This is a genomic window from Mucilaginibacter sp. SG564 (assembly GCF_013149275.1).
Lineage (GTDB): Bacteria > Bacteroidota > Bacteroidia > Sphingobacteriales > Sphingobacteriaceae > Mucilaginibacter.
In genome coordinates this window covers 57,672-115,342 of sequence record NZ_JABGNA010000007.1, presented here as the reverse complement: position 1 = coordinate 115,342, position 57,671 = coordinate 57,672, and the positions used below count along the sequence as shown (strand labels likewise).

Sequence of the window (57,671 nt, the reverse complement as noted above, 5' to 3'; positions counted from 1 at the left end):
TGAAATAAATAGCCCCAGGCCCAGGCCTTCAAAACGCATCGCGGTATTATCTACACGGTAATACCGTTCAAACAGCCGGCTCAGGTTTTTTTCTTCAATACCAATACCAAAATCCTGAACGGATACGATCAGGCTGTTATCATCATGTAGTACGCAGCTAACGATTACCTTATTTGCTTCAGGGGAATATTTGATGGCATTGGTCAGCAGGTTATTTACCACTTGTTCCAGTCTAAAACGGTCGCCGGTATAGATTATATTTTCCGTGCTTTTCAGCATTATCTGATGAGATGAGGTGGTATGCTGAACGCTATCAATGGTGTCTTTGAGCATTTCATGGAAATTGAAGCTTTCCATATTGTAATCCATCTTTCCGGCGTTGATGCGTGACACATCCAGCAGATCGCTGATCAGTTTTTCGAGGCGCAGTACATGCGCGGCCGATTTTTGGATAAGATCATTAAGCTTTTGGGGATCATTGATACGCATCATGAGCTGATTAAAGGCTTTGATGCTGGTAAGTGGTGTTTTTAGTTCATGACTGGCAATAGATAAAAACTCATCCTTTTTTTGCTCATTGGTTTTTTGGATATCAATGTTGGTATTGGTACCCAGCCATAATTTGATCTCTCCATTTTCAATAAGGGGTACTGCCCTGGCCAAGTGCCAGCGGTATTGCCCATCCTGAAATTTTAAACGAAACTCCACCAGGTACTCATGCCCCGTTCTAAGGGCCGTAAGCCATTTCTTTAAACACGTTTGCTGATCATCCGGGTGTATAAAAGTTTGCCAGCCCTGGCTAATGATATCTTCAGCATTTCGCCCAAAATCATCACAGATCACCTCATTTACATAATCAAGTTTGCCATTGGGGCGGGCTGTCCATACTTGTTGTGGTATGGCATTTAATAAAAAGCGGAAACGTTCTTCATTTTCCTTTTCCTTTTGCCTCACCAGCACGGCTTCGGTAACTTCAAAGGCGAAAACCATAATACCGTCTACTTTATCGGCAGCATCATACCTGGCCTGATAAATAAATGTAAAATAACGATCTTCCACCGGACCGTTGACCTCACGTGCCATAGGAACCAGAAGTTCCTTGCCCTCAAAGGTGTTACCGGTTTTATATACATTTTTTAAAATATCGTATATAAGGTGATCTTTAAGTTCTGGTAATGCTTCAAATAGCGGTTTCCCGGTAAGTTGACGTCCCGGAAAGAGCTTTTGATAAGGAGGGTTAACCAATTCAAATACAAAATTGGGGCCGTCGAGTATGCAAATGCCGGCAGGGGCCTGCATAAAGAATCTTTTCAGGCGTTCGGTTTGACCAGAAGCTTCTGATTGCGCGGTTAGCAACTCAAGAGTGCGTAACTCAACCCTGCTTTCTAATTCGTTATTTAATTTAAGCAGGTTTTGCTGAGTCTGAAACAGTTCTTCGTTTGTGGTGCTCAACTCTTCATTGGCCGATTGTATCTCTTCGCTGGTAACCTGTATTTCTTCGTTAGCGTGGGCCAGCCCCTCATTAAGGGCTAATAGTTCATTACTGGTTTGCTCCAGACGTTTTCTGGCCATAACCAATTCGGTTATATCATATTTGAAACTTAAAACGCCGGTTATGTTATCCTTTTCATCGCGGATAGCCTGGTAAATAAAATTAAAATAATGATCCTCTGGTGGCCCGCCAATTTCGCTAACCAGTGGTACACAGATCTCGTTACCGATATAGGTTTCACCCGTTTTATATACTTGTTGAAGTGCATCCCAAACAGGGAGGGCAGCTATCTCAGGCATAGCCATAAGCAAGGGCCTGCCCAATATTTTACGTCCCGGGAAAAATTCTTTTTCGTATAGTGGATTTATAAATTCATATACAAGATCGGGCCCCGTAAAAATGGCAATTTGGGCGGGGATCTCGTCAAATAGATTCTCCATTTGTTTGCTTAACTGACCCGCCTTGGCTGCTGCCTCCTTCTCTTTTTTCACGCTGGCAATCAGATTCCGTTCGGCGATAACTTTCTCGGTAACATCCTGGGTATGGTGTATAATGTAGCAGATATCGCCATCAGGGTCAAGTACAGGGGTGTGCGCGGTATCCCAATAACGCTCCTGTAATTTACCTTCATGATCAGGTGTATCAAAACGTGTTATGGGCAACTGATGGGGTTTATTGGTTTCCAATACCTGCTCCAATGAAAAAACTATACCTCCCTCGTCTGTTGCCCAATCTGGTTTTTTGGGGAAAACATCATACAGGTGTTTTTCGAGGAGCTCGGCTCTCATTTTACCTGTTAATTGCAAATAAGCGTTGCTGGCAGTAAGTATGTACAGTTCCTTTGAAAGAATAAGATAAGGGTGAGGTAAGGTCTCAAAAACCCTTAACATTTCTGGTGGCAAGGCGGAACTGTGTTTAATGGGCATGGGTAATACAAAGTGAACAAAAGCAAGATTACTAAACCTAAGGTAATTATTAAAATATTATCTTATAAGAAAATGTTTTGATGCAAAATAAATTTAAATGCTACATCTGTATTAAGTAGCATATCCAGGTTTACAATCGGGGAACAAAAAATTGATCTGTAGGTTCAAAATCCTTAACTTTAATTATGATATATGATTACCTGGAAAGCGTTAAAAAACAGTTTGCCTATTATAAAATACTGGGCGAAAAAACATTCGCGCAATTAACTGATGAACAGTTGAACTGGCAATATAATGCGGAATCAAACAGCATTGCCATGATTGTTAATCATTTGTCGGGAAACATGCTTTCCAGGTGGACGGATATTTTTAATACAGACGGCGAAAAGGAATGGCGTAACCGCGAGGCTGAATTTGTCACTACAAATCCGGGGCGTGATGAACTTTTAGAACGGTGGAACAGGGGCTGGGAATGCCTTTTGAGCACCCTTGAACAATTAACTGCCGATGATCTGGAAAGGATCATTTACATTCGCAATATGGGGCATACGGTTGCCGAGGCCATTAACCGGCAACTCGCACATTATCCGTACCATGTGGGGCAAATTGTTTTTATTGGTAAGATGCTTTGTGATGAAAAATGGAGTTCATTGTCTATCCCTAAAGGAAAATCTGACGCCTACAACGCTGATAAATTTGCTAAAGAGAAACATAGGGAGCACTTTACTGATGAGTTCCGGGAGGATAAAAATTAAACTATTAATTGGGTTTACGAACAACAAATGTTTTGGCTATCTGGTCATGCCAGCATTGCTGCATGGGGCTCCATATACAAGCTAAAAAGCCAATACCACATAGCAAGCTTGATATTAATTTACTTAGATTACGTTGCAGTGCCTGGCTAAAAGTTAAGCGCTGCCCGTTAATATCAACAACCGCCATTTTGCAAATTACTTTACCTATGCTGCCCTGTAGTTTCGTGGATTCAAAAATTGAATGGTAAACCATAAAAATAGCGGCGAATAATAGATTGGTTAATAATTTGGTGGAGGATGTTTCTTCTGTGTTCATATTAATTGCATTTACACCTCCTCCCCAGACAAGTTTTATCAGGCCAAACATACCACCGACTATCGCAGCGGCTACTACTACCATTACATTATCAATTATATAAGCCAGCAACCTCCAGCCAAAATTAGCCACATTGTTTACCGTAGGTACATGCACGCCAATTGATTTAAAATATTCATCAAACTCCGGGAGCTCGGCAGCTTCCTGCCAATCGGTAGCCAAAGGTGATAGCACCAGTTCGGTGGCACTCACTTGCATATCCATTAATTCGGTATGGCTGTAGGGGCCGTGTTTTTCGTTGTCTCTTAAAATGTAGTATTCATTGATCATGATATGCAGGTTTGAGGTATTGAAAAATAAAGAAAATATCTGTTCAGCGCAACAAAAAAATGAATAAAAACAAGATTGCTAAGTTTAAAGTAATTGTTAACTATTACCTTGTAAGAAAATGGTTTGATTTACAATGGATGTTTATTTGGGTTAGCGCCGGAATAAGTGAGGCCGGTATAATGTGTAACAATGGCTGTATCGTTAAATCTAAAACATCATACAAGTTAATCAATGAAATATAACATCTTTTATGGCGTCATTTTATTTGTAGCCTTAATAGCTTTTGGTTATTCGACCAGTGCGCAACAGATAAGGCTTAAAGCGGGAGAGCAGAATATTGTTACCTCCGATGGTATTAAACTGGCGGTCAAGGTAGCGGGCAAAGGGCCGGTATGTATATACATCCATGGCGGTCCAGGGCAGGATTATTTGTCGTTCGAAGAAATGGGAGGCTCCAATCTTGAAAAAAGGCTCACCATGGTTTACCTCGACCAGCGGGGCTCAGGCCATTCTCAAAATGCGAAAGATTATAGTTTGAGCCGCTTGGTTGATGATATTGAAGAAACCAGGAAACAATTGGGAGCCGATAAAATTTACCTGCTAAGCCATTCATTTGGTGGGGTGTTGGCCGTTAACTATGCTCAAAAATATCAGGGGCATGTATCCGGATTAATATTAGCTAATTCTACACTCCACTTTTTTAATAACAGCTCATTAAGAGAACAGATCATGTATTCTTATCGCCTGCTGCATAAGGATACGACAATTACCAATGATAATACACAGGAACTGTTGCAGCAAAATTCTCTTGTAAGAAAAAAGTTAAACAAAGTACACCTCGGGTATAAGTTATTGGCAGATAGCATAAATACTATCGAAAAAATGGATAGCATAGAATCGAACTATAAACGTACTTCTGATTTTGGTTATGCCGTTATCGCCCATCTGATAGATACGACCAAACAAAACCGCTATCCGGAGTACTGGAAAGATTATGCTCCTATCAGCAGTCAGATCCATGTACCTGTACTGGTTATTACCGGCACACGCGATTACGCCATCGGAACCGCACATTATAAAACTTTCAGGTTCCCCAATCAGCACGTAGTGAAGCTGGATGGATCACATATGCTTTATTATGAAAAGAATGCCGCTTTTACGGCTACTGTATTTCGATTCATAGATAAACAGGACAGGTAGTTTAGGCGTGATGTACCGGTTTTTCCGGGAACAAAAAAGTCTTACAACAATTGTTATAAGACTTATGATAAAGGTTTAAGGTGGGAAAATCTTTAAAAATTATAACCCCGTTGTTTTACACGTTCATGAATCAGCGCGCCGGCATCGGCATCGAGTAAGATTTCGCAGTTGGGGTGCAGTTGTACCACCGAGGCAGGTATATCGGTAGTTACCGGACCTAAAATTGCCTGTTCAATGATTTCGGCTTTATGAGCGCCTTTGGCTATCAATATCAGTTTGCGGGTATGCATAATGTTTTTCACACCACGGGTCAGGCCGCCCAATACAATATGTTCTGGTACTTGTGTCTCGCGGCGTACACGGGCTTCAAAGTCAGGATCCATAGGCGATACCCATGTCTCGCTTTCAAAAGGCGTACCGGGCTGGTTAATGCCGATGTGGCCGTTACTACCAATACCCAGCATTTGCAGATCGGCGCCACCGCGTTCGGCCAGGCGTTTTTCAAAAAGCAGGCTTTCGGCCTCAAAATCATCGCTCAGTGTAGGAGGCATAATGAAATTCTCGTCGGGTATACCCAAGGGACCTGCTATTTGGTTCAATATCATGGTATAGCAGCTGCCCGAGTATTCCCTTGGCAGGTTGGTGAGCTCATCCACATTAAAAAGCGTAATGCGAGATACATCAAAGGGATATTGCGTATAGATATCAGACACTATGCGGTGCATGTCGATAGTGGTTTGCCCGGTTGAAAGACCTATTACAGCCGTGGGTTTCTCCAGCATTTGACCAATAATGCGCCAGGCCGCGGTTTCGTTAAATTCTTTTTCGTTTTTGGTTATTGTGATTTTCATCTTATTATTTTGCCTTTACAGGTGTTTTAATTCTTCCTCAAAAAACGCGTCAATAGCTATAATAGCGCTCGTTTCATCCTCCCCGTCAATAATAATGGAGATGGTTTCGCCGCCTTTGATGCCCAGGGAAAGGATGTTCATGAGGCTGCTTAATTTTACCGTACGATCACCCTTTTTTATGCTGATGAGTGAGCTGTAGTTTTTAGTTAGTTTTACCAGGTTGGTTGCTGGCCGGGCATGTATGCCTTCGGCTGCGGTAATGATATAGTCTTTTGTTATCATAGAGTTATCTCCTGTAAATAAGCTGTGATGGCTGTTGAACTATCCATCTCCATTATATGGCTATGTATCTGTTTGGCTTTTGTCAGATCACTGTGGATAATGATGTTCTTGATTTCGGGAATAGCTGCCGCACTCATGGAAAATTCGGTAAGTCCCATGCCCAATAATAAAAGGGTTGCTTTAGGATCTGATGCCAGCTCGCCGCACATACCTACTTCCACATTATTTTTATGACCCTGATCGATCACATAAGCAATAAGCCGAAGCACCCCGGGATTGTAGGGATCATACAGCTCTTTGATCTGCTCGTTCATGCGGTCGACGGCCAGCGTGTACTGACAAAGGTCATTGGTGCCGATGCTAAAAAAGTCCACTTCTTTAGCGAGCAGATCGGCAGTGATTGCAGCTGATGGGATCTCGATCATAATACCTACGGGGATATTTTTATCGAAGGTGATACCCGCTTTAGATAACTCATCTTTGGCTTGTTGCAATATGACTTTGGCAGCCCTTACTTCCTGTATATTGGAGATCATCGGAAACATGATCTTTAACCGGCCAAACGTGCTGGCCCGTAATATGGCTTTTAACTGCACGATAAAAATATCCGGACGGTCCAGACAGATGCGAATGGCCCTGTAACCCAAGAAAGGGTTTTGTTCTGCCGGGAAATTAAAATAGGGGAGTTGTTTGTCGCCGCCAATATCCAACGTGCGTACAATAACAGGTTTGCCTTTGGCTTTTAGGGCAACGGCTTTATAAAATTCAAATTGCTCTTCTTCGTCGGGTAAAGCATCTCGACCCATAAAAAGCAGTTCGGTACGCAATAATCCGGAGCCTTCAGCGCCAAAACCGATGGCCTGTTCCATATCATTTGCATCGCCTATATTGGCAAATAGTTTAATATTGATACCATCGGTAGTTGTCGCAGGTGTATCTTTTAACGACCGGAGTAAATTGTTCTGTGCCTGCCAGTTGTCTTGTTTTATGCGGTATTGGTCAATTGTATTCTGATCAGGATTGATGATAATAGCCCCGCTTTGTCCGTCGAGGATTAAAAGATCTCCATCTTTGATCTCCGTTAAGGTTATACCGCATCCCACAATGGCCGGGACGCCGCGCGATCTGGCAATAATAGCTGCATGTGATGTACGACCACCTACTTGTGTGACAAAGCCGGCAACATGCGTAGTATCCATGCTGATGGTATCCGAAGGCGTAAGGTCTTCGGCAATAATGATGGTATCCGCTTCGTAGGTTGTAGTAGTGTCTGGAATTGATGAGTTTAAGTTTCTGAGCAGGCGATCACCAATATCCTGAACATCGGCAGCACGCGTGCTCAGGTATTCATCCTCCATATTTGTGAAAAGTTGAACCGCGTCTGCGATCACCTCAATCACCGCGTCATTGGCATTCTTCTTTTCTTTGGATATTTTTTCGGTTACGTCCTCGCTGATCTGTGGATCTGTTAAGAGCTCAATATGCGTTTCCAGAATTTCCAGGCCTTCTTTTCCCTGAGATTGATCGTAACTGTTGATCATAGTTTCAACGTCTTGAACTGAAAGAGCTACAGCATTGTTGAACTTTTCTATCTCGATAGTAATATCAGCATCATTCGCTAATACAACACCCGACAAGGCCGCTTCCTGCTTTTTTAGTAAGCTGGCTTTGCCAATGGTAATTCCGGGAGATACGCCTATGCCATTGATCGTCATACAAACAAATGGATTATACTGCCTGCAAAACCTAATACCAGTAGGCCCAGTAGCAGCCAGGTAGTTTTAACCTGTTTTTTTACAAAATAATATACCAGGAAGGTAAGCCCTAACGGTATCATAGCTGGTACTATTTGATCCAGGATGCCCTGTACGCCAACGGCCGATGATGACGAACCAATATTCAGCGGTGTTTTGATATTCATGAGTGTGGCAGGCATAGCGCCTACTACCATGAGGCCCAGTATAGCTGCGCCGGAGGTAAGCTTATCCATTACGTTACCTTTGCTCAGGTTCTGCAAAAATTTGGTGCCTGCATTGTAGCCTATAAAAGTGAGGTTATAGCGCAGCAGCAGATGTGGTACATTGAATATGATCAAGAAAAGCAGAGGGCCTAATATATTCCCCTTGATAGCCAACGAGGTACCCACGCCCGCGGCGATCACCTTAAAAGTTCCCCAAAATAAGGAGTCGAACACACCGGCCAGTGGTCCCATGAGTCCCAATTTTACTGAGCTGATAGATTCTTCATCAAAATCTTTATCTAGTGCGTTTTGCTCTTCCATGGCGGCCGTAATGCCGATGATGAGCGTAGAGCCATAAGGACTGGTATTGAACAACCGCAAATGCCTTTTAAGCGCGGCGGTCATACTTTCTTTAGTATGATATAATTTTTTCAATACCGGGATAATCGCAAAGGCAAAGCCGGTATTTTGCCAGGTTTCAAAATTGAAGTTAGCCTCGAGGGCAAGTGATCTTAAAAACAGTTTTCTTAAAGTGCCCTTGCTTAGTTGATGCTGTGGTTCTGTGGGTATTGTTTCTGCAGGTGTATCGTCAAAATCAAAATCATCATCAGTAGAGGCAGCAGCGGGTTTGGGTGCATCCTGTGTTACGATCAATGCGATGATCACCCCTAAGCCTCCAATAGCGATAATGGGCAATTTTAAATAAGCAGCCAGCATAAACCCAAGGAAAAAGTAAGGGGCAACTCTTTTGTTGAACATCAGGTTCATGAGCAGGGCAAAACCCAGCGCGGGCAGCATATTCCCGGCTACCTGCAGGCCCGATTGTACCCAGGCCGGGATCAGATCAAGGAATGATTTGATGGCTGTTGAACCCAATTCCAAAGCCACAAAAATAATGATGCCCATGAGTAAGGGTTTTAATAGCCCCGATAGGATATGCAGTCGCTGGATTCCTTTATAATCGCCGGCCTCGGCATATTGATTGAATTTTTTATTGAATACCGCCCGGAAAACGAACAAGCCACTGATCACCATTTCTGAGAGGATAGAGATAGGCACCGCCAATGCCAGCGCAATAGCAGGCCCTTTGTGCGACATGATGGCGAAAGCTGTTCCCAACACACCTCCGGTAATAATATCTGGTGGAATAGCCGCGCCGACTTTAATATTTCCCATAAAGATCAACTCCAGGGTAGCACCTATCATAACACCCTGCGTAACATCGCCCAGCACTAAACCCACCAATGGCCCCAGGATCAGCGGGCGACTTAACAGCGTAGTGCCCAAAAAATCCTCAAAGTGCCCAAAAACGGCTATAAGTGTGAGTAACAGATAGGTGGCCAGCATCTTAAATCAGGGTTTCTATCGGGGTTTTGTTATCAGTTGGTACCTGCCTTGCTTCCAATTCGATGCCTTTGGCTAACAGATCGCGGATAATGGCTACATCATCATCAGTAACCGCCAATGCCTTGGCTATGGAACGCGCGCCTTCTTTGGTGCGGATGCCACCAAAGTTGATGCTCCTGATCTCACTTACACCGGCGACCAATGTAGCGGCATCTTTTACAGAATTCACCAGTACCAGTATTTTCATGTTCTGCCCGCGTGGGTCGTTCAAAAATGTGATGGCGTCGGTTAGTGTTTTGATCAGTAATTTGGCCGAGGCTGGTTTAGCCAGGCCCAGGGTCATTTTTAAAAATTCGTCGGTGGCGGCCTTATCGTTGGCTACCAGCAGGCAATCGGCGCCCAGGGCGGGTGTCCAGGTCATGGCCACCTGTCCGTGTACCAGTCTGTCGTCTATGCGGGTTAGCTTAATCATTTTGTTGTGTTATCAGTTTGTTTACATAAATCATTTGCTCTTTACCATCGATAATGGCTGTTTCTATTATCTCGGTAACCGGTGTGCCAGCATCGCCCATAATAACTTCAATTAGCAAGGGCAGGTTAAAGCCGGATACGATATGCACATTGTTTTTCAATGCTTCGCGTATCATGATGTTGTTTACGCTGCCACCCAAAAGATCGGTAAATATTACCAGTTCATCATCAGCTGTAATATGCGTTAACACAGTAGCCAGTTCATCTTCTACGCTGATATGATCATCCAGGTAAGCCTGGATCAGGAATACGTTATCGGTTTCGCCAATGATCATATCCAATGACGATTTTATTCCTTTGGCAAAAGCCCCGTGCGTAGCAATTAAGAATTTTCTCATTTGTATCTATATTCAAATCTCATTGATCTTTTGCGATTTGTAGGGCCAGTAAATCAAAAATTTTAAAAGAAATAAGCCATGCGACAGTATGCTTATCCAGGTTATAACACTTTGCAAGTATGCTATAAAGTTAAACCATTTTATAGTTTTGATGCACTACATTACCACTACTGCGATCTGAAAATGATGATATTAACAGGGTTTAAAGGAAGAAAAACGCATAGTGCCGGTACTACAGAAAAAATGCAGAGCAACAGAGACAGAGAGTGAGCCAGATTCGTCTTCCGATCTTTTGTAACTAATTTGATATAATATCTTGTTGGCAATATTGGTAGTGGTGATGTAGTGTTGGTAAAATAGCAGTTGGGGAAACTAATATCGAGCTTTGTTCTGGCTGATCAATGCTGCTTTATACCCTGTTACATTCAATTACCAATTGTGATACCTTATCTAAAATTAACACCAACCGTGAAGAAGTTCTTTTTATTGACGCTTTTTATACCATTAATTTATCATTGCGGCTTTGCCCAGGCCCCGGATGCTCCGTTTGGGGCTGCCAGGTCATTTTATCAGCAACGTTTGGATGATAAAGAAGCTGTTTATTTTACGCCTGATAAATACCCGGTTAAGGCCGATGGTAAAACTGATGTCTCCGATGCGCTGCAGCAGGCTATTAAAGACCTGAAGGATAAAAATAATTTCGGCGTGCTGTTTATCCCCGAAGGGAAATACCTCATCAGTAAAACCATATTTGTACCCCGGGCGGTACGACTGATCGGCTATGGCAAAACCCGCCCGGTAATTATCCTGGCCAAAAACTCACCGGGATTTCAGGTGGCAGATACTACGGATAAAGGCAAGGCCAAATATATGTTTTGGTTTGTAAATAATATATCCAAACCCGGTGAAGAGATATCAGACGCTGGAGCCTCTACCTTTTATAGCGCCCTATCCAACATCAACCTTAAAATTGAAGATGGCAACCCGGTAGCTGTGGCTTTGCGCACGCATTATGCGCAGCACAGTTTTATAGCTCATGCCGATATTGACGCAGGTAAAGGTAAGGCTGGGATGTTTGATGTAGGCAATGAAATGGAAGATGTACGCTTTTTTAACGGCGATTACGGTATCCTGACCACCAAACCGTCACCAGGCTGGCAGTTTATGATGGTGGATACCTATTTTGAAGGGCAGCGTAAGGCTGCCATCAGCACACAGGAAGCCGGATTAACCATTGTACGAATGCAGGTAAAGAATGTGCCTACGGTGATCGAGATCCATCCTAATTATCATGAAAAGTTGTTTGTGGAAGATAGCCGGTTTGATCATGTGAGCGGTCCGGCTGTGGTGATTAGTAACGAGGATAATGCTTTTAACCAGATCAGTCTGCGTAATGTGGACTGCCGCGATGTAAAGACACTGGCCAGCTATCGCCGCAGCAAAACAACAACCGCTGGCCAGGGCGCTATCTACAAAGTGAAAAATTTTATATACGGTTTGCAGATGGATAACCTGACCGCCGACCCGGTGTATAAAACCATAAAAGAGATACAACCACTGCAATCTTTCCCACCGCCGGCCAAAAAGGATATCCCTGATTTCCCAGCGATAAGTACCTGGGCCAATCTGCAAACGCTGGGTGCCAAAGGTGACGGCGAAACGGACGATACCAAAACCATACAAGATGCCATTGACAAATATCCAGCTATTTATGTGCCATCAGGAAGATATCGCATCACCGAAACTTTAAAGCTAAAACCGAATACGGTGCTGATAGGGTTGAATCCCATCGCTACACAGATTATATTGAAAGATAATACACAAGCTTTCGGCGGTTTCGGCGGACCTGTGCCGATGATCGAAACCGGTAAAGGCAGCAACAATATTCTCACCGGGATCGGTTTATCATCGGGGCGAATCAATCCGCGGACAGTGGCCTGTAAATGGATGGCCGGCGAAAACTCCTACCTGAACGACGTGAAATTTTTAGGAGGTCATGGGGGGATGAATAAACCTGGTGAACAGGCTGGCCCTGGTTTATATCGCGGTAACGACAGCGATATGTGGGACAGCCAATACTGGAGCCTTTGGATAACCGACGGGGGCGGCGGCACATTTAAAAATATCTGGAGTGCCAATACCTACGCTACGGCCGGGGCTTATGTTTCCAATACCAGCACACCAGGACGTATTTATGCGCTATCGGTAGAGCACCATGTACGCAACGAAGTCCGTTTTAACAAAGTAAGCAACTGGAAGGTATACGCCCTGCAGCTGGAAGAAGAAAGCCGCGAAAGCACCGAATGCCAGCCGTTGGAACTGGAAAATTGTACCGACATAACCTTCGCGAATTTGTATATGTTCCGGGTTATCCGGGTGATCAAACCTTATCCATATTCTATCCGCAGCTGGAATAATAAAAATGTGGAATTGTTGAATGTGCATAACTACAGCCAGATCAAATACACCACTACCGATCCGCTGTATGATGTCGGTACCAATACTACGGTGCGTCCATGGGAATTTACACGCCTGGTCATCAATAGTACCACAACAACCAACGAACAACCCGTTCAGGGCAATGTGCAAAAACTGGCGTCGGGTTTTGAGTTTGCCAATAGTCTTTGTGCCGACAGCAAGGGCAACGTTTACTTTAGTGAAGCCAGGATGAGGCGTATTTATAAATGGGATGCGAATACCAAAACTATCAGTTTACTTGCCGATTATCCCTGGGAACCACTTTCGCTGGCCTGCGATAAAAATGATAACCTGCTGGTGGTATTTAAGTATACCCCTAAGCCCGGTTACCTGATTGATGGCAAGCCCGAAGAATTTAAAAATCCGGCTGATGCATCAGGTACATCTTTTAGCGGCTGGGGTAACTCAGGCTTTGGCAGTTTGGTTTATTCAGTAAATACAGGTAATCCGGATGAGAGTATTCAATTGTTGCAGAAAGAGGCCATGCCAACCGGCAAAATTATATACCAGGCGCTTTACCCGGCGCATCGCTGGCGTGATTATCATGATTTTAATACGGTATCTGTTAATAAAGCAGCCGAATGCTGGGTAGCGCCGGATGGAGTTACCATTATCCCTGTGGTATATGATTTGGCCCGCTCCAGTGCCCTGGTTGCCGCCTATCCCGGTAAACCGGTTTATACTACGGATGAATATGATAAACGTACAGTACAGCTCAATGTAAGTAATGAAGGCTACCTGAGCGAACTGAAATATTTTGCCGAACGGGGTGAATTTGATTCGGCAGTTGACGCAAAGGGGCATGTATATATTGCCGATGGACAGGTGTATATTTATGACAGCACCGGCAAACAGATAGGTGTGATCAAAGTGCCTGAACGCCCTACATCGCTTGTTTTTACTAAGAATGGAAAAACTTTGTACGTTACCGGGCATAATGCGCTGTATTCCATTGCCATAAATTGATAAATTTATATAACCCTAATACCCCAATCTATGAATAAAACAACATACCGTTTCCTGATCTCTCTACTGGTTCTGTTCCCAATCATAACCTTTGCGCAGCGAGTTAAAGTGGTAACCAACCAGGTAGGTTATGAAGATACCAAAGCTAAAAAGGCTGTTGTGGTGACAGACAAAGCCTATGCCATCACCACATTTCAATTGGTGGACGCGGACGGCAAAGTTGTATTTTCTGGCAAGCCAGTATACAACGGTAACGTAAAGGGATGGAAAAACAGGGAGTTCTACACGCTTGATTTTAGTGGTTTTGCTACTGCGGGCACCTATCAGGTGCAGATCAGTTTATCCGGTAAAAAGATAAGTTCCTACCCGTTTAAAATTGGGAAGAACGTGTTGGAGCAGGCTACACTATCTGATATAGTATATTACTTTAAAGGACAGCGTGCTGCTGGCGAAATAGATAAGGCCGATCATCATTTGCTGCTGGCTGGCAGAACTAAGGATACCATTGATGCCCATGGTGGCTGGTATGATGCCACGGGCGATTACGGCAAACATTTTTCGCATCTGTCATTCTCCAATTATTTCAATCCGCAACAGATACCATTGGTGGTATGGAGTCTGCTGAAAACCAAAGAGATCCTCGATAAAAAAACAACGACTGATTTCAGGCAGATCAACCGCCGTATTTTGGATGAAGCGACTTATGGCGCCGATTACCTGGTACGGATGCAAGTCAAAAACGGTTCTTTTTATCGGTCGGTATCGGCTCCCGGTCCGGGCAAGCTGGCCAAGGACAGGGTGATCCGGGCCGAAGATGCTTCTTATCGCATCAAACAAACCAAAGATCAGCCATTTAGTAACAGTGCCGAAAATAAGGACTGGCACCGATACCAAACCAGCTACCGATCGGGTGGGGGTATGGCCATTGCCGCTTTGGCCATGGCATCAACCATCAAAGTAAACGGCGATTTTACCAGCGAACAATACTTACAGGCTGCCGAAAACGCCTTCCAATTCCTGGAAACCAATAACAAACTCATGACTTTTGACGGCCGCGAGAATATCCTCGATGATTATTGCGCCTTAAGCGCTGCCACTGAATTGTATAAGGCCACCAAAAAGCCGGAATATTTAACGGTTGCAACCAAAAGGGCAAACAACCTCATCAACCGGTTATCTGCCTGGAAAAACTATCAAAATTACTGGAAGGCCGATAGTACCGACAGGCCATTCTTCCATCCTTCAGATGCGGGCTTACCGGTTACCAGCTTGATCTATTATTATCCATATGCTGATCAGGCTATGCAGGCGTCCATCAAAAAAGCCGTCAAAGCATCATTTGATTTTGAGCTGAAGCTTACCCATGAGGTGAATAACCCGTTTGGCTATAGCCGCCAATTGGTGCAGGATACCCTGGGTAATAGGCGCACCTCGTTCTTCTTTCCGCAGGGTAGCGATGCTTCTCCATGGTGGCAGGGTGAAAATGCGCGCTTATCTTCTATGGCCACCGCCGCGCGCCTGGCTGCCGGTTTGTTTGCTGATGATAAGGCTTACCATGATCAGCTGGAAACTTTCGCTGTTGATCAGTTGAATTGGATACTGGGTTTGAATCCCTTTGATGCCAGTATGCTGCAGGGCACAGGGCATAATAACCCGGCCTATGGTTTCTTTGGTACGTTTGAGTATACCAATGCGCCCGGCGGTATTGTAAATGGCGTAACCGGCGGATTGACTGATGAAAATGATATCGATTTTAATTTATCCTATGCCCAGATCCATAAGGATTACGACTGGCGCTGGGCCGAACAATGGTTGCCGCACACCGCCTGGTACTTGTTGGCTGTGGCCGTACACGAATAATTAGCTAAGAAGAATATGAAAAAGTTTTGTTTGATAACCATTATTGCTTTACTGACCCTGTCACGGTTTAGCTTTGCACAGGTAACGCATACCACTTTAGCTACGGGTGCATCTGCTCCGGATTTTAGTCTGCCTGGTATTGATGGGAAAACGTATACGTTACAATCATTCAAAGATGCCAAAGTGTTGGCTGTGGTGTTTATCTGTAACCACTGCCCAACATCGCAAGCCTATGAGGATAGATTGGTGAAACTCACCAGCGACTATGCCTCAAAAGGTGTAAAAGTGGTGGCTATCAATCCCAACAACCCGGCCTCGCTGCGTTTGGACGAATTGGGTTACAGCGACCTTGGCGATTCGTTTGAGGACATGAAAGTACGCGCTAAAGACCGTCATTTTAACTTTCCTTATTTATATGACGGCGAAACAGAGGTCGCCAGTAATAAATATGGTCCGGTAGCTACGCCGCATATCTTTATTTTTGATAAGGATCGTAAACTCCGTTATAATGGCCGTATTGACGATATGGAGAATCCGGCCAAAACGCCACGATCACTGGATGCCCGCAACGCTATCGATGCCGTACTGGAGGGTAAGGAAGTAGCGGTTCCGGTAACCAAAACCTTTGGCTGCTCAATCAAATGGGCCGAAAAGCAGGACTGGATCCAGAAGGCGGCCGTAACCTGGGCCAATGAGCCCGTAAAACTGGACACGATTGATGCCGCGGGTATAGCCAATTTGGTAAAAAATAAAAGCGATAAATTAAGATTGATCAACTTGTGGGCTACCTGGTGCGGCCCCTGTGTGGCCGAATTTCCGGAGCTGGTGACCATCATGCATCTCTACCGTGATCGTGGACTGGAATTTGTTACCATCAGTGCCGATGATCCATCGCGCAAGGATAAGGCCTTGAGCTTTTTGAAAGGCAAACAGGCATCCGGCCCCAACTATATTTATACCGGCGATGATAAATACAAGATGATAGAGGCTGTTGATCCTAAATGGGATGGCGCCTTGCCATACACCATGCTGGTTGACCCAGATGGCAAGGTAGTTTACGGCAAGCAAGGTATCATCAATCCCGAGGAGCTCAAAAAGATCATCTGGGATGACCAAACGATGGGGAGGATATATAAGTAGCACCCCACCCAACCCTCCCCAAAGGGGAAGGCTTTTAAAAAGCACGCGTCATTGCGAGCGACAGCGTGGCAATCCTTAAAATACAGAGCGGCTCTGCACATCGGGGATTGCCACGTCGTTCCTCCTCGCAATGACGCCGTGACTATACTGTTGATCAGAATCTACTTCGTTATATCAATCAAAAAGTCATACAAATTAACTTCCGTTGCTAAACCCAGCTTTTTGCGTACGCGATAACGGCTGATCTCGACACCTTTGAGCGAGATATTCATCAATTGGGCAATTTCCTTAGAGGTAAGGTTAAGCCGCAGATAGGCGCACAGTTTCAGATCGGTTGGACTAAGCCCCGGGAAACGGGTTTTCATAATGGAAAGGAAATTGTTGTGTACCTGATCAAAATAAATGGCAAAGTGGTTCCAGTCGTCGTCCTTTTTTTCGGTATCGCTTACCAGTTTAAAAACATTCCGGAATTCGTGGGTCAAATCGGGCATGTTCACTTTTTTGATGGCAGCTACCAGTTCTTCCCGAATGTTGAGCAGGATACGGCCGCGCTCCACCAGGTGCATGGTAATGGTGGCCAGTTCCTTATTCTTATAATTTAGTTCCGATTCCAGGTTGTTGTTTTTCAGGGCGATGATCTCTTTCTCATTCCTGTCGAGCTCCAGGCTGTGCAGATAGCTGAGGCGGCGTTGTTCTTCTTCGTGTTTCTGCCGGTGCAGGTCGAAGCGTTTCCGTTGCTCTTTAATAGTAAGGTAGATGGCGAAAATTACCAGTAAAAGATAAAAAAGATAGGCCCAGATAGTTTGATACCAGGCAGGATCTACCACAAAGGTATAACTCACCGGCGCCGAGGCATTCCCCAGGTTATTGCGTACCCTTACCGAAAAAGTGTACTGGCCGTAAGGTAAATTGGTATAATCCTTCTCGGTTTTTACCGACCATTTTGACCATTCATTATCAAAGCCTTCCAGCTTATAGGAAAACTCTTCGTTGCTCTTTTGAGCAAATAAGGTTGAAGAGTATTCAAAATGAAAAGAGTTCCAATGGTTGGATAAGGTAACGATCTGCTTTTTGCCCTGAACGGTCGCCACATCGTTATCTTTCATAAAGTAACCGCCAAATATCAGGCTGTCCTTTTCGGCAATGGCCTTTACCGTGGTCAGCAACACATTCAACTTTGTTTCCGATTGTACGTATTGCCGGTAATTTAAATGAAACACGCCGTTGTTGGAGCCCACGAAGATGTTTTCCTTATTGTATGGATAAATATATCCGGCCCCTTTCACGGTTTGGCCGGCAAGCTCCGGGAAATAGATCACCGTATAAGGTTTACCAGCCGATGGCTTGCTAAAATCTACCACACCAACCCGCTGATCGCTGATAAACCAGACATTACCTGTAGAATCAGCGGTCAAATGTTCTATATAGCTATTGTCAAAAATAGGTTTGTAAAATGCCGATGGCTCAAATCTGTTTTGACTGACATTATATTCATAAACGCCTTTTTCAGTGGCTACCAGTATTTTACCCCTGATAAAATAAACATGGTTGTTTAATACCGATGGCAGTCCGTTACGATCGGTGTATTGTGTGTAGCGGATGATCTTTCTTCTATCGGCAGATAACTGGATCTTATAAACCCCACGGTAAGCGTGCGATGCCCAAATTACATGATCGTCATTGTCTTTTGCCAGGGTGGGTAACGATTCATACAGGGCATCCATTTTAACATCGGCCTTAAAATCATTCCCATTATTTTTGATCAGTTGTAAACCGGTATAAGTACCTGCAATAATATCAGGCGAAGAGGGGATAGGTACAAAGCGCCAGGCACCTTCCCGGTTGGTGATCTGTTTTACACGGTTGTTATCAACCACCAGGGCGCCATCCTCATGCCCAACCAGCAGGTTGTGGTTTATTTCACGCAGGCTCCAAACCTGGCCCTTGGTGTTTTCTACTTCGGTAAATGTGCCTTTATTGTTGCTTATATCTTTTTGCCGTGCATCAAGCGGAACATTGTATAATCCGTTTGAAGTGCCGATGAACAGTTTTTGATTAAACACGCTTACCGCATTGCTTTTTAACTGGTTATCCTTATTGGCATAAATACGCTTAACCGAGGTGTTATAATTGATAAAATCAATGCCGCTTTCCAGACCGAGCCAGAGGTTCTTGTCGCGGTCGAGCAAGAGGCCAAGCACGTTATTATTTTGCAGCCCTTCGTTGTTGGAGAACCGTTCTACCACGTTGCCCTTGCCGTCAATAATGATCAGGCCGCGGGCTTTGGTGCCGATGGCATAACGATCGTCGCCTATTTTTTTGGCGCAGTTCACCAGGTCGTTCTGTAAAATGGGGTCAATGGCGGTAGGTTTTTTAATCAATGTCGATCCTGTGAATAAAAACAGACCTTGTTTTAAGGTGGTGAGCAGCACCGTATCACGGTTGTAATCCATCACCCCGGTAATATGCAAACTGGCAGTTGGCAATGGGGTATGACAGAGTTGCCATTGATGATCTTTAAAGAATACAAGTCCTTCGTCCTTATCCTCGGCAAATAATTGCGAACCGGCTTTTGCCAGTAACCGCCAGCCACCCGGCGCGTCGAATGTTTTGATCTCGTTATTATTGTATTCAAAAACACACTCAATGGTACGAAAGAAAACTTCATTTTTGAAGAGTACAATGCTCCATATATCGGCAAATTGCCTGGCCTTTTGCGGCATCAGGTGTTTAATGGAATGGTATTTTAAGATACCGTTAGCATCTGGGAAAAAATAACCTATTTCGTCCTGTCCGCCTACAAATATCTTTCCATCCGGGTCAATAGCCAGGGCTTTGATAGTGCCCTTATTGGGTAGGGGATATATTTTCCAGTAACTGCCATCAAAAGTTAAAAGTCCGTCGTTATTGGCAAAATACAGTATGCCATTGCGGTCCTGTTTTACATCCCAGACTTCGGTACTGGCATTATAATCGGTATGTGTATAATTTTTGATAGCAGGCACACCAATGGTGGTTTGTGCTCCGGCCGTAGAAACCAAAACGCGGCAAATAACAATCAATAGAATGATTTTCTTCATCAACAAAGCTTTCCCCTGGGGGTATTTTAAAATGTTTTATAAAACCGGCGGTATCAGGCGGGCACGGTAACTGGATTTAAAAAGGTAATTTAAAAAACATTTAAATATAAAGCATAAAAGTTTTGCTTGTAGTGGAGCTAAAGATCGATTTTCAACAGTATTGAAGTTTTTTGAAGGCTTTTGTAGTGTTAATGTAGAGGCGATGGGCATTGGTATTACAGGCACTTGTGCTGACATTTGAAAGCGCTCAAAACACCTTTCACATTCTATAAAATTACAGATCATGTATTTTCAATTACTCAAGCAGCTCATTACCGGCATTATCATTTACCTGTTTTTTGCCTTTACCGGAGCTTACGCCCAAACCACAAAATTTCGGGCGCTGGCGGTATTGTCGCGTTCGGATGATCATGAAAAAATGATGATGGCCGCTAAACCTTTCCTGGAAAAACTGGCGAAGGAAAGCCACTTCACTATAAATATTACCGATGATACCAGTAAGATCAATGATGCAAATCTGAAAAACTATGCGGTGTTCGTCATGGTGCAATTGGCTCCTTTTGATATGTCATACCAGCAGCAGGACGCCCTGCAGCGCTTTGTAGAACAAGGTAAAGGCTGGGTTGGTATTCATGCTGCCGGTTTAACCGGGAAAGATTTCCTGGCGCCTAATACCCGCTATTGGCAATGGTTTGAGAGCATGATGGGTAATGTGGTTTATTCACCACACCCGGCCTTTCAGAAAGGGACAGTAATTATCGAAGATCGCAGGCATCCGGTTACCAGGAATCTGCCTGCCAAAATGGAAATTGAGGACGAATGGTACGAGTACAATAGAAGCCCACGCGGCGAGGTGCATGTGCTGGCTACTGCCGATGAATCTTCCTACAAACAAGTGAAACCGATGGGCGACCATCCCATCATCTGGACAAACGAGCATTTTCGGCGGGTGGTATACATAGGCATAGGGCATTCACCGGTATTGCTGCAAAATCCAAATTATGGGGTATTGGTGAGGGATGCGATTTTGTGGGCAGCGAAGAGTAATTAGTGAATTGTTGATTTAGTGAATTAGTGATTTTTCTTCCCCCATCATCAGATAAGCTTCGGGCGAAAGCGGGCAGAACAATGGTGGCTTGTGCGGCTGTGGGGCTTAGCAAGTTTTTGCTGAAGCCTGGGAGATGAGGGAACGAAGTGGGGCAAAATAATTGCAGCCCTGGTTCTGTCTGATTTGCGGGGCAAAGGCCACGAGCGCAAAGAAGCATTTCTGCTGAAGCCTTTTTGGTTACTTTTGTGGCGACAAAAGTAACTGGCCCTCCCGCGGCCAAGAGCGGGTATACGCCATACTTGTTGAAGAATAGATCCTTCGCTCTGTTTAGGATGACAAAAATAGTTGTATAAGGTCCTCTCTTCTTTTCCCGTCAGCAGAACAGCTCCGGAATCAATAATTCACTAATTAACCTTCACTGCCCAGAATATCGTGTTTCTCACGAGGGTAGTAAAGGTGCTGTCCTGAAAAAGCTCGGGGAAGTGCCCCATGGCTATGTATATGTTTTTGGCTTTGATGTGCTCGTTGGTCCAAATCACCGGGTGATCGCCCATTTTGATGGGCTTGTCGGGCACATAGGTTTTTTCGTCAATGCTGGCCAGTACATGCACATTGGGGCGCGGACTTTTATTGTACGTATACCATTCATCTTTGGTAGTGAACGATGCCGGTAGGCCAGCCATAATAGGGTGGTTTTTGTCCTCAACAGTAAGCAGCGCGGTGGTGCCGCCATGTATGGTGTCTTTAAATTCAATGCCACCCATAAACTGGCAATACCATTGCCACATAGGGTAACCATCAAACACACCCAGCAGTGTGGGGTGATGAAAACCCATCCAGCCGCCTTTACCCTGTTCCAGGTACTCGGTAAAAGCTGCCTGGGCTTCCGGTCCCCAGGGGTAAGGCGGGTAATCTAGCTGGATAAACAATTGATATTGCTTTAAAAAATCTTTGGTTATGGGCTTGGTATCGGTAATATAATCAATGGTGAAATTACTGTCGATAGCCAGCTTATCCAACCATATTTTGGCGGCTGCATCAAACAGGGCATGTCCGCCGCCAACTTCGGCAATGGCAATAGCCCGGAAACGCGGGTGTTTATTTTGTGCAACACTAATGAGCGAATTGCCAACAACGAATAGTAAAATGATAGATGTAATTTTAAATGTTTTCATAGCATGACCTTAGGTTTAGGTCGGGCAATTATAGGAGAAACTTTTTGTCCAAAAACGGCAATCAGTGTATCGTAGTGGTAAAGTAGGGCAGCTATAACGGCTTTTTACAAGGGCAAATTAAGATATTTGATTGCTGTAGGGCCGCTGACGTAGAGGCCTTCATTTGATTACCTATAACCTATATGAAAAGAAATCCGATTATTATCCTCTGCTTCATGTTATGCTGTTTAGTATTGCCGGCATTTGCATTTGCCCAGGCAGATACCGCGAAGATTGATATCCCCATGAAAAATGGGAAAGTGAATTATGAAAGCACTTCAAAAAACATAGCCGGTAAAGCCGAATTGCTGAAGCGGGCAAGTAAATGGTTCAATACCGTATTTCCGGATCAATCGGAGAGTAAAGCTGTTATCGATCAACAAGCCGGAACCATTAATGGCTTTGGATTGTTTAAAGTAGTCACCAGCGATTCGGGAAATTATTATTGGTTAAAATTCAATGTGGCTATCGCGATAAGTGATACGGGGTATACCTATCGCGCTTATAATTATTACGAAAAGCCTATAGAAAAGGGTATCACAAATGAATACTCCAAAATTGAATACCGCTGGTGGGATTACCGCCAGGGCCACCCTTGGTCGGCAGAGGATAAAAAGTTGTTTACCGGGTTAAATAACAATTCGCGTACGCTGCTTACCTCGTTTAAAACCATTATGGATAAATAAAACCTTACATACATTATACAAAAACACATGAAAAAATTATTGCTATTTATTTGCCTCGGCTTATTCATTTGCCTTAACCTTAGCGCACAAACCAAACACTTTAAAGTATTGGCTTTGTACGAGAATGGCGGGCATCATATTGATTTTTCGAAACGCGCCAAAGTATGGCTGGATAAGCTGGCCACCGAAAAAGGTTTTACTATTGACTATATTCAAAATACCGATAAAATAGATGATGCCTTTTTAAGCCAGTATCAATTGTTTCTGCAGCTGGATTATGCACCTTATGCCTGGACAGATAAAGCTGTAGCCGCTTTTCAGAAATATATTGATGAAGGAAAGGGTGGTTGGGTAGGTTTTCATCATGCTACGCTTTTAGGCGAGTTCGATGGCTATCATGAATGGCAATGGTTCTCGAACTTTATGGGCGGTATCAGCTTTAAAAATTACATCGCCACATTTGCCAAAGGAAAGGTGAATGTAGAAGACAAAAAGCACCCGGTGATGAAAGCTGTGCCCCCCTCATTCCTGATACAACAGGAGGAATGGTATACCTACGATAAAAGCCCCCGATCCAATGTACACGTGCTGGCCAGTGTTGATGAATCGACGTATGATCCACAAGGCGATATCAAAATGGGCGACCATCCGGTGGTTTGGACAAACGAGCAGAAAAAGGCCCGTAACGTTTATATTTTCATGGGGCATTCACCAAACCTGTTGGATAACCCGGCCTGGGTGAAATTGGTCACTAATGCTATTTTTTGGGCTGCAGGTAAATAATGTTGATAGTAAATAATCAGATGATGTTAAAAAAAATATTTTGCCTGCTGATAGCTATTGCTTGCTGTACGGCAGCGTTTGCGCAGGGCGCTAAATTTAAAATGCTGGCTCTTTACACCACCACGGTCGAATCGGATCATGTTGACTTTGCCAACGATGCCATTAAGTATTTTACCGATCTGGCGACTAAAGATGACTTTACTTTTGAGGCTACCACCAACTGGAAAAATCTGAATGATGAAAACCTGAAGAATTACCAGCTCATCATCTGGCTGAATGATTTTCCGCAGAACGAAGAACAGCGCGCCGCTTTTGTAAAATACATGGATAACGGTGGCGCCTGGATCGGCTTCCACGTAGCGGGCTACAACGATAAGTATACCAAATGGCCCTGGTTTGTAAGCTTTTTAGGCAGCTCGGTTTTTTATAATAACAGCTGGCCTCCACTACCGGCAAAGTTGGTGGTTGATGATGTTAAGCACCCGGTAACTCAGGGTATCCCAGCTCATTTTGTATCACCTATAAATGAATGGTACGGCTGGAAACCAAGTCCGCGGTTAAATAAGGATATTAAAGTTTTGGTAACGCTTGATCCGGGCAATTACCCTCTGGGTAAAAAAGATATTATCCGCGATGGAGACATCCCAGTAGTGTGGACTAACACCAAATACAAAATGCTGTACATTAACATGGGCCACGGCGACCAGATATTTACCTCTGGTATCCAAAACAAACTGTTTGAAAATAGCATATTATGGCTACGGGTCGGAAAGTAATTTAGTCAAAATCAGATGTTTACTGCCACTTAATCGTTTCTTCATAAAAGTTTTTTGTTATTGTTTTATCATTGGACAATTAGTTAAAAAAATACCCCAAGTTCAATGAAAACAATTTAAAAAAAAATTAAAAGAAAAAACTTTATCCTCTTTTGTTTTGCAGTCACATTACTAACTGCCTGTACTAAAACCTATGTCGGTCCGGATAATAATCAGCAGCCTGGTTTGGATAATCCACCCCCACCAACACAAAATACAGTTAATAACCCTGTGACTTTAAACTTGCTGTTCGGATATAAAATCAATAACCTATATCCCACACGACTGGCATTACCCATAAGTAAAATAGGTAATCAGTCTGTTAATATTAAAACTGTATTTGATACCGGCAGCGAGGGGCTTATTCTTACCGCTCAAAGCTTTATTCCTTCAAATTTAATTACTCCGGATGGCATAAGCATGAATGGAAAGGATCAGATAGATATTAACGGTATTACAATTACCTCGCACAGAGATTCTGCTACCTATGGTGATACTCCCAGTGCTGAGCGAGTGTATTATGGTCAAATTGCCTACGGCAGCATTGTTATTGGCGACGCCAGCGCCAATTTAACCACCAGGCCAATGCCATTTTTATTAATTTATAAGGGCATTGTTAAAGCAACGGGTAAAGCCACCACGGTAGACCCTAATCTTGATGGAATATGTGGTGTAGAAGCTCAAAGTTTATCCACTCAGGATATCGTTACCTCACGAAGAGATATGCGTAGTCCATTTGCCTACATTAACTTTGGTAACGGCGTTTCGCCGGGTTTTAAATTACGATCATACAGCAATTTTTATGATAGTACAGTTCCAGGGCAGGCAACAGCCGGTAACTTACAGCTAAACAGTGCGGCCCTATTACAGGTAGGAGTAACCAACAATATGGAGCAAGACTTTATTATACAACAAAAACACATAGCAACCAGCGGCCTGGTCTTTTCACCTTTTGTTAATGGTAAATTTACAATTGATGATCAAACGTTTAATGGTGAGATGTTATTTGATAGCGGTACCCCGCAAGGTGTTATAATTTCTTTTCCCGAGAACCTGGGCAATCAGACACAATTGTTAGATGATCAAACCAATGTTAGTTTTATCTCTAATGAGGGATATAACTATTCCTATATAGCAGATAGAGGGGCGCAGAGTACAAAGATGATCCCGGCAGCTAAAATTGAAAGATCAATAATAGGATTACCATTTTTTGCCTACAATTCATTCTTAATTGATTATGCTAATCATTTTATTGGCTTAAGAGCCCGGTAATAAAAAAAACTACTTATAATACTTAACAAACTATAAGTATTATAAGTAGTTTTTTCTTAAATATTATCTCGCCCTCAATCTTGCATCTATCTCATTTAATAAATATTCCTTTTTATCATCAGCATATTCCCAAAACATTACCCCGGCCAATTTATGTTTAATGAGGTAATGGCATTTGGCTTTTATCGACCATTCATCATCGTATGATATAAATTGCTTGGTGCTGGCATTGAACAGGTAAGGTGCTTCGGCATTACGATCGCGGTAATATTTAAAGCCTTTTTGGTTGAGCAGACTGTCTTTGATCAGTGTATAGCCGCCCACATGTATATATTCCGCTCTTTTCATTCCTAATCCGTTTTGGGCGATATCCAGTACACGCGATGAGCGTCCGTAGAAAGCTACTCCCAACACCAGTTTACTGGCAGGCACCCCAGCTGCAATAAAATCAGATACGGCCTTATCTGCATAATTTTCGGTCTGGTACTGTTTGGATGCATATAGGTTGGTATGATGAACTGCTATGCCTAAGCTATCCTGAAAATAATCATACGTCATGAGATTTATATAGTCAAGATATTGCTGGGCCTTATCCATTTCGGTATGATCTAAAAAACGTTTAAAACCGCCAACAGCAGTAGTCAACAGCAGCTTTTTGCCGGCCTGTTTTTCCAGTATATCCAGGTCATGGCGTAGGGCCTTAAACATGAGCGTATAGTTTACTTTATCCTCGGGGCGATAAATATTACCCACGTTGCCCGCCATACCGGGGTACTCCCAGTCGATATCAATACCGTCAAGGTCAAATTTTTTAATGATGGCCACTGCGCTGGCCGAAAAAGCTTCGCGGGCAGTATCTGTGAGTACGGCATTGGAAAAATTGCCGCTCCAGGTCCACCCGCCTATGGATATGAGCACTTTAAGAGCAGGATTACGCTTTTTAAGCTGCACCAGGTTCCTGAAATTGATGGTATCCGTTCTCTCATGACTTAAAAAGGCCCGGTTGTTTTTTACGTTTACGAAGGCGTAGTTAATGTGGGTCAATTTTTCGGGGTTTACCATTTCCATATTGGCTACACCTTTGTAACCGCCAACGTACCCAATAATTACATATTTAGGTTTCTTGGCTGCTTTTTGTGCCTGGAGCGTAATTGCAGGCAGTAAAAATGGCAATAAGCAAAGCATGGCTTTGGCTGCCGCCTGTTTATAAAATTTTAGGTTGATCATTTTATGATGAGGTTTAAGTATGATATGTTAAACTTTAAGTCTGATCCGCTTTTTTTCCATGAGTCCAACCAGTGCAATTAATATAAATGCGGTAGCCATGGAACGGGCTAAGCCAATAATGCCCGAATTAAAAATATCCGGATAATTAATATGAAAAAGCATCAGCAGAAAAACCTGGAAATAAGGCATCAGATAGCAGGTAAGTGTGCTGGTACCCGCCGGCCAGATCCATGTGAACCAGTTCTTCTTTCCCTTTACATCAACCAGGTAAATCATCAGCTCAAATACCAGAATGGAGATACCGCTGCAAATAAATATCCAGGCTGGTGTGGAGCGAATCTTAGAGATACCTTGCGTGTAGGGGCGTATCACCAATCCAAGCACGATCAGTAATACTCCGGTAAGCCCAAAAATGAGCCACATACGTTGCGTTTTACCAAGCGTAACCAGGCGAGCATATAATTCAGATATCACAATGCCGCCCATGGTTAAACATAGGGACGAGGCATCGCCAATGAGGAATAATCTTTTATGGATGATGCCGGTATGGCGAGCTATATTGACGGCCACAAATAATAATAGTACCGGAAAAATGATATTTAATTTGCCTTTGGCAAGTAAGTAAACTAGAGCGCATATGAGATAGGCCCAGCCAATGATGCCCAGTATTCCCCACCATTCAGGTCGCATGCCGGTAATTTCGCCGTCGTCATTTCCTTTGTATACAATGGCCATGGCAATCAGTATAACTATACCCAGGCCCTGTAAAGTGTATCTTTTGGCTTTGCCCAAGGTTTCGGGGTAATCCAACCATATCAGGAAAAAAGCCAGCGTGATGAGTATGGCCCAAAGCGCTTTAGGCAACACGGAGGTATTGCTGTAACTTTCCAGGTTTACATGATAAAACCCCATAATCAGTAAGGCGGAACTCCGGGTAAGTATGTAAACTAAAATAGAGGTAAAGGAATCGCCTTTGTTGAGCCTGTTTTTGATAGCAAAAGGTAATGACAGACCTACAATAAACAGGAACGCCGGAAATATGGTATCGGCAAAGCCCATGGCATCGGCTTTACCGGGCGCATGGTCTATCCATTCGGGAATGTTTTTTACACCGCTGGCATCATTTACAAATATCATTAATAGCATGGTGATGGCTCTCAGCACATCGATAGATAAAAGGCGCTTAGGTAGCTGTTGCATTTACAAGGGTTTAACTGTGAAATATGAATAGGTACGCGTATTAACTTTTAGCCAGCCAGGCTTGCTTTAGGCACGAATTTATTTAAACAAATTTGTTTTGTATGCCTTTAAGCAAATCTAAACCGGAAATAGTGCGGATTATATTAATGGAGCACTACTTTACCACTACGATAGCTAAAAACAGGCGAAATGCGGCTTGTTGATGTAATAATGGGTTTAGCGATTGCTAACCGGCGAGGCATAGGCCTAAGATAGCGTTAACAAAAAAAGCAAGACAATTTCATGTCTTGCTTTTTTGAGTATAGCAATGTTCTTACATAGAGCTACATCTTAGGGGCTGGTTATTTTTTATCTTTAGTAGCAAGAGCCCGCGGAGTAGTTACTTTTTTATCTTTAGCAGCAAGAGCCTGTGGAGTAGCTACTTTTTTATCTTTAGCAGCAAGAGCCTGTGGAGTAGCTACTTTTTTATCTTTAGTAGCCAATGCTTGCGGAGTGGTTACTTTTTTAGCAGGAGCTTCTGCATCTATTTTTGCAGCTAATGCTTTTGCCAGATTTTTTGCGGCTTTTTCAATGGCCTTGTTCACTTTTTTTAAATCTGATTCAAATTCGCCTACCACAGTTTTGATTTGGGCAGACAGTTTGTCGTTCAATTGTTTCTTAAGCGTCTTACGGGCTTCTTTAACTGCGGTTTTATTTTTATCGTTTTTCATATTACTGGACAAGGAAGTTCTAAATTATTTTTCGGCACAAAGCTAAGTTAATAAACAGTGTTTTTAATATTATGTTTATGTTAATAAAGATAGCTAATGTTAAGTAATTATTAATAAAGCAAACAAGCTATTCTATTCATTTTTAGGACACTAATATTAACATCTTATATTAATTGTATATTATCAATAGGCCGGTATTAGTTGGCATTTTAATTAAATTGGTGAAAAAATGAGCGAGTCAGTCGATATTATCGTTTATGTAAGAAAAATGATTTTTTGAAAGCTTTTGGGTTAATTGATAACTTAGCAGCGCTTATATTGTTTTCATATCATGATCAAAGATTTAAACTCGTTAAACCAGGTAGCCGAATTCCATACCACTTTTAAACATCCTATTGTTGCCGAACCGGCTATTCCGTCAAAAGAACGCAGTCAGTTGCGTATTGAATTGCTGGCCGAAGAGTTAAAAGAGCTTCAACAGGCCGTTGATGATAATAACCTGGTTGAGATAGCCGATGCACTTTGCGATCTGCAATACGTTCTATCAGGCGCTGTACTGGAATTTGGACTGGGTCAAAAATTTAAGGAACTGTTTGATGAGGTGCACCGCTCCAACATGAGCAAAGCCTGCAAAACCATCGAGGAGGCTAACCAAACTATTGAGCATTACCGCAATACAGCCGGTACCGAATCACACTATAAAGAGATTGACGGGCTGTTTTTAGTATACCGTACATCGGACAACAAAACCCTGAAATCCATAAACTATTCACCTGCCAATTTGGGCAGCATTGTAGGATAATCATAAATAAAATAAACAACTTGCCAGAATCAGTCCCAAACCAACCCGAAGCAAAAGAAACTATGCATCCGCGTAACCAGCACCGCCTGGGGTACGATTTTAAAGCGCTGATGAGGGCTACGCCGACTTTACGGCCTTTTGTTACAATAAACCAGTACGATAACCAAACCATCAACTTTGCCAATCCCGATGCTGTAAAGATGCTGAACAAAGCATTGTTAAAGCATCACTATCAAATTGCCGGCTGGGATATTCCGGAGGGCTATTTGTGTCCGCCTATACCTGGTCGCGCCGATTATATCCATTACGTGGCCGATTTATTGGCTACATCAAACGGAGGTGTAGTACGCAAAGGCAAAAAGGTACGTGTGCTGGATATTGGTGTAGGCGCCAACTGTGTTTATCCCATCATTGGCGTGCAAGAATACGGTTGGAGCTTTGTGGGGATTGATATTGACGAGACAGCTATTGAATCAGCGCAAAAGATCATCGATAATAATGATCAGTTGAAAAAAACTGTTGAATTACGCCTGCAAAAACACCGGGCCGATATTTTTACATTCGCCATAAAGCCCGGTGAGTTTTTCGATCTCACTATGTGCAACCCGCCGTTTCATGCATCTGTAAGGGAAGCGGCTGAAGGATCACGCCGTAAATGGAATAACCTTGGCTTGCATACTGCGAAAGGCAAAGAAGAACCGCTATTAAACTTTGGCGGGCAGAATACCGAATTATGGTATCCAGGTGGCGAGGCTGCATTTTTAAAGGCTATGGCTGCGCAAAGTACCCGCTTTGCCAAACAATGTTTATGGTTTACCTCATTGGTATCAAAAAAGGAAAACCTGCGTGTTTTGTACAACGCTCTTCAAAAAGCCGGAGCCAAAGAGGTGCAAACCATCAATATGTCGCAAGGACAAAAAGTTAGCCGCATCATGGCCTGGACATTCTTTGCATCCGAGGAACAGCAGGAGTGGCTTAACCGTTGATTTTGTTTGATGATTTCGCTGATGTCTTTTTATTGAGCTGGGATTAAGTTTTCGAATTAAGGGATTACCAAAAGATAAAATCGTGGTAATCCCTTAACGGCGGAGCCTTCTTGAACACCAATTAAAATTAACTCGTGAAAAATCATATAAATCAAGGTTCAGATAATCAACGAAATCAGCGCAATCAAAATCATCAACGGTCACACCCGTAAAAATGTCTTTTTCTGATACAGGTAATAAAGAAAAACCCATTTCACCATGATAAAGCACACTGCCATCACCACAATATTATAAGGGTCACCAATTAATTGACCTATCCAGCCAAAAAAGGCATTGCTGGTGTATTGCCATTTGATAAAATGCCCGGAGATATAGATGAGGATGGAGTTCATGCCGATGACCCTAAAAAAGAAGGCCCACTTTTTATAACCCAGTACATCAATAATATAATAAAACAGTGCCATCAACAGCAGGCTCAGGCCACCGACGTGCATCACGAAAGAGCTTGTCCACAGGTTTTTATTGATCGGGAAATCGAGGTTCCAGATTTGTGCGATGATGAGGAATATAACCCCGGTAACCGCCATGATGGCTACTTTGCGGGTTTGAGCCAGTCCTGTTTTTTTCAGGAGCTGACCTGTTAATATACCCAGTAATCCGGTGCTGATAGCCGGTATGGTAGAGAATAAACCTTCGGGGTCATGGATACCTAAATACAGTTTGCCGGGTAATATCAGGCGGTCCATATATGAGGCAAAATTGCCTTGCATAGTTAAATCGCCATGTGGGAAACCCGGTGCCGAAGCAAATTTGAGCAGCAGCCAATAGCCGATAATAAATACCCAGAACCATATCATTTGCATACGTTCTTTGCTGTATATGTAAATAATATTGGCAAACATATAAGCGATACCGATACGGCCCAGCACGCTGGCAAAACGTATTTGCGATATAGGCATAATGTTTAGCCCATTATTGTAAACAATGCCCAGCAGCACTAATATGGCAGCCCTTCTGATTACTCTTAAGGTTAATTGCTTTTTGCTTTTGCCCTTTTCCAGTTCGCGGCCTACCGAGAATGGCGTGGATACACCTGCCATGAACAGGAACAGCGGAAATATCAGATCGTACAGATGAAAACCGTTCCAGTCGGGGTGGGTAAATTGTAGTGCTATGGCCTCCCAGAACGGCGATTTGGTGGTTTTGGCCAGGGTATGAAAAATCTCTTCGCCGCCCATAATCCAAAACATATCAAATCCCCGCAGGGCATCTAATGAAAATAAGCGGGTTGATGCCTTGTTGATATCATCGGCATTGCCTGCCGGTGCGGTTGAGGTAGTGGCCATATTGCAAAAAGATTTTAGTTTGGTACTAAAGATATAAAAAGCACACTATTTAAAATATTTTTTTAGTTAACTATACTTTGTAAAATGAAATTGTTACGCAGCGTTGTACCTTCGCGTTTTGAATGAGTGTTGCATGTTAGAGATCATATATCGCGATGAGCATCTTATCGCCATCAATAAACCACACGGCTTGCTGGTACACCGGTCGCCCATAGCCGCCGATGCATCGGAGTTTGCCCTGCAATTACTGCGAGATCAGATAGGTCAGAAGATAAACCCAGCTCACCGTATCGACAGGAAAACCGGCGGGATATTGCTGTTTGCGCTAAATAAAACTGCTGAAATTGCCATGCAGCAGCAGTTTATGGAAAACCAGGTGCGTAAAAAATACCTGGCTATTGTTCGCGGGCATACCCCCGATCAGGAAGAGATCGATTACCCGCTGCGCAAAGAGAATGGCACGCTACAGGATGCTTTTACCCAATACACTACTTTAAAACGTGCCGAGCTGGATATAGCCCTGGGAAAGCACCCTACATCGCGCTATTCGCTGGTTGAGGCTGTACCAACTACCGGACGCATGCACCAGTTGCGCAAGCACTTTAGTCATATTTTTCACCCCATAATAGGCGACCGTACCCACGGCTGCAACAAGCAGAACAAGCTATTTAAAGAAACCTGGGATATGGAAACCATGTTGCTTCACGCCTCGCACCTGGAGTTTACTCATCCGGTTACCGGCGAAACCGTACAAATTGATGCTGGTTTGCAGCCCGAATTTAAGCGGGTGATGCAAATTATGGGTTGGTAATGGCTTCATTTGTAGTGTGATAAAATAAACAAAATCATTTGGCGATTGTCTTATATCTAAACAAATCAAAGAGATGATCAAAGCGGTAGAATATAAATTATACACCGAAGATGGCGAACGTACCATCACCATAAAGCCAGTAAATCAAACCATATCTGGAGGGACTTTATATATAACCGGCGTATTTAAACTAAGTGAGGGAGAAGTGGGTTTGGGCGATATTGTTTTTGACGACGACCTGCGCGAATGGGAATACACCGGCTTTGGCGACTTGACCCATGAACAGGCAGCCGAAATAGCCACCTATATACAAGACGAAACCCGCCATGAGCTGGAAGATGAGAAGGTGGATGAATAAGCTAGGACGATAGTGGTGAGTACGTTTTTCGCGCGTCATTGCGAGCGTAGCGTGGCAATCCCCGATTTGTAGAGCCGCTCTGTATAGTTTGGGATTGCCACGCTACGCTCGCAATGACGTGCTTTTTTTATTGCCTGTAAATTGATGCTTCACTCCGTTCAGCACGACAAAATTTAAAGGCCTATTTTATTTAGCTTATCTTTGCGCATACTCCAGCACAAATAATGATCAAGCAAGCTCTTCTGAACCTTAAGATAAACGCGTTAAATCCCATGCAGGAGGCCGCTATCAGCGCCGCAAAAAAAAGCGATGTAATACTACTATCGCCAACGGGCTCGGGAAAAACGCTGGGTTTTTTATTGCCATTGCTGGGTTTGCTGGATACTAATATTCCTACCGTGCAGGCGCTTATTATGGTGCCATCGCGTGAGTTGGCTTTGCAGATAGAGCAGGTTTTTAAGTCCATTGGCAGTGGTTTTAAAGTAAACTGTTGCTATGGTGGTCATCCCGTAAAAATTGAGCGGAACAATCTGTCGCAACCGCCTGCGGTATTGATTGGTACGCCAGGCCGTATAGCGCATCATCTGCGCCGCGAAAGCTTTAGTACAGACACTATCCACACCCTGATACTGGATGAGTTTGACAAAGCGCTGGAATTTGGTTTCCAGGAGGATATGACCTACATCATTAAACAGATGCCGGCCATTAAAAAACGCATCCTCACATCGGCCACTAAAATGGACGAGATCCCGGCTTTTACAGGTATGGTAAAACCTACAACACTGGATTATCTTACCAATGCTGCTTCCGCACCGGATATCAAACAAAAAGCTGTTATAGCCGAAGCCGCTGATAAGTTGGATGCCCTGTTTGCCCTTATTTGCAAAATAGGCGACAATGCTACACTGGTGTTCTGTAATCATCGGGAAGCGGTTGAACGTATTAGCGACCTGTTGTATGACCGTGGCCTACCGCACGATATATTTCACGGAGGGATGGAGCAGGAAGATCGCGAGCGGGCTTTGCTCAAGTTTAGGAACGGCAGTCATCGGCTGTTAATAACCACCGATTTGGCATCCCGCGGGCTGGATATTCCCGAAATTGAACATGTGGTTCATTACCAGCTACCGCATAATGAGGAGGCTTATACGCATCGTAACGGTCGTACTGCACGTATGCATGCCAAAGGGACATCATACCTGATCCTGGCACCCGATGAAAGACCTTCTTACTTAAAAGAAATGCCCGAGATTGAAGAATTGCCCGAAAACCCGGTGATACCACCGTTATCGACATGGGCCACATTGTACATAGCTGCGGGTAAAAAGGATAAAGTAAATAAGATAGATATTGTAGGCCTGTTACTTAAAAAAGGCGGATTGGATAAAGATGATGTAGGCCTGATAGAGGTTCATGATTACGCCTCATACGTAGCCGTAAAACGTAACTGCATTGAACGCGCGGTACAGGCTGTAAAAGGCGAGAAGATCAAAAACAAAAAAGTTAAAATAGATATTTCAAGATAATAAAACTGAGAAGAGCATGAGCAATAATGATATCATGAAAAAGCTACGTGTAGCGATGAAATTTACCGATGATGATATTGTAAAAGTTTTGGCACTGGTTAACTTCCGTATCACCAAAACGGAACTGGGCGCTATTTTCCGCGCGGATGACCACCCCAACTTTAAGCCCTGCGGCGATCAGATCCTGCGTAATTTTCTGAACGGCCTCATCATTCACCAACGCGGCCCCATGCCTGATAAAAGGGCTCCAAAGGTGGAAGGGAAGTAGGGGGTTAGGTTTTACGTTGGACGTTTTATGTGGTACGTTTTTCCTTGGCGCCGTTGATTAGCTTCAATCTATAATTATCGGAAATAAATAAAAAGGTTGTCATTTCGATGAGCAGAGGCCGCCCTGAGCGTAGGGGGCGAAGAGAAATCTTGTACAATTTGCTCGTCCATGCGTATAAGATTTCTCCTCGTACCTCGTCGAAATGACAATGGTAAAAAACAGAAAGAGCGATGATAAAATCATCGCTCTTTCTGTTAAATATCAAAACGTAAATGTATCACGTCTAACCTAATCTTATCGCAGGTCAACAAGCTCAATACCAGGGTGTGCTTTGGCATCCCAGGCAAATGTGGCATCGGTAACGGGGGCATTTGGTGTAAAGCTGCGTACCGTGTAGTTGTATTTATTGCCGTTTTTATCGAACAGTTGCGCGCTGTAGATCTGTTTTTTTACTTTGTCTATCAGCAGGCGAACCTTGAAAATATTTTGTTTTTCGTTTTCGGGGGTCAGGTCAATGGCCTGGTATACTTTGCCGGCTATTTTTTGTTCGCCTGTGTACAGGTATTTGTAGCCATGCTCATAAATAGTAAATATTTGTGATGGATTGTTGATACCATCCCCACCTTTTGGCGCATCGCCAACCTGTACTTCTTTATCTTTTTTAAGGTAGGTCCACTGGGTTTTGCCATCGTTGATGATCTCTTTATCCACATCTTTGGCACTGGCAGAGGTATACAAAGTTACCCTGTATTTGCCGGATTTGGCTTTTGAAGTTAGCGTGCCGCTCTGGGTTTCTTTAACGCCTGCCTGCGGATTATCCAGCGTAAAACTAAAATCTGTTTTGATCACATCGTACGATTTGTACTTCTGACTTACCTGGTTCAGTATGGCTTTGGCCTGGGTATCTTTTTGTGCGAAAGCCGTACTGTAAGTGCTTATCGCTAAAATGGAATATAAAAATAATTTCTTCATTGTGTTTTTTACGTCAACAACTATCAGGGGGAATAGTTATTGGTTTAGAGCAAATAAAATTTAATAGGTTTAATCTTTAGGTTTTTGAAGTGTTTCCAGGTAACGTTCCAGGCTGTATTCATCAGGGTAAAGCACATCGCGAGCCTTGCTGCCTTCAAAGGCGCCTACAATACCTGCGGCCTCCAATTGGTCAATGATTCTGCCAGCGCGGTTATAACCCAGTTTCATTTTACGTTGGATAAGTGAAGTTGAACCCTGCTGATGCAATACGATCAAACGTGCTGCTTCTTCAAACATCGGGTCGCGGTCATCCGGATCGTATTCTTTAGCACTGCTGGTTTCACCTTCGCCTACATATTCTGGCAGGAACATGGCGGTAGGATAACCGCGCTGTTCGCCAATAAAGTTGGATATAGCTTCAACCTCAGGTGTATCCACAAAGGCGCATTGCAAACGGATGAGGTCGCTGCCAGTACTGAACAGCATATCCCCGCGACCAATCAGTTGATCTGCACCACCTGCATCAAGAATGGTACGTGAGTCGATCTTGGACAATACCCTGAATGCCAAGCGCGATGGGAAGTTGGCCTTAATGGTACCCGTGATGATATTAACTGACGGGCGTTGCGTGGCAATAACCAGGTGTATACCCACGGCACGGGCCAGCTGGGCAATACGAGCGATCGGCATTTCTACTTCTTTACCGGCGGTCATCATCAAATCGGCAAATTCGTCAATCACCAATACGATGAAAGGGAGGTAACGGTGTTTTTCCGGATCGCTGATCTTGCGGTTCACGAATTTGGCATTGTACTCTTTCAGGTTACGTACCTGTGCGTCTTTTAGCAGATCGTACCGCTGATCCATCTCGATACAAAGCGAATTGAGGGTATTTACCACCTTCTTGGTATCGGTAATAATGGCATCCCCTTCATCAGGTAGTTTAGCCAGGAAGTGTCTTTCAATTTTACGGAAGAGTGTGAGCTCTACTTTTTTTGGATCGACTAATACAAATTTTAACTCAGCAGGATGTTTTTTGTAAAGCAATGAAACCAATATGGCGTTAATACCAACTGATTTACCCTGACCGGTAGCACCCGCCACCAGTAAGTGAGGCATTTTGGCCAGGTCGGCAATGAATACCTCGTTGGAAATAGTTTTACCCAAAGCAATGGGCAGATCCATGGTGGTGTTCTGGAATTTCTCTGTCGATAGGATAGACCGCATGGATACCATTTCGGGGTTCTGGTTGGGTACCTCGATACCGATGGTTCCCTTGCCCGGCATTGGCGCAATGATACGGATACCCAGGGCGGCTAAACTCAGGGCAATATCATCCTCCAGGTTTTTGATCTTGGAGATACGTACACCCGGCGCAGGGATGATCTCGTACAGCGTAACTGTTGGCCCGATGGTAGCTTTGATCTTATCAATCTCGATGTTATAATGGTTCAGCGTTTCAACAATTTTGTTCTTGTTGGCTTCCAGCTCTTCTGCGTTAACCGATATTTTGTTCGATCCATGGTTCTCCAGAAGCTCCAGGTGCGGCATTTTGTACGATGCCAGGTCGAGCTTATGGTCGTAAATGCCAAATTGGCTTACCAGGTCCTTAGCCTTGTCATCGTCGGTTTTTTCGACATTGAGTTCAGGCAGTGGACGATTGGTGTCAATAGTAAGCGGAATCTCGGTTTCTTCCTCGGGCTCATGTGATGATGAAGGCTTAAGCACAACCGGCTCATGATAAATCGGCGTTTGTTCCAATGGTTGCTGCTGTTGCCTCGGCTCGGGCATAATGGTTGTTACATGCGTTTCCTTGATGCGGTTATTGCCCCGCGGCCATTCTAACGGAACAGAGGGTTCCTCCTCTGTCAATTCAACAGGCTCGGGCGATACTTCATCAACGGCTATTGGTGCTGCCGGTCTGTTTTTACGTTGCGGAAGTTTAAAATCAATATTATAAGCAATTACCAGTACGGTAAGGGCAGCAAATACCAGGAAGCCACCCGTACCCGCCGGACCGATCTGCGCATCCAGCAAGCGGTTTGTCCAATAGCCAAAACCGCCCTCCAGGTAATGCGGGTAATCAATAATAAAAGCGTGGAAATAGGCTATAGTAGTGGAAATAAAAACAATGCTAAACAGGGTATAGCCCAATGTTTTGATGATGGAAAACAGCCTTACCTTAAACAGCAGGCGATAACCAATCACAAAAAAGATGAATACAAACAGGAACGATGCCACACCAAACCATTCATAAATAAACTGGTTGCTGAGCAGGGCTCCAAATTTACCCAGCCAGTTTTGCGCTATCTGCGGGTTGCCGGTATCGGCAATTTCCTGTACGGTTTTGCCGGTGGCCAGGTTGTGCCAGCCGCCGTTTGTGGTGGATATATAACTCTGGTCTTCCTGCCAGGTGAACAGGTAGGAGGTGAAAGCTATCAGGAAAAAGATCGACATTAAAAGCGACAGTAAGCCTGCTATTTTAACCGTCTTGCCATTCTCCATATCCAGGCGTGGCATGCTGGGCAGCCTGCGCTTTGCTACTCGTTCTTTTTCAGCTTTTCCCGTTTGACGGGGCTGATTATCGTCCTTAAAACTATTTGATTTAAACTGATTTCCTTTTACCGGCATCGCTGATGTAACATCCTTTTACTGCAAACTTACACAAAATTTCACGGGATTTCTGACTTGAGAGCTAATCCCAAATCAAAGTAAATCCGAAATTCCCTTCACATAAAGTTAGCAGATTAAACAATTATTTAATCGTATTTTTATTTTTTAGTATTATTGAAAACCATCTGGTACGATCCTCGTAAAAGAGCCATATTAAAAGCATAGCCTGTGTAATTGCGGCTTGCACCAATGTACGCCATGAGTATAGAAAAGCTGGAAGAATATATTACCACTGCCGATTTAAGTAAGCTGGAAGCTTTGCTGATGCAAAGCCCCGCGCTGGCCACTATCCTAACCAGTCACCAGGTTTCGCCATTGATGTTGTCATGTTATTACAAAAAGCCGGAGGTTACTGATGTATTGTTACGCTACGTAAACCAGATCAGTATTTTTGAAGCCGCCGCCGCTGGAAAAACAGAAGTAGTAAGCCACTTTGTAGAAACAGCCCCCGATACGATTAACGATTATGCTCCTGATGGTTTTACACCGCTGGGTTTGGCTTGTTATTTTGGTCATGAGGCAGTTGCCCGTTACCTGGTAAGCAACGGTGCCGATGTTAACCTGCCATCCAACAATGGTTTCCGGGTTGCTCCTATACATTCGGCCTGTGCGGGTAATTATACCGCCATTGCCCGCTTGCTGGTTGAAAACGGTGCCGAAGTAAATGTAAAACAACAGGCCGGCGCTACGCCAATACATTCGGCTGCGCAAAATGGTAATATCGATATGCTGATCCTGCTGCTGGAACATGGCGCCATCACCAACGTGCGCATGGAAGGCGGCAAACTCCCCGCCGATCTGGCCCGTGAAAAGGGTTTTGAAGAAATTGCGGAGATATTGGGTTAATAGTTATTTTTATTTGTCATCCTGAGCGGAGCGAAGGATCTATCATCGCGTTGTATGGCGCATACCCGCTCTTAGCCGCGGGAGGGCCAGTTACGTTTTTCGTTGTGGTTTGTTTTTTTTGGTACTCAAGAAGGCTTCGCCGTATGTCGCCACAAAAGTAACCAAAAAGGCTGTCAGCAGAAATGCTTCTTTGCCGCACATGGCCTTTGCCCTGCAAACCGGGCAGAACCATCCCGATAGCTATCGGGACCAAACCTTACCCCTACTTCGTTCACTCATTGCCCCAGCTTCAGGTAAGGTTCGCAATGCCCTTACAACCGCACAGGCCGCCATTGTTCTGCCCGCTTTCGTCCGAAGCTTATCTGCTGACGGAGGAAGGAAAGAATATAAATACAAAAAAGTTTGTCATCCTGAGCGGAGCGAAGGATCTATTATTGGACATTTAATTTACGAATGGATTAAAAAAATAGATTCTTCGCTCCGCTCAGAATGACAGTGATAAATATTACTTCACAAAATGAACCTGCATGGCTGTTACCTGTTTAATGCAGCGGGCGGGTTTTTTTTCGTCTTGTACAATAATGCGGTAGGGGCCATCGGCGGGGGCGAGGGGGGATCCGTCAACCTTATCTGCCAGGATAATGGTTCTGTCGGTAAAGCTTTTGTCCAGTTCGGCCAGGGCGAAGATCACCTGGTAACCATCGCTGGCTTCTACCAGGAGGTATTTGGTCAGGTTTTCGCCTTTCAGTTCCGGACCCAGGGTAACGCCTGCACCTTTCAGTATTTCTGAAAGGATAACACCCGTATAGGTATGATCTTTGCCGTCCCGGTCTTTATGTGTTACGGTGGTTTGGATAAATTTCTGCAGATAGGCTGCGTCAACGGTTAATGGTGTGCTTACTTCACCACTTATTTTGATGGTCTGCGCCTGTGATATAAAAGGGATAGTTGTAAAGCTTAATAAGGCTAAACAGGCTATCAGGAATTGTTTTTTCATGGGTATAAATTTACTGTTTTTTGTTTTTGGTGTGGAGTAAATGCGGATCGGAAAATGCGGGATTGGTGATAAATGCCGAATCGGTAAACATGTTCAAAAAAGCGATCAACTGTTTTTTCTCTACTGGCTGTAGTTTCAAACTCCTGCCTCCAGCTTCGTTGGATTCCCCGCGCAAGAATGCGCTTAATGCGGGCGATTGCTCGATGTGGTCGCTGTAATGATCAATTACTTCTTTCAGTATTTTAAACCTGCCGTCGTGCATATAAGGCGCGGTGAGGGCTATATTACGCAAGGTGGGTACTTTAAAACGACCACGGTCAGCCGACAGTCCGGTCAGTTTCTCCATACCGGAGTCTTTGGACATACTATCCAGCCCTTTATTATGAAACAATTCCATATATGTTTTTGGTCCACCGTGGCAATGAGTACAATTGGCTCCGCGGATACCTTTTTCGGGCTGGGGCGCTGTATTAAATAATTCTATTCCTTTTAACTCATCGGGTGTAGGTTGGTAAGCACCGCGTAAGTACTGGTCATAACGTGAATTAGCTGATATTAGTGTACGTTCAAATTGTGATATCGCTCTTACTATCCTGTCGCTGGTGATTTGGTTATCTCCATAAACCAGTTTAAACAAAGCGGGATAATTGGCCGTTGTAGCGAGCTTTTGTGCCGAAACATTTAAGGATTGCCCCATTTCATGTGTACTGGTCAACGGGGTAACAGCCTGTTCTTCCAGACCATTGGCCCGGCCATCCCAGAAAAATTTACGCCCCCAAAGCAAATTTACCAGCGACATGGAATTGCGCGGCGTAAGCACGCCATCCACTCCCGGACTAAATGCCCGTCCATCGGTAAAAGCTTTATTTTGCTCATGGCAGCTGCCGCAGGAGAGTTTGTTATTAGCCGAAAGTTTAGTTTCATAAAAAAGCATCCGCCCCAGGTAAACCCCTTGTTTAGTGGTTGGGTTATCCGCCGGGATCTGGATGCGGTTGCCAAAGTTGGCCGGATAAACCAGGTTGTACGGGCCGGTTTCGACGCCACCATCTATATAACACCAGGCGGATAGGATAATGAAGATCAATAGCAAAAGCATAACCCGGCCTTTTTTAAGTGGCTGCCTGTGTGAAAACGGGTTATGTTTGGGTTGGTTCATGAACAAATTTACTTAAATAATGGCCTCGTGCGATTCCCCTCTTAAGAGGGGCGGAGGGGTGTGTCATCTGCACAAAGAAACACACCCCTGCTACCGCGCTATGCTTTCGCGCCCCCTCTCAAGAGGGGAACTAAGAAGACTTATCAATAACTAAATATCACATTCGCAAAATAATTGCGCCCGGCTTCCGGGAAACCTTCTACCAGGGTATAATTTTTATCGAAAAGGTTGTTTGCACCACCTTCTATCGAAAATCCTTTAACCAGTGTTAAGTGTGCTTTTACGTTGGTAAGCGCAAACTCGCCGGAAATCGTGCCGTAACTGGTGCTGTATCTTTTGGAGTTATACTCTTCCGATGCCATTACATACAGTTTTTTGATAGGCGAATATTGTATTGAGCCAAACACTTTGTTTTGCGGTACATCAGTCAGGTAAATAGATGGGCTCGAGAGGTTTTTGCGTTTCAGGTAAGTGTAATTAGCATCTATCCGCACTTGGTCGGCAATAGGGTAACCGATAGCCAGCTCGGCGCCATAATATTCCGCACGGCCTACGTTTTGCACCTGCGATAGGTTGGTGCCCGTTTTAGGATCAACCTGCACATTGTTCACCGTTTGTATCAGATTGCCGATTTTGCTATAAAATAATGATGCCTGTACCGATAGTTTACCTACAAGCAGGGTATGATAGCTCAGGTCGTAATTTAAAGCGTTCTCGGCTTTCAGATCGGGGTTAGGGATAAAAGTGCCGAATTTGTAGGAATACCTGTCCTTAATGGTAGCGAAACGTGTTTTGCGGGCCACCGAAAACGTAACGGCATTAGTACTGTCAATATCATACTGCAACAAACCTTGCAAATTCCAGGCGCTGTTACTGTTGGCAGGCAACTGGCTCACTACATTGTTGGTATATTGCTGGGCATCAATGCTATGCCTGTTCATATAGCTTACACCGGCGTTGGCTTTTAAGGCCGATGTGATATGGTAAGTATCCTCGGCACCAATAGTAAAGTTATTATCCGCGTCGCGACGAACAGGTTCGCCTACATTATGCTCGCGGTGCACGTCCTGTTTAAAATGACCGGCCACGCTAAAGCTATTGTCTTTTAACGAAGTGTTCTCAAACATGATACTACTGCCCAACGTGTAATCATTGTAAATGCTGGTAAATGCGTAAGGCTTGGTTTGGGTGCTGTACGATGCATTGTCAAAACTTTGCAGGTTGTTTTTAAACTGGTCATAATACCAGCGGGTTTTAATTACGTTGGTACTGTTGATGCGGTTATTGCTGATGAGGTAAAGGCTCTGCGTATCCCAGTTTGGCCATTTCCAATACCTTGGACTTTTAAACAAGGCGTTCGCGGCATCGTCACCAGCATAAACCGGGGTGCCTTTGGTGCCATGCTGATAGCTGTAGCCCACGGCATATTCCTGGTTGGTGGTAGGGGTAAAGCCAACTTTACCGCTTACGGCGATGTCATTGTTATACGAGTTATCGCGATGGCCACCGTCTTCATTTTTAGTAGGTGCAAAATCATGTGATAATGGGTACCAGTTCCGTTTTAACTGTGATGCCGAGATCTCATAATAAACCTTACCCAGGTTGGAGCCTATATTGGTATTTAACCTATAGCCTCCGCTTAACCGGCCGGCAATGGCGTTTAACTCAAATGGTTTTACCGGTTTGCGACTGATAAGGTTGATGGCACCACCCTCGGCATTGGGGCCGTACAGAACCGAAGAATAGCCTTTGGCAACCTGGATTTCGGATAAATTGAAGGTGTTAAACCTGGCCAGATCTACATAACCATCATAAGGTACATATAGCGGAACGCCATCCAGGTAGATAGGAACAGAACGAACATCGAACCCACGGATACTCACCGCCGATTCGTTCCTGGGGCCAACGGCTGTCAAGGTTACACCGGGAAGCAGATTTAAGGCGCTGGATACAGTTAAGCGGTTATACCGGTTAATGGTACCCGAGCTGAGCTTATCAGATCGTAAACTATCTTTTGTGCCGATGATATTAACTTGTCCAAGCTGAAAAATGTGTTTGGACGTGTCCCTGTCCTGGGCATTTGCTGCAAAATGAAATGTGATGAAGGAAATTAAAAGAGTAATTAAACAGGGTAAAGGTTTTTTCATGAATAATTCATTATATAAAATAAAACATAACGCAAAATGGCAATTTTAGCTGATTTTTGAAAGGGAAATCAGGCGTTTTATTGCCTGAATGATACTTCAGGTAACTAGAGGCTTAGATTTATGGAATTTGTGGTTAAAAATGCCTGTAGTTTTTGCTGCAACTGATGGAAATGGTCGATAACTTTTAAGCCATGTTCTGTTACCACAGCATTGCCGCCACCTTTGCCGCCCCGATGCGATATGACCAGTGGTTGACCAAAGTGTTCGTTCATATGGTTTACCAGGTCCCAGGCTTGTTTGTACGACATTTTCATTTGCAGGGCTGCCTGCCTGATGGAGCCTGAAGCCTTGATGCGTTCAAGCAATTCCACACGACCGTGCCCAAGAATCTTTTCATCCCCGGTTTCTATCCAAACCCTGCCGTTCAATTTAAATATAGGATCACTCATTATGGGTAATGAAAGTAAGGCTATTTTAATAAAAAGGCAAATCCAAGCGGGGCTTTTATGACAGCACTGGCTCGTTGCTTTGAGTACCGGTCTTATCGGTATCACTTACAGAACTGGGTTGCTGTTGTTGCAACTCTTCAAAATATTTCTTTTTTACCACAGTGGTCATTTTATGGTCGCCGGTATGGCTCCATCCCGGTGGCATCACCATATACAGGAATTTGTTTTTGATGCCCGGTGCCCGATATACATCCTTGGCCAGGGCCACTATCTCGCCAAAATAAGCATCCAGGAAGCTGTTTTTGATCATCGGTCTGCTAATGCCGTATTCGATAGGGATGTTACGATCCTCTACCTGGTAAGTGCCAAAAACCTTATCCCAAATGTTGAGCAGGTTGCAAAAATTGGTATCCATATACAACGGATTACGGGCGTGGTGCACGCGGTGGTGCGATGGGGTTAGGATGATATTATTAAGGAAACCCAGGCGACCATCATGTACCAAATTTTCGCCAATATGGATCATGCCGCCCCAAAAGCCATCAATAAACATGATCACAAATAACATTGCAGGTGGCACACCCAGTAAAATGCAGGTGGTAGTGCGGATAAAATCGGCATAAGGCCCTTCCAGAAAGAAGTGGGCGTAACTTACCGAAAGGTTCATGCTTTCCGGAGCATGGTGGGTAGAGTGCAGGCACCAGAACAGCCTTACTTTGTGCCCGAAATAATGGTATAAAAAATGGCCGAACTCCCACACAACGTAGCCGTAAATAAACCAGTACCAGGTAAATGTGAGTTTAAATATGGCATACTTTTCAAACAAGCCAATGCAAATACCTACCATGGCAATAGATATTACCCGGCCAATAAAGGCGTTGAACACGTAGGAGAAAAAAGTGAGCTTGTAGCTGATCACTTTAAAACGTTTGTAAAATGCCGCCCTGATAATCTCAATCACCAATAAAAAGGGCATAATAGGCACCAATAAAGCGGTAAATCCTTCATAGGTAAGCAGTTTATCATAATCGCCCGATTTGAGGATCTGCAGTAAATGATTAAAGCCAAAAAAGCCTGTGAATTGATGCCATACAGCGTTTAAGAAGTCCATCATTTAATATTTTATAATTGGTTTATTGATTTATAACGGAATTAATATGTCATTATGTATATACATACTAATTTTTATAAAAGTGCATAAAATTTATCTGACGGGCAAGTAAAATCTGCAATTTAAAGGAGTTTAATTTTAGAAATGAAGTAAAATAAGTAAAAGAACGTTTGTCATCACGAACGTGGTATGAAGAGGGATTTTCTAAAATTGATGTGCCAGGTGTTGGGCGCTCAAACAAAGATGTTTTATCTTGCACATTATTTTTAAACATGGATATTAATTATTTAAAAGGTGATGCCACAAAACCCGTTGGGGATGCGAACAAGATAATAGTACATGTTTGTAATGATATTGGCGGCTGGGGTAAGGGCTTTGTAATGGCTATATCCAAACGCTGGCCGGGGCCCGAAAAACAATACCGCGAATGGTATAAATCACAGCAGGGTTTTGCGCTGGGCCAGGTACAACTGGTACAGGTTGAGCTGGATATATGGGTGGCCAATATGATAGGGCAACATAAGGTTTATAAGGACGAAAATGGCAACCCGCCTATCCGTTATGAGGCTATCCGGGAGTGCCTTCAAAAAGTAGCCGAATTTGCATCTGAAAACGATACTACTGTACATATGCCCCGGATTGGCTGTGGTTTGGCCGGCGGTACTTGGGATAAGATAGAGCCTATAATTTTCGATGTACTTATAAATAAGGGAATAGGGGTAACGGTTTACGATTTTTAACAGGATCATCGTATTCTCTTAAACAGGTCAAATAAATAAATACTAATTTATTTATTTGACCTGTTGGCTATTTCATTTACAGAAGTTTTAAAAATCTTAGTTAAATATAATTAAAGCGGCGCTTGCTGCCCGGATCTTCATGTTAACCACTTTACTTGAAGTTCCAAATGAGTTATTGGTAACAACGCCAGTCACTTTAAATGTACCATCATCATCTACAGATGCACCGTTGATGTTTATTCCAGACTTACTTGATAACGAAGGTGCATTTAACAGGTAGGTGGTAGTGGTTTTTACGGCACTTTTACTATTAACAAAAAGGTCAATATCTTTCGTCTCATCTTTATTGATCACAACCATTGCATTTTTACCATCTTTACGAATAAAGCTGTACGCGTCCATATTTTCTGTATTTGGAAAGTCGGTTTTCAGAAATTGTTTAATCTGCGCCTGCTGAAAAAGTAACATGGCATAATACAGCGGCCTGGCTACATTTTTATTATTAACGGTGTTAATAGGTGAGTAAACATATTGGCTTCCGCCTCCCGTATGAAAATTAACCCCTGCAATACCTTGCTGAGCTAAATAGAATAAGAATTCGGTACCCCATATTGATGAACCAAAAGCGTTACTGATACCATCTTGGCCGCCATGATATACAGAATTACATTCTGTAAAGCGAAAAGGTATGTTATCAGCAATAACTCCCGGCTTTAAATATTCTATGATATCCTTGAGCCAGGTATCAAATATCATTAATTTTTTCATGGTAACACTGGGGTTGCCGGCAGGGCCCATGCGGTAATAATGCAACGAGAAAAGATTGATTTTACCGGCTCTGTCCTTTAAAAAGGGTTTCCCCCAGCCAGGTTCATTTGTTTCGGGGCCCGAAAAAATAATACCCGGCACATTGCTTTCTAAACGGTTTGCAAATGAACTATACTCATCAATAAATGTGTTATAGTTATAGGTTTTAGACCTTAAACCATTTAACGGAAAATATTCCGGCTCGTTCCCGATAGCAATGCTGCTTAATGATGTTCCCAGCTTTGCTTTTACGTAAGCCGTTTCCTGGGCGTCATTGTTAAATTGCGCCTCATTAAAATTAAGGCCCCAGATAGTATTCCAACCGGTGGCCTGGCTAAATTTCGTAAACCGGTCAACATCGTTGGTAAATACAAAATCCTGGGTTGATGAATTTCTCTTGCTGTTTGTCCAGGCAATCTTATCTACCGTGGCTCCTCCGATTCTGATTAACCCGGGACCTAAGTTTTTGAACAGGTTAATAAAAGAAGTATTGGAAACATTAAAATAAGTGGTGTCTGTTAATATCAGCTTTTCGAAACTAAATCCTAAGAAGTCATTGGGTACAACCGGGCCGGTGGTATTAACAGATAAGTTAATGGAAACCGCGGAATCGGGCTTTACAATGACACTGTCAGGTGTAGTTTGACCGGGTGTGCCAACTTCAACAGTTTTTCGGGGTACATCACTTTTTTTACACGAAAAAATGGGCAATAGCAATGCCAATAGAATAAACTTTAGGGGAAAGTTTTTGTTCATGATTTTTTTTGCGCAAAATGCAACTCTCTTATTAAGAAATGATGAATTTGTAAAAAATTAGATACAAAAAATAAAATTGTTTAATGTATTGATAATCAGTAGTTTGAATTTATAAACTTCTGTTTGTTGTAAGGTTTTTATTGCTTTGAGTTGTTTTTGAGCCAAATTAAGCTCTTACGCTTAGGAAAAGTTTGCTGTAGCTGTTTAAATTAATGGTTAGAATGGGGATGCTAAGCGCTGAGATTTTAAAACATACTCTTTCTGTTATCAACCGTTGTCACCTAATGTGTGGGGAGATTTTTGTATATTTATAAATGTAACAGCCCGGCCGTTTTTTAATAAACGTTCCGGGCTGTTGCGTTAAGCCAAACAGAGGAGAAAAATCAACTGTTTTGCATATAGTTATTTGATAGTTAATTATTTAATACTTTTTAAATTTTTAAAAGCCCCTCAAAATGGAGTTGGAATTTGTTAAAAAGTGTTAAAATCGATGGTTTGGGGTGAAATTTCGCTCGCTTTTTTACCCTTTTGATCAAAAAAGTGTTAAAATTTAAGGTTTAAAAAGTTTTTGATCATGGTTTCCAGGTGTTGTCTTTTTTATCAGTATCCGGATCATAGGTAGTACCTAACACCAATTGTTTGACCGGTTTTTTAGCTACAAAGGCAACACTGGTAGTTTTGTTGCCTTTGGCCCAACAGGCAATGCTTTGATGCACCAATTGCATACTGCCATCATTATAATATACAGTAAGATTTACAGGTATGGGTTTGGTGCCTATGCTGGTAATAGTCACATTATATTTTTGCAGCTGATGACTTACCCTGCTGATGGCCAGATTGGGCTGCCCGTTATCAAAAAACCAGCTTTTCCAGAACCAATTGAGGTTTACGCCCGAGCCTGTATTGATGCAATTAAAAAAATCATAAGGCATAGGATGCTTGCCATGCCATTGGCTGATGTAGTAGTGCAGGGCCTTTGTAAATAACTCGTCGCCCAGCATATCTTTCACATAAAGGTAGCCAAGGGCAGGTTTGGGATAGCTGTCAATAAATTTGGCTACGCCGATAAGCTGGGGGGTAAGGGTCATGATAGGTACATCCTGTTCATTCCCGGCTGCGTTTTCGGTGGCTGCAATGCCGTAAAAGTCAACAATAGAGTGGTCTATAACCGGGCTGATAAGCCATTCGCCAATGGTAGCCCAGCCTTCATCCATCCAGCCATACTTGGTTTCGTTGGTACCCATGTAAAAAGGGAACATGGTATGAAATATTTCGTGGTCGGTGAGTTCAATGGCGTCGGCGGTGTTTTCTACTGGGTTATCATTCACCATCATGGGGTATTCCATTTGGTCGAGCCCGTCAAATACGGTTTCATGAGGATAGGGGTATGGCCACTTCGGAAACTGGTAACTCATGGTTTCCACGGTTTTGCGGGCGTAGTTAATTACCTCGAAATAGTCCTTATGATTGGGGTTAAAAACTGCATCAACACGGGTGCGGCGATTGTTTTTGGGATCAACCACCAAACTTGATGCTTTCCAGATGTAATGGTTGCTTGTGGCAAAAACAAGGTCGGTTACACTGTCAGCTTCAAATTTCCAGGTATTGGTGGGGTTATTTTTAGTAACATCGGCAGCCTGGATATCGGCCTGGGTAATAATATCGGTTACCTTATCGCTGATGCCGGCCTGGTTTATCAGCTTTACATATTTGGGGTTATATACCTGTTCGGGATTTTTTAGGTCTCCGGTGGCCCAAACCTGGTAATTGCCGGGTACGGTAATCTCGGCATTGAAATGGCAAAAATCGTTGTAAAATTCCTGCGAGCCCAGGTACGGGAGTTCGTTCCATCCATCGATGTCGTCATAAACGGCTATTCGTGGAAAAAAATAAGCTACGAAGAAAGCACCGGTATCAACCTTTCCGGTACGTATATGTGATGTTTTATTGAGTGTATAGTTGTACTCGATATCAAAATGGGCCTTTTGCCCGGGTGATAAAGGGGTGTTCAGCATCATGTTGGTACCCTCTATATGGTATTTGGAGCTGTCTTTTAATTGATTGTTAACGCTGATCGATTTGATATTTACCCCATCGGTCAGATCCTGTGCTGCAATTGGCATATCGCGAATAGCGCCTTTTTTATATAAATTAGGATATAGCTTAAATAGAATGGTGTTAAGTGTATCCGGGCTGTTGTTGATATAGTCAATAGCTACAGTGCCGGTAATATTGAGGTTTTTGGGGTTAAAGTTTACTTTAATGTTGTAGTTGGCTGTATTTTGCCAATAGTTTTTGCCGGGAGCTCCCGTTTGCGTACGTGTGCCTTTGGTGTAAGTATTTTGCAGATTCGCGGCTATGGGCAATGTGACCTGGGCGTAAGCGATGGTACCACCAGATAACCATGCTATGGCGAGTAATTTTTTGAGGTTAAGCATTAAGCGAAATTATATCAGTTATATTTGAAGGTAAATATAATAAACTGAACAGGCAGCAATGCATGCCGGGTAAATAAGTGATTTTAACATATTTAAGTTTTACGGATAAATACCGTTATTATACCCCATATAAATAAACCAATGACCGCAGAAAAAATGATCATGATAACAGGGAAACAATACCTGGAATTAAAACAAAGGCTGGAAAGTGGCGATGGACTTACCTATAATATAGGTACGGATAAACACCCGGAGGAAGTAAAAATTATCAATATGTATATGGATACCGATCCCGACTTTACGCGTAATCCCCGGCAGTTTGCCAAAATGCACGAAGACTTGCATATACAGGTAAAACTGGAGTATATAACCGAGTCTTAAGTCCAAAATCGGGAGGTCAAAGCCTTTGTTTTTCTGACTTAAGACTTAGAGCCTAAGACGTCCGACTTAAAAAACTACCATCCGCCTTTAAAACCTTCGGTTAAGGCGTTTTGATATTTTTCCAGATCAAAGGAGTATAGGTACGGAGCTTTGTGAGCCCCCCCTTTTCGGGGCTGTTCGGCCCGGTTCAGGATTCCAAAACCCAATATACGGCGCTGAAAGTTGCGTCGGTCCAGCTTTTTATCCAGTATGGTTTCATATAACTTTTGCAATTCAGGCATGGTAAACTCCCTGGGCATCAGATTGTAGCCTATAGGCTGGTAACTGAGTTGTACGCGGAGGGTTTCTAACGCTGTTTTGAATATCAGCTCATGGTCAAGCAAAAATTCAGGCATATCATCCAGGTCGCGCCAGGTACAGGTTTCAGAAAACTGATCTGGTTGGGGAACAACGCCAAAAAAATCAACCAGGGCGTAATAGCCTATAGATAGGAAACGTTTCGCAAACCAGTTTTGTTCATCGGGTACAGTTTCTTTGTACAGATCATGATGGAATTTCGCGCGATCAGGATCTCCAAAGATGTGAAATTGTTGCAAAAATATTTTATCAAGACCGGTACGTTCTTTCAATATACGGTTGGCGGCCATTTCAATAGGTTCCTGTTTTTGTACAAAACCGCCTGGCAAAAGCCATTTATTTTCATCATGAGGCAGCAGCAGCAATACCTTCATTTGCCCTTCATGAAAACCAAAAACAACGCAATCGATAGAAATATGATCGAGATAATTTTTACGCGCGTCTTCGCTGTATTCAATAAGTTGTTCTTTAGTTAACATTTTCGCTATTGTACAAATAAAGTTTGATTATTTAATTATAATAATTACAATTGTGTACTTTATACACCATTGTTTTTGTTTTATTGCAACCAATTTTAACCAGTAACTTTCAATTAAAAGAAGTAATTAATATTCAGTTACATGGCTTTTATTTTGTTCATATTTGTTTATCCAATTCTATTATATCTAAATTAAAAAAATGAAAAAGTGTTTTTCAACCCGAATCGCCAACAAGGTCATTCCGCTTTGTTTTGTGGCAGTGCTCCCTTTTTATAAAGCATCGGCCCAAAGCAAAACCGAGGATGCCAAAATGAATACTTACGTTAATGGTTTACTGAGTAAGATGACTCTTGATGAAAAAATAGGGCAACTTAACCTGGTAACTATTGGCGCGGCAACTACAGGGTCTGTAGTAAATAAGGGGGTTGAGGAAAAGATAAAAAATGGCGCCATTGGCGGTGTGTTTGGTATTTGGGGAGCCGATCAGGTGAAACAGATTCAGGACCTGGCGGTAAAGAATTCCAGGTTACACATCCCGCTTATTTTTGGATTGGATGTGATCCACGGTCACCGTACTATTTTTCCTATTCCGCTGGGATTGTCAGCATCCTGGGATATGAGCCTGATCAAACGATCCGCACAGATCGCGGCTAAAGAAGCTACCGCCGAAGGTTTGAATTGGGTGTACTCGCCGATGGTTGATATAGCGCGCGATGCGCGCTGGGGTCGCATTTCAGAGGGTTCGGGCGAAGATCCATGGTATGGTTCGCAGGTAGCTAAGGCCATGGTACAAGGTTATCAGGGCAGCAGCATGAAAAATGCCGATGCAGTGATGGCTTGCGTAAAACACTTTGCCTTATATGGCGGCGCCGAGGCTGGCCGTGAATACAATACTGTAGATATGAGCCGTATTAAAATGTACCAGGATTATCTGCCTCCATATAAGGCGGCTGTTGATGCAGGTGCAGGTAGCTTTATGAGCTCTTTTAATACTGTTGATGGGGTACCAGCTACCGGCAATCAGTGGCTGTTAACTGATGTATTGCGCAAACAATGGGGTTTTAAGGGCTTCGTAGTATCGGATTACACCGCTGTTAATGAAATGACAGCGCATGGATTAGGCGATCTGCAAACGGTATCGGCCCTGGCTCTGAAAGCTGGTTTGGATATGGATATGGTAGGCGAAGGCTTTTTAACTACACTTAAAAAATCATTAACTGCGGGTAAGGTAACCCAACAGGAAATTGACCTGGCTTGCCGCCGTGTGCTGGAAGCTAAATACAAACTGGGATTATTTGATAATCCTTATAAATCAATTGATGCAAGCCGTGAAGCTAAGGATGTGCTAACAACCGAAAACCGCGCCGAGGCACGCAATATCACTAAACATTCATTTGTGTTGTTAAAAAACAGCAATCAGATTTTGCCATTAAAGAAAACAGGTTCCATTGCATTAGTAGGCCCATTAGCTAACAATCAGCGTGATATGTTGGGCACCTGGGTAGTTGCCGGTGATTGGCAAAAATCAATCAGCGTAATGCAGGGTATTAAAAATGTAGTAGGTGATGGGGTTACTATTAATTACGCGAAAGGTGCCAATATTACTGAGGACAGCTTATTTATACAAAGGCTAAACTTTTTTGGCCAACAGATGGTAGCTGTCGATCCTAAACCAGCCGATGAATTGCTGAAAGAAGCAGTTGATGCGGCTAAAAAATCGGACGTGATCGTGGCTGTGGTTGGTGAATCACAAAGCATGTCGGGCGAATCATCAAGCCGCTCAGATATCGATATTCCAGAAAGTCAGAAAAACATGTTGAAAGAGTTGGCCAAATTGGGTAAGCCATTGGTTATCGTATTATTTAATGGCCGTCCGCTTACTTTAACCTGGGAGGACAAACATGCCAGCGCTATATTAGATGTTTGGGCCCCCGGAACTGAGGCTGGTAATGCTGTAGCTGATGTATTGTTTGGTGATTATAATCCGGCTGGCAAAATTACGGCTACTTTCCCGCGCAGTGTAGGACAGATACCTATTTATTATAATCACAAAAACACCGGAAGGCCATATACCAGCGGGCCGTCAAAATTCAAATCAAACTATCTGGATATTTCCAATGATCCGCTTTATCCGTTTGGTTATGGTTTAAGCTATACCACTTTTGGATACAGCGATGTTAAACTCAGCAAAACAACGCTCAAAGGCAATGAGAGCCTTACAGCAACCGTCACAGTAACCAATACTGGTAAATATGCGGGCGAAGAAGTGGTTCAGCTTTATATCAGCGACCCGGTAGCCAGCATCAGCCGGTCGATAAAAGAACTGAAGGATTTTAGAAAGATAAGCCTGCAGCCAGGTGAGCAAAAAGAGGTATCATTTACGGTTAGGCCAGAGGAGCTTAAGTTTTATAACAGTCAGCTTAAGTACGATTGGGAGCCGGGTAAATTCATTATCCAGATAGGTACAAACTCCAGCGATACCCATACAGCTTCGGTACAGTGGGATAAGTAGAAGGTGTTGATCCTGGTAATTTAGAAAGAGCAGCGATATTATAATATCGCTGCTCTTTCTAGTTTTATAGAAGGAGGGAGAATAATATACCGGCATTTATAAATGTTAAATTAACAATTAAATAAAGGATATATATTTATATAAATGCTTTTAATGCAGGTTTTTATAATTATTTAAATGTTGCAATGACATTATTAATGTTTTAGTGTGGCATTTTGACACTTAATAATGAGTTGCTAATTGAAAAAAATACAACCCGAAAACAATAAAAAATATGATCCTTTTGGTATTACTTGGGGATTATTATGAGGTGTTGTGGATTTTTTAGGTTTTATTATAGTTAACAGTAACAATTTTACATTGTTACATTTTTATAATAATGAATGTTTTGTTAGTAATTTATTAATAAAACATCCTCAAAATGCTATGTTTAACTGCTATAATGATTTACTAATAATTAATTTGTAAATCTTCATTTCTTACTTGTGTAAACAATACACTCTCTTTAAATTAGTTGAGAAGCCAATATAAATTTCTGAAGAAGCAGAAATTACACTGAATTTAATAGTATTATAACATTTTAGTTTTAAATGTGCTCAACCCAAAAGGAGGAGCAGAAGCGGATGATATCGGGGAATAAGTTTAAAATTTATCACGGGAAGATCATATGATTAAACCTTTACACTCTGTAATTTTTCAATCTTCAAAATTTAAATGTCGCTACTTTAAAAGGGACACGATTAGGTTTTCCGTACCGGATAAGCAATTCATCCTTATATTAATGGTCCTATTACAAACTTAAAATTTTGTTTATCTACATAAATCTTAAATCAAAGATATTAATCAACTAAATCTCAATCTCATGTTTAAAAATTTACTCTTAAAAGGAAAGATTCCCTGGTTTTTCCTTACACTACCCGGAACAGATTTGTATGTACTTATCAAAGGTACAATTACAAGCACTTTACCAAGACTAATGGCAAATTTACGCTGAGTTTAAATCTGGGTAATGCACCTTTTTTCCTACATCTGTTATATCAAAACATTAAAGTAAAAGCGGGCCTGATGGTATCAGGACTATTTGCGAGCCGGAAGCAATGTGCTGACCGAAGTTGTTGTGATAGGTTACTGTTCTTAACGGAATAAGAAACATCACAGGTTCGGTTGCTATTGTTGGCCTGGCTATAAAAATCTTAGATTGTAGAGATCTGAGTTTAGTTGATCAGTGTTTGTAGGAACATTGAGTAGCGCTCCGGGGTGAGATACGGAGCGCTTTTTTATTTAATGCATTGAACTAACTGTGGCGATTAAGTCATAAGCCAAACTTAAATTGGTACCGGCATCCTTGCTCCACCTTATTTATACAATCAGTTTAATTTTACGAGGTGATTGTGTGATCTTCTGATCTTTCTCCATCTTCTTTAACAAGCGGGAAATCACTTCCCTTGAGGTGGCCAGATCGGCGGCTATGTGCTGATGGGTGATCACCAGCTCGGTTGATTTATTTATAGCTACTTTTGTTTTCAAATATTGCAACAGACGGTCTTCAAGATTATAGCAAATTACTTGTTTGGTGGTTTCCAGCAGGTCGTTATAATGTTTCTGATATTCATGCAGGATCATCTCGCTGAATGCCGGATATTTGAGCAACCATTCGCGGGCTTTATAAATAGGAACCAGTAAAAGGAGCGACCGCTCCTCCGTAATACCCGAAAAACTCACTTCTTTTTCATTAAACAGATGGGCGAAGCTAAAAATACAGGTAGAGCCCGGGTTGATGTAATACAGGAGGAAGGGCAAGCCATCCTCCTCGCTGTAAACTTTTACCGTTCCATTGATCAATATGGGCAAATTTCGAACCAACTGACCCTGCCTTACCACATATTCATCCGGCTCAAATGATTTAAGTTTACCAAAGCTGATCAGTTCGCCGAGCAAATCTTTTCCAAATTCGGCCAGACATTGGCTTATCAGATTGGTTTCAAATTCATCCATTTTTGCTGCAGTTCATTATCTGCAGCAAATTTACCTTGTTGTAACGGTGTGTGCTTATTTTTTCCAATAATTATTCGCGGCAGCAATGGTGGCAAATTCAATAGCTACGGTTTGACCTATAGCAATAAGCATAGCAGCATCTTCGGCGTAAATTGGGCGTAATCTTTCGCGTACCGCCGCATCCGGCTGGGTGATCTTAATTATAAGACGCGACATTTTAATGGCTAATGCCCTACCTTCTTCAGGTGTTTCGGTTATCAGGGAATTACCTGGTATTAGTTGTACACTGTCTGACATAATTCAAATAAGTTAAATGATGAATGTTTGTTGGTAAAAGTAATAGAAATATGAAATGGGTGACTTTAGTTACAATCCGCGATTTTTTAGGCCTGTTGTATGGCTTTTGTCATGTTTTGTTTTGACCATGGCGATACGTTGCCGCCATCAATACAAAACCTAACTTTGTTTATAAAATATGAACACTGCTGATATACTGATCGTAGGCGCCGGTGCCGCCGGACTAATGGCTGCTAGCGAACTAGCCAACACGGGTAAAAAGGTAATAGTACTGGAGGCAGATAACCGCATCGGGGGGCGCATCCACACACAATATGATGCTACAACCGGAGAATATACAGAACTAGGGGCCGAGTTTGTACATGGAGATCTGCCGGTTACCATAGGCTTATTGAACGAGGCGGGTATACCTTATCGTTCTGCTTCGGCAGAGATGGTACAATATGATGAGGGTGCCTTTGTAGAAAATGAATCATTTATTGAGCATTGGGATTTGCTGATCGACAAATTGAACAGCCTGCAGCAGGACGTCAGTATTGAAGAGTTTATGCTGAAAGAGTTTCCTGATGATGAATATGCGCGGATGCGTACCTCGGTGAGGCAATTTGTATCAGGCTATGATACCGCCGACCCACAGAAAGCCAGCAGCTTTGCCTTGCGGAAGGAGTGGCAAAGCGAAGATGACAGCGCGCAGCACCGGGTAGCAGGAGGGTACGTGACTTTACTGAATTACCTGGCTGGTGAATGCAAATCCAATAACGGTCAAATATTTCTGAACGCCATAGTAAAGGATATTTATTGGAGCCCCGGGAAGGTAAGTGCCATTACAGCTGACGGTACAGCTTACCACGCCCAACAAATAGTGTTGGCTGTACCGCTTGGTGTTTTGAAAGCTGGTGAAGGCCAAACAGGCGGAATAGCTTTTCATCCGCCGCTTAAAGCGCACGCCGAAGCTATACAGGGGATGGGTTTTGGTTCGGTGATCAAAATATTATTGGAATTTGACGAGGCTTTCTGGTACAGTGAAGAAACCGAAGTACGCATTGGCCGGAGCCTCGACAATATGGGCTATCTGCTTTCGCAGGAAGAAATACCTACCTGGTGGACGCAATTTCCGGAGCGATCCAACATATTTACCGGCTGGATAGGAGGACCGGATGCCGAAGCCAAAAAAGAAAAGACGGATGAAGAAATACTGGTGCAGGCCTTGCAGTCGCTTGCCAATATTTTCCGCCTGAGTGTGGAGGAATTACAGCAAAGACTTAAAGCATGGAAAGTGGTAAACTGGACAGCCAAACCATTTACCCTGGGCTCATATGCTTATGATACGGTTAACGCGCTTGTCTGTCGTAACACGTTAAACACACCAATTGATGACACCCTGTTTTTTGCCGGCGAATATCTTTATGAAGGCACCGCCATGGGTACCGTAGAAGCTGCTTTGACCAGCGGAAGGGGTGTGGCGGAGATGATTATATCATAAATTTATTAAGCGTAAAACGATGTTATTTCGAATGGAGAGAGAAATCTTCTGCATAATGCCTTGACAATTTTATAAGATTTCTCTCTCTGTTCGAAATGACAATTTTGGCTAAAAGAGTAGGCTTCGATTGCCCCTGTATAAAGCGGCTAAGGCTCATCAAACCAACATTTC

50 protein-coding genes (2 of these 50 cut by a window edge) are annotated in these 57,671 nt (G+C 43.1%); 22 read left to right on the top strand and 28 right to left on the bottom strand.

Annotated features, from left to right (window positions below):
- A protein-coding gene (locus FHW89_RS17045) for a PAS domain-containing protein (RefSeq protein ID WP_253952269.1) crosses the window boundary here: on the bottom strand, positions 1–2,382 show its 5' portion. It extends 513 nt beyond the left edge of the window; only the first 2,382 of its 2,895 coding nucleotides appear in the window; the start codon lies at positions 2,380–2,382; the stop codon falls past the left edge of the window.
- Between the two features lie 221 nt (positions 2,383–2,603).
- Between FHW89_RS17045 and FHW89_RS17040 the strand changes: the two genes are divergently transcribed.
- Positions 2,604–3,173: a DinB family protein gene (locus FHW89_RS17040; protein ID WP_172336263.1), complete on the top strand. Its 570-nt coding sequence runs from the start codon at positions 2,604–2,606 to the stop codon at positions 3,171–3,173.
- 4 nt (positions 3,174–3,177) lie between these two features.
- Here the strand turns inward: FHW89_RS17040 and FHW89_RS17035 are convergent, their stop codons facing one another.
- On the bottom strand, positions 3,178–3,819 hold the full coding sequence (locus FHW89_RS17035; RefSeq protein WP_172336262.1) for an RDD family protein: 642 nt from the start codon (positions 3,817–3,819) through the stop codon (positions 3,178–3,180).
- Between the two features lie 231 nt (positions 3,820–4,050).
- On the opposite strand from FHW89_RS17035, the gene FHW89_RS17030 reads away from it, so the two are divergent.
- Positions 4,051–5,019, top strand: coding sequence for an alpha/beta fold hydrolase (locus FHW89_RS17030; RefSeq protein WP_172336261.1), 969 nt, complete (start codon positions 4,051–4,053; stop codon positions 5,017–5,019).
- Between the two features lie 92 nt (positions 5,020–5,111).
- Here FHW89_RS17030 and FHW89_RS17025 read toward each other — a convergent pair whose 3' ends face one another.
- From FHW89_RS17025 to FHW89_RS17000, 6 genes are read right to left on the bottom strand one after another with little or no spacing between them, the layout of a single operon-like run.
- Complete coding sequence (locus tag FHW89_RS17025) at positions 5,112–5,870, bottom strand: 6-phosphogluconolactonase (protein ID WP_172336260.1); 759 nt, start codon at positions 5,868–5,870, stop codon at positions 5,112–5,114.
- Between the two features lie 15 nt (positions 5,871–5,885).
- Positions 5,886–6,152: an HPr family phosphocarrier protein gene (locus tag FHW89_RS17020; protein WP_172336259.1), complete on the bottom strand. Its 267-nt coding sequence runs from the start codon at positions 6,150–6,152 to the stop codon at positions 5,886–5,888.
- Positions 6,149–7,867: a phosphoenolpyruvate--protein phosphotransferase gene (gene ptsP / locus FHW89_RS17015; RefSeq protein WP_172336258.1), complete on the bottom strand. Its 1,719-nt coding sequence runs from the start codon at positions 7,865–7,867 to the stop codon at positions 6,149–6,151. The genes FHW89_RS17020 and ptsP overlap by 4 nt, the downstream gene beginning before the upstream one ends.
- A complete protein-coding gene (locus FHW89_RS28665) occupies positions 7,864–9,459 on the bottom strand; it encodes a PTS system mannose/fructose/sorbose family transporter subunit IID (protein ID WP_216650604.1) in 1,596 nt (531 codons plus the stop codon). Before FHW89_RS28665 ends, ptsP begins: the two co-directional genes overlap by 4 nt.
- A 1-nt stretch (position 9,460) precedes the next feature.
- Positions 9,461–9,931, bottom strand: a complete 471-nt coding sequence (locus tag FHW89_RS17005; RefSeq protein WP_172336257.1) for a PTS sugar transporter subunit IIB — start codon at positions 9,929–9,931, stop codon at positions 9,461–9,463.
- Positions 9,924–10,328 carry a PTS sugar transporter subunit IIA gene (locus FHW89_RS17000; RefSeq protein ID WP_172336256.1) on the bottom strand — a complete coding sequence of 135 codons (405 nt, stop codon included), beginning with the start codon at positions 10,326–10,328 and terminating at the stop codon, positions 9,924–9,926. Before FHW89_RS17000 ends, FHW89_RS17005 begins: the two co-directional genes overlap by 8 nt.
- A gap of 468 nt (positions 10,329–10,796) precedes the next feature.
- Between FHW89_RS17000 and FHW89_RS16995 the strand changes: the two genes are divergently transcribed.
- From FHW89_RS16995 to FHW89_RS16985, 3 genes are read left to right on the top strand one after another with little or no spacing between them, the layout of a single operon-like run.
- Entirely contained in the window at positions 10,797–13,772 is a 2,976-nt protein-coding gene (locus tag FHW89_RS16995; protein ID WP_216650603.1) for a glycosyl hydrolase family 28-related protein, read from the top strand.
- A 30-nt stretch (positions 13,773–13,802) separates the two neighbouring features.
- A complete protein-coding gene (locus tag FHW89_RS16990) occupies positions 13,803–15,632 on the top strand; it encodes a glycoside hydrolase family 9 protein (protein ID WP_172336255.1) in 1,830 nt (609 codons plus the stop codon).
- A gap of 15 nt (positions 15,633–15,647) precedes the next feature.
- On the top strand, positions 15,648–16,772 hold the full coding sequence (locus tag FHW89_RS16985) for a redoxin family protein (protein WP_172336254.1): 1,125 nt from the start codon (positions 15,648–15,650) through the stop codon (positions 16,770–16,772).
- Between the two features lie 161 nt (positions 16,773–16,933).
- Here FHW89_RS16985 and FHW89_RS16980 read toward each other — a convergent pair whose 3' ends face one another.
- Positions 16,934–19,852, bottom strand: a complete 2,919-nt coding sequence (locus FHW89_RS16980) for a triple tyrosine motif-containing protein (protein WP_172336253.1) — start codon at positions 19,850–19,852, stop codon at positions 16,934–16,936.
- 283 nt (positions 19,853–20,135) lie between these two features.
- Between FHW89_RS16980 and FHW89_RS16975 the strand changes: the two genes are divergently transcribed.
- Positions 20,136–20,903, top strand: a complete 768-nt coding sequence (locus FHW89_RS16975) for a ThuA domain-containing protein (RefSeq protein WP_172336252.1) — start codon at positions 20,136–20,138, stop codon at positions 20,901–20,903.
- Positions 20,904–21,304: 401 nt separating this feature from the next.
- Here FHW89_RS16975 and FHW89_RS16970 read toward each other — a convergent pair whose 3' ends face one another.
- Positions 21,305–22,075: a ThuA domain-containing protein gene (locus FHW89_RS16970; RefSeq protein WP_172336251.1), complete on the bottom strand. Its 771-nt coding sequence runs from the start codon at positions 22,073–22,075 to the stop codon at positions 21,305–21,307.
- A gap of 182 nt (positions 22,076–22,257) precedes the next feature.
- Between FHW89_RS16970 and FHW89_RS16965 the strand changes: the two genes are divergently transcribed.
- From FHW89_RS16965 to FHW89_RS16950, 4 genes are all read left to right on the top strand, one after another.
- Positions 22,258–22,800 carry a DUF4468 domain-containing protein gene (locus FHW89_RS16965; protein WP_172336250.1) on the top strand — a complete coding sequence of 181 codons (543 nt, stop codon included), beginning with the start codon at positions 22,258–22,260 and terminating at the stop codon, positions 22,798–22,800.
- Positions 22,801–22,827: 27 nt separating this feature from the next.
- On the top strand, positions 22,828–23,583 hold the full coding sequence (locus FHW89_RS16960) for a ThuA domain-containing protein (RefSeq protein WP_172336249.1): 756 nt from the start codon (positions 22,828–22,830) through the stop codon (positions 23,581–23,583).
- A gap of 20 nt (positions 23,584–23,603) precedes the next feature.
- Positions 23,604–24,359, top strand: coding sequence for a ThuA domain-containing protein (locus tag FHW89_RS16955; RefSeq protein ID WP_172336248.1), 756 nt, complete (start codon positions 23,604–23,606; stop codon positions 24,357–24,359).
- 270 nt (positions 24,360–24,629) lie between these two features.
- On the top strand, positions 24,630–25,670 hold the full coding sequence (locus FHW89_RS16950) for a hypothetical protein (protein WP_172336247.1): 1,041 nt from the start codon (positions 24,630–24,632) through the stop codon (positions 25,668–25,670).
- 63 nt (positions 25,671–25,733) lie between these two features.
- Here FHW89_RS16950 and FHW89_RS16945 read toward each other — a convergent pair whose 3' ends face one another.
- The 3 genes from FHW89_RS16945 to FHW89_RS16935 form a co-directional block, all read right to left on the bottom strand.
- On the bottom strand, positions 25,734–26,897 hold the full coding sequence (locus FHW89_RS16945; RefSeq protein ID WP_253952257.1) for a glycoside hydrolase family 18 protein: 1,164 nt from the start codon (positions 26,895–26,897) through the stop codon (positions 25,734–25,736).
- A 27-nt stretch (positions 26,898–26,924) separates the two neighbouring features.
- Positions 26,925–28,097, bottom strand: a complete 1,173-nt coding sequence (locus FHW89_RS16940) for a DUF5009 domain-containing protein (protein WP_172336246.1) — start codon at positions 28,095–28,097, stop codon at positions 26,925–26,927.
- Positions 28,098–28,438: 341 nt separating this feature from the next.
- A complete protein-coding gene (locus tag FHW89_RS16935) occupies positions 28,439–28,807 on the bottom strand; it encodes a hypothetical protein (RefSeq protein WP_172336245.1) in 369 nt (122 codons plus the stop codon).
- A 331-nt stretch (positions 28,808–29,138) separates the two neighbouring features.
- Here FHW89_RS16935 and FHW89_RS16930 point away from each other — a divergent pair, with 331 nt between their 5' ends.
- Entirely contained in the window at positions 29,139–29,609 is a 471-nt protein-coding gene (locus FHW89_RS16930) for a nucleoside triphosphate pyrophosphohydrolase family protein (protein ID WP_216650602.1), read from the top strand.
- A 20-nt stretch (positions 29,610–29,629) separates the two neighbouring features.
- Positions 29,630–30,595, top strand: a complete 966-nt coding sequence (gene rlmF / locus FHW89_RS16925; RefSeq protein WP_253952256.1) for a 23S rRNA (adenine(1618)-N(6))-methyltransferase RlmF — start codon at positions 29,630–29,632, stop codon at positions 30,593–30,595.
- Positions 30,596–30,795: 200 nt separating this feature from the next.
- Here the strand turns inward: rlmF and FHW89_RS16920 are convergent, their stop codons facing one another.
- Positions 30,796–31,941 carry an acyltransferase family protein gene (locus FHW89_RS16920; protein ID WP_172336244.1) on the bottom strand — a complete coding sequence of 382 codons (1,146 nt, stop codon included), beginning with the start codon at positions 31,939–31,941 and terminating at the stop codon, positions 30,796–30,798.
- Positions 31,942–32,074: 133 nt separating this feature from the next.
- On the opposite strand from FHW89_RS16920, the gene FHW89_RS16915 reads away from it, so the two are divergent.
- From FHW89_RS16915 to FHW89_RS16900, 4 genes are all read left to right on the top strand, one after another.
- Positions 32,075–32,752 carry a pseudouridine synthase gene (locus FHW89_RS16915; protein ID WP_172336243.1) on the top strand — a complete coding sequence of 226 codons (678 nt, stop codon included), beginning with the start codon at positions 32,075–32,077 and terminating at the stop codon, positions 32,750–32,752.
- Between the two features lie 73 nt (positions 32,753–32,825).
- Positions 32,826–33,110, top strand: a complete 285-nt coding sequence (locus FHW89_RS16910) for a hypothetical protein (protein WP_172336242.1) — start codon at positions 32,826–32,828, stop codon at positions 33,108–33,110.
- A gap of 224 nt (positions 33,111–33,334) precedes the next feature.
- Complete coding sequence (locus FHW89_RS16905; protein ID WP_172336241.1) at positions 33,335–34,636, top strand: DEAD/DEAH box helicase; 1,302 nt, start codon at positions 33,335–33,337, stop codon at positions 34,634–34,636.
- A gap of 16 nt (positions 34,637–34,652) precedes the next feature.
- Positions 34,653–34,904: a DUF1456 family protein gene (locus FHW89_RS16900; RefSeq protein ID WP_172336240.1), complete on the top strand. Its 252-nt coding sequence runs from the start codon at positions 34,653–34,655 to the stop codon at positions 34,902–34,904.
- A 294-nt stretch (positions 34,905–35,198) separates the two neighbouring features.
- On the opposite strand, the gene FHW89_RS16895 is transcribed toward FHW89_RS16900, so the two are convergent.
- Positions 35,199–35,876, bottom strand: coding sequence for an outer membrane lipoprotein carrier protein LolA (locus FHW89_RS16895; RefSeq protein WP_172336239.1), 678 nt, complete (start codon positions 35,874–35,876; stop codon positions 35,199–35,201).
- 69 nt (positions 35,877–35,945) lie between these two features.
- Positions 35,946–38,507: a DNA translocase FtsK 4TM domain-containing protein gene (locus FHW89_RS16890; protein WP_172336238.1), complete on the bottom strand. Its 2,562-nt coding sequence runs from the start codon at positions 38,505–38,507 to the stop codon at positions 35,946–35,948.
- A gap of 240 nt (positions 38,508–38,747) precedes the next feature.
- Between FHW89_RS16890 and FHW89_RS16885 the strand changes: the two genes are divergently transcribed.
- Positions 38,748–39,395 (top strand): ankyrin repeat domain-containing protein, encoded by a 648-nt coding sequence (locus FHW89_RS16885; RefSeq protein WP_172336237.1) that lies wholly within the window; start codon positions 38,748–38,750, stop codon positions 39,393–39,395.
- 109 nt (positions 39,396–39,504) lie between these two features.
- On the top strand, positions 39,505–39,888 hold the full coding sequence (locus FHW89_RS16880) for a hypothetical protein (RefSeq protein ID WP_172336236.1): 384 nt from the start codon (positions 39,505–39,507) through the stop codon (positions 39,886–39,888).
- Positions 39,889–39,900: 12 nt separating this feature from the next.
- Here the strand turns inward: FHW89_RS16880 and FHW89_RS16875 are convergent, their stop codons facing one another.
- From FHW89_RS16875 to FHW89_RS16850, 6 genes are all read right to left on the bottom strand, one after another.
- Positions 39,901–40,392 (bottom strand): molybdopterin-dependent oxidoreductase, encoded by a 492-nt coding sequence (locus tag FHW89_RS16875; RefSeq protein ID WP_172336235.1) that lies wholly within the window; start codon positions 40,390–40,392, stop codon positions 39,901–39,903.
- 10 nt (positions 40,393–40,402) lie between these two features.
- Positions 40,403–41,548, bottom strand: coding sequence for a cytochrome-c peroxidase (locus tag FHW89_RS16870; RefSeq protein ID WP_216650601.1), 1,146 nt, complete (start codon positions 41,546–41,548; stop codon positions 40,403–40,405).
- Positions 41,549–41,691: 143 nt separating this feature from the next.
- Positions 41,692–43,695 carry a TonB-dependent siderophore receptor gene (locus FHW89_RS16865; protein ID WP_172336234.1) on the bottom strand — a complete coding sequence of 668 codons (2,004 nt, stop codon included), beginning with the start codon at positions 43,693–43,695 and terminating at the stop codon, positions 41,692–41,694.
- Positions 43,696–43,799: 104 nt separating this feature from the next.
- Complete coding sequence (locus FHW89_RS16860; protein WP_172336233.1) at positions 43,800–44,144, bottom strand: winged helix-turn-helix domain-containing protein; 345 nt, start codon at positions 44,142–44,144, stop codon at positions 43,800–43,802.
- Positions 44,145–44,199: 55 nt separating this feature from the next.
- Positions 44,200–45,258, bottom strand: coding sequence for a sterol desaturase family protein (locus FHW89_RS16855; RefSeq protein ID WP_216650600.1), 1,059 nt, complete (start codon positions 45,256–45,258; stop codon positions 44,200–44,202).
- Between the two features lie 64 nt (positions 45,259–45,322).
- A complete protein-coding gene (locus FHW89_RS16850; RefSeq protein WP_172336232.1) occupies positions 45,323–45,529 on the bottom strand; it encodes a hypothetical protein in 207 nt (68 codons plus the stop codon).
- Here FHW89_RS16850 and FHW89_RS16845 point away from each other — a divergent pair.
- Positions 45,528–45,995 (top strand): macro domain-containing protein, encoded by a 468-nt coding sequence (locus tag FHW89_RS16845; RefSeq protein WP_172336231.1) that lies wholly within the window; start codon positions 45,528–45,530, stop codon positions 45,993–45,995. The genes FHW89_RS16850 and FHW89_RS16845 overlap by 2 nt on opposite strands.
- Positions 45,996–46,091: 96 nt before the next feature.
- Here FHW89_RS16845 and FHW89_RS16840 read toward each other — a convergent pair whose 3' ends face one another.
- Positions 46,092–47,558, bottom strand: a complete 1,467-nt coding sequence (locus FHW89_RS16840) for a hypothetical protein (protein ID WP_172336230.1) — start codon at positions 47,556–47,558, stop codon at positions 46,092–46,094.
- 572 nt (positions 47,559–48,130) lie between these two features.
- Complete coding sequence (locus FHW89_RS16835) at positions 48,131–49,996, bottom strand: M1 family metallopeptidase (RefSeq protein ID WP_172336229.1); 1,866 nt, start codon at positions 49,994–49,996, stop codon at positions 48,131–48,133.
- Positions 49,997–50,137: 141 nt separating this feature from the next.
- Between FHW89_RS16835 and FHW89_RS16830 the strand changes: the two genes are divergently transcribed.
- Positions 50,138–50,377, top strand: a complete 240-nt coding sequence (locus tag FHW89_RS16830) for a hypothetical protein (RefSeq protein ID WP_172336228.1) — start codon at positions 50,138–50,140, stop codon at positions 50,375–50,377.
- Between the two features lie 74 nt (positions 50,378–50,451).
- On the opposite strand, the gene FHW89_RS16825 is transcribed toward FHW89_RS16830, so the two are convergent.
- Complete coding sequence (locus tag FHW89_RS16825; protein ID WP_172336227.1) at positions 50,452–51,213, bottom strand: NUDIX domain-containing protein; 762 nt, start codon at positions 51,211–51,213, stop codon at positions 50,452–50,454.
- A gap of 199 nt (positions 51,214–51,412) precedes the next feature.
- Between FHW89_RS16825 and bglX the strand changes: the two genes are divergently transcribed.
- Positions 51,413–53,725, top strand: coding sequence for a beta-glucosidase BglX (gene bglX / locus FHW89_RS16820; protein WP_172336226.1), 2,313 nt, complete (start codon positions 51,413–51,415; stop codon positions 53,723–53,725).
- A 1,359-nt stretch (positions 53,726–55,084) separates the two neighbouring features.
- Here the strand turns inward: bglX and FHW89_RS16815 are convergent.
- A complete protein-coding gene (locus FHW89_RS16815; protein WP_172336225.1) occupies positions 55,085–55,720 on the bottom strand; it encodes a Crp/Fnr family transcriptional regulator in 636 nt (211 codons plus the stop codon).
- Positions 55,721–55,774: 54 nt separating this feature from the next.
- Complete coding sequence (locus FHW89_RS16810; protein WP_172336224.1) at positions 55,775–56,017, bottom strand: hexameric tyrosine-coordinated heme protein; 243 nt, start codon at positions 56,015–56,017, stop codon at positions 55,775–55,777.
- Positions 56,018–56,195: 178 nt separating this feature from the next.
- Between FHW89_RS16810 and FHW89_RS16805 the strand changes: the two genes are divergently transcribed.
- Positions 56,196–57,500: an NAD(P)/FAD-dependent oxidoreductase gene (locus tag FHW89_RS16805; RefSeq protein WP_172336223.1), complete on the top strand. Its 1,305-nt coding sequence runs from the start codon at positions 56,196–56,198 to the stop codon at positions 57,498–57,500.
- Between the two features lie 156 nt (positions 57,501–57,656).
- On the opposite strand, the gene FHW89_RS16800 is transcribed toward FHW89_RS16805, so the two are convergent.
- Positions 57,657–57,671, bottom strand: partial view of a YdeI family protein gene (locus tag FHW89_RS16800; protein ID WP_172336222.1) — the end only. It continues 579 nt past the right edge of the window; 15 of the gene's 594 nt are visible here — the last part of the coding sequence; the start codon falls outside the window, past its right edge — the gene reads right to left on this strand; it ends in the stop codon at positions 57,657–57,659.

Excerpts from the sequence above, each read along its gene's own strand:
- FHW89_RS16865 (WP_172336234.1), bottom strand. The coding sequence starts at position 43,695 with ATGAAAAAACCTTTACCCTGTTTAATTACTCTTTTAATTTCCTTCATC.
- bglX (WP_172336226.1), top strand. The coding sequence starts at position 51,413 with ATGAAAAAGTGTTTTTCAACCCGAATCGCCAACAAGGTCATTCCGCTT.
- FHW89_RS16920 (WP_172336244.1), bottom strand. The coding sequence starts at position 31,941 with ATGGCCACTACCTCAACCGCACCGGCAGGCAATGCCGATGATATCAAC.
- FHW89_RS16855 (WP_216650600.1), bottom strand. The coding sequence starts at position 45,258 with ATGATGGACTTCTTAAACGCTGTATGGCATCAATTCACAGGCTTTTTT.
- FHW89_RS16900 (WP_172336240.1), top strand. The coding sequence starts at position 34,653 with ATGAGCAATAATGATATCATGAAAAAGCTACGTGTAGCGATGAAATTT.
- FHW89_RS16830 (WP_172336228.1), top strand. The coding sequence starts at position 50,138 with ATGACCGCAGAAAAAATGATCATGATAACAGGGAAACAATACCTGGAA.
- FHW89_RS16975 (WP_172336252.1), top strand. The coding sequence starts at position 20,136 with ATGTATTTTCAATTACTCAAGCAGCTCATTACCGGCATTATCATTTAC.
- FHW89_RS16805 (WP_172336223.1), top strand. The coding sequence starts at position 56,196 with ATGAACACTGCTGATATACTGATCGTAGGCGCCGGTGCCGCCGGACTA.
- FHW89_RS17030 (WP_172336261.1), top strand. The coding sequence starts at position 4,051 with ATGAAATATAACATCTTTTATGGCGTCATTTTATTTGTAGCCTTAATA.
- FHW89_RS16860 (WP_172336233.1), bottom strand. The coding sequence starts at position 44,144 with ATGAGTGATCCTATATTTAAATTGAACGGCAGGGTTTGGATAGAAACC.
- FHW89_RS16850 (WP_172336232.1), bottom strand. The coding sequence starts at position 45,529 with ATGTTTAAAAATAATGTGCAAGATAAAACATCTTTGTTTGAGCGCCCA.
- FHW89_RS16970 (WP_172336251.1), bottom strand. The coding sequence starts at position 22,075 with ATGAAAACATTTAAAATTACATCTATCATTTTACTATTCGTTGTTGGC.
- FHW89_RS16955 (WP_172336248.1), top strand. The coding sequence starts at position 23,604 with ATGATGTTAAAAAAAATATTTTGCCTGCTGATAGCTATTGCTTGCTGT.
- FHW89_RS17040 (WP_172336263.1), top strand. The coding sequence starts at position 2,604 with ATGATATATGATTACCTGGAAAGCGTTAAAAAACAGTTTGCCTATTAT.
- FHW89_RS16915 (WP_172336243.1), top strand. The coding sequence starts at position 32,075 with ATGTTAGAGATCATATATCGCGATGAGCATCTTATCGCCATCAATAAA.
- FHW89_RS17000 (WP_172336256.1), bottom strand. The coding sequence starts at position 10,328 with ATGAGAAAATTCTTAATTGCTACGCACGGGGCTTTTGCCAAAGGAATA.
- FHW89_RS16815 (WP_172336225.1), bottom strand. The coding sequence starts at position 55,720 with ATGGATGAATTTGAAACCAATCTGATAAGCCAATGTCTGGCCGAATTT.
- FHW89_RS16845 (WP_172336231.1), top strand. The coding sequence starts at position 45,528 with ATGGATATTAATTATTTAAAAGGTGATGCCACAAAACCCGTTGGGGAT.
- FHW89_RS16980 (WP_172336253.1), bottom strand. The coding sequence starts at position 19,852 with ATGAAGAAAATCATTCTATTGATTGTTATTTGCCGCGTTTTGGTTTCT.
- FHW89_RS17025 (WP_172336260.1), bottom strand. The coding sequence starts at position 5,870 with ATGAAAATCACAATAACCAAAAACGAAAAAGAATTTAACGAAACCGCG.
- FHW89_RS17005 (WP_172336257.1), bottom strand. The coding sequence starts at position 9,931 with ATGATTAAGCTAACCCGCATAGACGACAGACTGGTACACGGACAGGTG.
- FHW89_RS16840 (WP_172336230.1), bottom strand. The coding sequence starts at position 47,558 with ATGAACAAAAACTTTCCCCTAAAGTTTATTCTATTGGCATTGCTATTG.
- FHW89_RS16985 (WP_172336254.1), top strand. The coding sequence starts at position 15,648 with ATGAAAAAGTTTTGTTTGATAACCATTATTGCTTTACTGACCCTGTCA.
- FHW89_RS17020 (WP_172336259.1), bottom strand. The coding sequence starts at position 6,152 with ATGATAACAAAAGACTATATCATTACCGCAGCCGAAGGCATACATGCC.
- FHW89_RS16965 (WP_172336250.1), top strand. The coding sequence starts at position 22,258 with ATGAAAAGAAATCCGATTATTATCCTCTGCTTCATGTTATGCTGTTTA.
- FHW89_RS16875 (WP_172336235.1), bottom strand. The coding sequence starts at position 40,392 with ATGAAAAAACAATTCCTGATAGCCTGTTTAGCCTTATTAAGCTTTACA.
- FHW89_RS28665 (WP_216650604.1), bottom strand. The coding sequence starts at position 9,459 with ATGCTGGCCACCTATCTGTTACTCACACTTATAGCCGTTTTTGGGCAC.
- FHW89_RS16890 (WP_172336238.1), bottom strand. The coding sequence starts at position 38,507 with ATGCCGGTAAAAGGAAATCAGTTTAAATCAAATAGTTTTAAGGACGAT.
- FHW89_RS16910 (WP_172336242.1), top strand. The coding sequence starts at position 32,826 with ATGATCAAAGCGGTAGAATATAAATTATACACCGAAGATGGCGAACGT.
- FHW89_RS16945 (WP_253952257.1), bottom strand. The coding sequence starts at position 26,897 with ATGATCAACCTAAAATTTTATAAACAGGCGGCAGCCAAAGCCATGCTT.
- FHW89_RS16960 (WP_172336249.1), top strand. The coding sequence starts at position 22,828 with ATGAAAAAATTATTGCTATTTATTTGCCTCGGCTTATTCATTTGCCTT.
- FHW89_RS16990 (WP_172336255.1), top strand. The coding sequence starts at position 13,803 with ATGAATAAAACAACATACCGTTTCCTGATCTCTCTACTGGTTCTGTTC.
- FHW89_RS16810 (WP_172336224.1), bottom strand. The coding sequence starts at position 56,017 with ATGTCAGACAGTGTACAACTAATACCAGGTAATTCCCTGATAACCGAA.
- FHW89_RS16905 (WP_172336241.1), top strand. The coding sequence starts at position 33,335 with ATGATCAAGCAAGCTCTTCTGAACCTTAAGATAAACGCGTTAAATCCC.
- FHW89_RS16895 (WP_172336239.1), bottom strand. The coding sequence starts at position 35,876 with ATGAAGAAATTATTTTTATATTCCATTTTAGCGATAAGCACTTACAGT.
- FHW89_RS16870 (WP_216650601.1), bottom strand. The coding sequence starts at position 41,548 with ATGAACCAACCCAAACATAACCCGTTTTCACACAGGCAGCCACTTAAA.
- FHW89_RS16885 (WP_172336237.1), top strand. The coding sequence starts at position 38,748 with ATGAGTATAGAAAAGCTGGAAGAATATATTACCACTGCCGATTTAAGT.
- FHW89_RS16835 (WP_172336229.1), bottom strand. The coding sequence starts at position 49,996 with ATGCTTAACCTCAAAAAATTACTCGCCATAGCATGGTTATCTGGTGGT.
- FHW89_RS17035 (WP_172336262.1), bottom strand. The coding sequence starts at position 3,819 with ATGATCAATGAATACTACATTTTAAGAGACAACGAAAAACACGGCCCC.
- FHW89_RS16930 (WP_216650602.1), top strand. The coding sequence starts at position 29,139 with ATGATCAAAGATTTAAACTCGTTAAACCAGGTAGCCGAATTCCATACC.
- ptsP (WP_172336258.1), bottom strand. The coding sequence starts at position 7,867 with ATGACGATCAATGGCATAGGCGTATCTCCCGGAATTACCATTGGCAAA.
- FHW89_RS16935 (WP_172336245.1), bottom strand. The coding sequence starts at position 28,807 with ATGAAAAACGATAAAAATAAAACCGCAGTTAAAGAAGCCCGTAAGACG.
- FHW89_RS16940 (WP_172336246.1), bottom strand. The coding sequence starts at position 28,097 with ATGCAACAGCTACCTAAGCGCCTTTTATCTATCGATGTGCTGAGAGCC.
- FHW89_RS16825 (WP_172336227.1), bottom strand. The coding sequence starts at position 51,213 with ATGTTAACTAAAGAACAACTTATTGAATACAGCGAAGACGCGCGTAAA.